Raw genomic sequence first — 56884 nt, forward strand, 5'->3', positions numbered from 1 at the left:
GCGCAGCGCATAGATGATATAACTTTGCGGCGTACAGGCATCGTAACCGGTCAGCGAGTCGGTAACCACGTTCCTTCAATACGTCTCTCCGCCTCGCACCGCGGGCTGATGTGCCTAGAGTATGGAGCGCCGGGGGCACGGGAATCCAATACGCGGACCGCTAAAGGGTGCCGTACAAAATAGAGGAACTCAAGTAACTTATTCCCTCCGAACTGAGGGTGTCTGCGAAATTAGAGGAAGTACACTTCCTCTATCAGCCTTCGTCCGCACCACATTCACATTTTTCGACACGTATAAAGCATCTCAGTTCCGCTACATGCCTGAGACCGACCAAACGCAACCAATAGCGCATCCCAAGTGCTCTATTGCCCAACCACCTGCTAGTACCCCACTCCCGCTACAAAAACATCGGCTTCCCATGCGGATTCAGCAGGTAAGCCCGAACGCGCAAGGTGCCCGAAGCCGGCACAAGCACCTGTCGCTTCAAGAGGCTCTGCAGCAGCTCCCGTGCATACCGAACACTTACCCCTAAGTGTTGGCTCACTTCCGCAGGGGTCACCCGCCGCTGTTTATGAACGAGCAAGCGTACAATTTCTTTCTCCTTCAGGGTCAACGCGATCGGCACGCTTTCGTCCCCGAACCATCTGCCCATCAGCTGCTGGATCATTTGCTGACAGCGCCTCGGCTTCTCTTTTATATCGTCGTAAGCAAAACGAAATACCTTCCAATCGTCGATCACCAGATGGTTCTGTCGGACGAGCTGGTCGGCAAACTGCCAGCGGCTCGCATCCCGGCTATGCGGACCGTAGCCGTCGATTTCGAAGCATACTTTGAACGGCGGGCGCAGATAGGCAAAATCCAAGTAGCGGGTTCCATCCTTGAAGTCATGAACCTCAAACTCCGGGTGCAGTTGCTCCAAACGTCCCACAGCCGGCCACCACACTTCCTGCAGAAAAAGCTTCTCCGCATGCCCAAGCCCCTCCCTCAGCCGCCGCTGCCTCTCGCCCGTTGCTGAGTGCACATGTGCATGCAAAAAAGCTTCGTAAGCGTCTTGAAATCTCATCCCTCAGGCTCACCTCCGGAAAATAAAAAACCGCCCGATCTCCATTACGGAGATGGACGGTGTGTGCTTCACAACCAAATCATATTCCTTATCATAACGAATCAAGTAACAACAAGCAAGGCGCAGAGGTAACCCCCTCCTCGTCGCTTAAAAAATCCGATTCCGCCAGCCAAGCAGCTTCGCGATAGCTTCCACGTAGTAATAATCACCGTAAATTAACGAGACGTCGACATTCTGGCCGGCCGGCTTGTTGCCCGTGCCCGCGAGCAGAATGCCCTCGTGCTCCGGACGGTCCCACGTCGCGTAATGCTGCGTCAGCGAGAGCAGAATGCGTTCCGCCGCGCGGCGGTATACCGCGCCTTCGATACCCGGGAGCGCCGCGCCCAGCTCGATCAGGCCGGAAACGGCGCACGTCGCCGCCGACGTATCGCGCGGCTCGCCGTCGAGCGGGTCGGCGGCGCGGAAATCCCAATGCGGCACGTGGTCGTCCGGCAGACAGGCCAGGAAGTAATGCGCCACCTGCTGCGCCGCATATAAATACCGCTTGTCGCCGGTGTAGCGGTACGTGTTCGCCATGCCGTGCAGCGCCCACGAAGCGCCGCGGCTCCAGGACGAGTCCGGCCCGTGGCCTTGGCCGCCAAGCGGCTCAATCAGTTCGCCCGTCTGCGGGTCGAAGCTGAGAATATGGTTCACCGAGCCGTCAGGACGGATGAACTTATTCACTACCGTATCGGCATGCGCTCTGGCGATATGCTCGAAGCGCGGATCGCCAATCTCTTGTGCCGCCCAGAACAAGATCGACAGGTTCATCGACGAATCGACGATCGACCAACCGATTTTATCTTGATTCCACGCACGCAAGAAGCTGCCCGCAATATTGAACCGTCCGGCCAGGAAGTTCGCCGCCTGCAAGCCGCGGCGCTTGGCGTCCTTGTCGCCGGTCAGCTTGTATTTGATGACGGAAGTGGGAAGAAACTGGAACCCCACGTCGTGGTGGAAATTGTTGTCTTGAATCGTCTTGTGTTCGAATTTTTCGTCCCAAGACCATGCGGCTTCCCGGTAATGCTCTTTTCCGGTCATGTCGTACATGATCCACAGCATGCCCGGCCAGAAGCCGGCCGTCCACCAATCTAGCCGCATATCGTCGTACAAACCGTCAGCTTTGGCCACGTGCGGCGATTTCTCCCCAAGCTGCCCGATCATCCGGTCCACCTTCATCTGCAAAGCGTCCCAAATCGCCGGGAGCGCCGTCTTCAGGTCGGACGCTTGCACCCATTTGCTCGTATCGATCGCTGTCATGCGTGAAACTCCTCCTCTGGAATTAGATTGTAATGAACGCCGTAGTCATCCCTTCACACGCCGCACTGACCACCGACACCCGCGGATGCACTGTACCAGACTTGCCGCTGCCGCCCGCAAGCGACGCTGCCGGACCTCCGGCCGTAACGAAGTCCGTGACGGAGATCCCCGCCGGCAAGCCGCCCTTCGGATCGACGTACATCCCGGCCCGCCCCGTGGCGAGTTGAACCAGCCGCGAACCGCGGATCGTGCCGAGGCCGTCCAGCAGCCGACCGTCTCCCGCAAGACCGAAGCGGACGAAGCTCACCGCATCGGGGCAAAACACGCCATGGGCATCGTAGGCCCTTGCTTCCACATAGACCCGTCCGTCCGCCTGCGGCTCGGCCGTCAGCCGCAGCTCCGCCGGGGCACCCCAGACCGCCGTCTGGTATTCGAAGGTCAACTCGTCTTCCACGGTGACGCCGTCTTTGACCGCAACGACCTTCACATGGTTCATGCCCGCTTCCAGCGTCGTCTCCCAACGCAAGCCTGCCGCCGGGAAATTTTGCGAATCGCGCTTCTTGACGCCGAGGCTTCGGCCGTTCAGGAACAGCTCCGCCTCCGCGCAGTTGGAGTACACCTTGATCGTCTTCCGCTCGCCCGGAGCGCCCCAGCGTACCGGCATGGAATGCCCGTAGATGCGGGCCATCGGCTTCGTCGCCCAATACGATTGGAAGACGTAGTAAGCTTCTTTTTTCGTAAAATCGCGCTCGACGATCCCCTTCATGTTCAAATACGGAATCGGCGAATCCGGACGCACCGGCGTCGCAAAATCTTTAAACGACCATTGCGCCGCGCCGGTCAGCCAATCCATGTGCTCCTGCGACTTCAAGTACCAGTCGATCATTTCACAAAAATACGTCTCCGACCAATCGCCGTCCCGGGAGACGCGCGGCTCGCCGCCGGTCAGCAGGTAATCGCCGTCGCGCTCGTCCGTCGTGCCGTCGCCGCGAGGGATAAATTCGAAGCCCGTGAACGTCTTCTCCACATGCCGGGTCGGCAAATTGTCCGCGCCCCACTCCATATGGAAGAACGAGCGCACATTGTCGAACGCCGAGCGGCAGCTCGCTTCGTAATCGGTGTAAATGCCGCGGTACCAGCCCGCCCAGATGGAAGGCGAGTACACGTCGACGATGTCTTTGCAAAACTCGCAGCGGCGGATCGAAGTCAGCCGGCCCGGGTCGAGCTTATGCGATAAGTCGTGGAGCTCCTTCATGAAACGGCGGATGTCTTCCTGATCGAAATAGTCGAAGTCGCACTCCCAATCGTTCTCGTTGCCGAGGCCCCACAGAATGACCGACGGATGATTGTAATGCTGTTCAATCATCGCCGTCAGCATATCCCGGCACTGCTGCCGGTAGCTGTCACCGCCTAGACCGCCACGGCACCATGGGATTTCCTCCCAGACGAGAATGCCGAGTTCATCGCACAGCTCCAGCACGATTCGCGACTGCTGGTAATGGCCAAGGCGGATGAAGTTTGCGCCCATCTCCTTGATGAGCTGCATCTCGTAACGGATCATCTCCTCCGTCATCGCAGGTCCGACGCCGGCATGATCCTCATGCCGATGTGTGCCGCGAAGCAGAAGCCGCTCGCCGTTCAGCTTGAACGGGCCGTGATCGACGAACTCGAAAAACCGGACGCCGAACCGTTCCGCAAGCTCCGTCTCGCCGTGCACGCTTTCCGCCCGGACCGTGCAGCCGTACAGGTACGGATCGTCCGTACTCCACAGGTGCGGATCGGCCAGCTCGTAGACCGCCAGCTCCTTCTCGCCCTCCCAGGGCAGGCAGCTCACGCTCGATTCCGCAATTACGGCTCCTTCGCGGTCGGTCAGCCGGATCGTCAGCTTGAGGCTTTCCCGCTGCGCGTTCGGATTGTACAGCTTGGCTCTGACCTTCACGGTGCAAACCGGCTGCCCGTCCACCGCCGCCAAGCGGCTCGTATCCGCTTCCACATGAACCCGGGCAAGCGACACGACAGGCACATACACGAGATTCAAATACCGGTAAATCCCCCCATACAGGTTAAAATCGCTCGCGTCCGACGGAATTGTCTCCAACTCCCGGCTATTGTCGCACGCGACCGCCACCGGGACGAGCCCTTGGTACCGCTCGATAGTCGCGGCTTCAGCCGCTGCCTCGGTGATGTCGACCGTGAACTCGTCATAGCCCCCGAGATGCGAGCCGACCTTGCTCGTATACACATAGACATCCGTACGCTGCCCGGCGCCTTCGAAATGCAGCAGCGTCCGCCCGTTCAGATACGGGTTGTTCAGCGCCAGCTTCGTCCGGTACCAACCCTGCCCCTGATAATATTTGCCGTCGGGGTCCATGACGTCGAGCGCGTTGTACGTATGCGGCAGCTCCACTTTATGCCACGGCACATTATAGTGATTCTGGAGCTTGTCGGCCCGCCATACTTCCCACGGACCGCCGAGGCTGCCCCGGTAATGCTCCCATGCTTCGATTAATCGCTGTTTGATCATTGTGAGGCCATCCCTTTCGAGCCAATAAATTATGCTTTCAGCATAACAAAAAAAACGCCCGCATAGTTTGGCGCTCTTATGATAAAATGTTGCTATATTACGGTGGAGGTCCCCGTGCATGAAGCAGATGAACTACTTGAACCTGAATCGCCATCCCGTGCAGCTATCGTTTTACAAAGACCGGACGAACGAGTTCGTTGAAATCTACCACGCGCATCAGGGAATGGAGCTTTTATATGTCCATGAAGGGCAAGGAACTTCCGTTGTAGAACAACAAATTTTCCAGATGTCGCCCGGCACCGTCTTTTGCTTCAAGCCGTTTCAACTGCATCGCATCCGGATCGGCGAGCTGCCCAAGCAGCCGTATGTGCGCTCCTTGTTCGTCTTCGAACCCGCCGTGCTCGACGAGACGCTCGCTCCGTTTCCCGGACTTCGGGCTTTTTTCCAAGCGCTATGGAAAGACCCGCTGGCCCCCCAGGTGTACCGGACGCCGGACCCCGCCGCCATGGACGCGCTGCTCCGCTCCCATCTTCCCCGCCTTGCGCCCAAGGAGGACGCCGAGCAGTTGCTGGAAGAACAGCTGCTGTTCCTGACCGCGTTCGTGCATCACTTGAAATCAGCGGCAGAACCGGCCGGCTCGCCATTAACGGAACGTCCCGCACTGCCTAAAGCATCGGCCACCGCCGAGAAAATTATGGCTTGGATCGAAAAACATTACATGGAGCCCTTCGAGCTGGAACGGCTCGCGCAGGAGATTCATTTGTCCCCGAATCACGTATCCGCCGTCTTCCGGCAATCGGTAGGCAGCAGCATCACCGAATATTTGACGGCGCGCCGCATTCGGCAAGCATGCTGGCTGCTGCGGACCACCGACAAACCGGTCCAGGACATCGGCCGGGCGGTCGGACTTGGCAACTTCTCGTATTTTTGCCAGCTGTTCAAGAAGCAGGTCGGCCTCACGCCAAACCGGTTCAAACGGGAACCGTACGAAGCGGACAGCAAGCGGAAACCTTGATCTTTGGATGGAACGTGCCGCGCCTTCTGGATGGCGTTCCTTATCCTGCCATGCTATACTTTAAAAAGGCTTGCGAGCCTGTTGACTCTAACGAATTCCGAGGTATTTTCTTTCATGTGCATCCAAATGTGCATCCAATTCTTGCGTTTACGGTAATGTGAGGTACAGAACACGTATTCCCGGCTAAAAAAATATTTTGGCTCGGGTTTATTTGTGCTGTACCTTTTTCATTCCCCAAAAACGAATGAATGAGGTGCATATTTGTGATGCCAAAAAACAAACATACGTCCCGTCAAACGGCGCGTCCTGCCCATACCAACTTTTCAGGCCAACACCTGATCCGCGATAAATCGCTTGTCCGCCGCATGATCGAGCTTGCCCGACTCTCGCCCCAGCCGCTTGTGCTGGATATCGGGGCGGGAGCCGGCGCGTTGACGCTTCCGCTCGCCCAAGAAGGCTGGCAGGTGCTCGCCATCGAGAACGATCCCCGTTTCGCCGAGAAGCTCCGCGGCAAAATCGGAGAAGCGGAAGGCATCCGGCTCATCGAGACCAACTTCCTGGAAATGCCGCTCCCCCGCAGGCCTTTTGGCGTCATAGCCAATATCCCTTTTGCCATTACGACGGCCGTGCTCGGCAGGCTGATGGATTATCCCGCCGTCCCGTTTCGGCATGGCGTGCTGATCGTCGAGCTCGGGGCGGCCCGCCGGTTTACGGCCGATCCGGTCACGCAGGCGCGCATCCTGGGATGGCGCATGCAGTTCGATCTGAAGCTCGCCGAACCGGTATCGCCCGATCGCTTCTCGCCCCCGCCCCGGGTGCAATGCGCGATCCTGATCGTACGCCGCAAAAAGGAGCCGCTCGTGCGGCCGAGCGACCACGCCCGCTTCATGGGGCTCGTCACGCAAGCGCTCCGGGTGCCCGGCGCCCCGTTGCACGCCGCGCTCGGGCCATGGTTTACCCCGGCCCAGCTGAAGCATCTCGTCAAGCTGCTGCGAATGGATCGGAGCGTGCCGGTCGGCAGCTTGAACGAGCGGCAGTGGGCCGCCGTCTTCAAGACGATGATCCGCTATGTCGAGCCATACCGGTGGTCCAAGGCATCCGGCTTATCCAAGCGGTGAGCTGCGGCCCTTCCGGAATTGCCGAGTAAGTAAGCCCATGGAGGTATGACATTGACAATTTTGCCAATACTACGAACGTCGTCCGAACCGGCTGGAAACAGCCGGTCACCATGAACCACCGAAGGGAGAAGCTACGATGGCTCGACAATCCGCAGTTCGCGGCGGAACAGGGACCAACTGGTTGATGGACCCGGATATACCTTTTTCCCGCAACATCATCCTGCAGCTGCTGCTCGCGCTCTTTGTTGTCTTTTGGATCGTCATGGCGATCTCGCCGACCGACCGGACCCAATGGCTGATGGAAAACGTGCTTGTTGTCGCTGCTTTTTTCACCCTGCTGTTTACGTACAAAGCATTCCGCTTCTCGAATCTATCTTATTTGCTGATTTTTCTATTCCTCTGCATCCATACTTTCGCGGCTCATTATACGTATCAGAATACGCCGGTCGATCAGTGGCTGAAAGCTTCGTTTCATCTCCAAAGGAGCTACTTCGACCGCGTCGTACACTTCTTGTTCGGTCTGTTTCTTGCCTACCCTCTCCGTGAGCTTCTTACCCGGGCTGCGGGCGTGCGCAATTTCTGGTCCTACGGGATTCCGGTCATGACGATGCTCGGATGCAGCGCATTGTTCGAAATCGTGGAAATGGGGGCCGCTTACGTGGCTGGACAAGCCGGAGCCGACTATGTCGGGCTGCAGGGCGACGTGTTCGATACGCAGAAAGATATGAGCCTAGGCTTTGCCGGGGCTCTGCTATCCATGATCACTCTTGCGATCATTCTGCGAAAAACGAAGCACACGGCGCCATCACGTTCTTGATCCGGCGTTCTGCTGCGGGGCCGAGCTCTTCGGCTTCCGCCCCGTTTGCAGAGACACTCTGGCGTCTACTCCTCTGCCGCCGGCCCGCGTCTTGCGGATTGCTTGCGGTATTCGCTCGGGGACAGACCGGTCTGCTTCTTGAAGACGCGGGAGAAATAATACAGCTCGAGTCCGACCTTCTCCGCTACATCCGTCACTGTCCATTCGGTACCGGACAGCAGCTCCTTCGCTTTATCCATCCGCTTGCGGTTAATGTAGGCGATCGGGGAAAGCCCCAGCATCGTTTTGAAATATTGCATGAAGTAGTTGGGATGAAAATGCACAAGCCGCGCCAGTTCTTCCACCGTTATCCGTTCCTGCAGATGCTCGTCTACGTAGTGGAGCACCGTGTTGATTTTTCCCGTTTCGGACATCGGCGCAAGCCGCAGCCCCCGTTCCCGCTCCAGCGCTTCTTCCATATACCCGGAAACGATCTCCAGCAGCACCGATTTGATGCGCAGCGGAGCCGTCAGCGACGGATTGTTGTACAGCCCGATCAAGTCCTGGAACTGCTTCTCGAGCCCGGCTTCGTCCCGCACGTCGATGCAGTGGGGCAGCTCCAGCATTTGAAACAGGTTCACGTCTCCCACCGTTGCCGTAAAATGGCACCAATATTTGCCGAAGCCATTGTCGCCGAGCCGGCCGAACGACAGCCGCATTCCTGCCGGCAGCAGCAGCAATTGTCCCGGCTTCGGATGGTACATCCGGCCGCGCAACCGGATCCACCCTTCCCCCTCGCGTATAAAATAAAGCCGGTTCACATCCGGCAGCAGGTCATTGCTCCGCCAATTCGGCCCCACCTTGGAGTAATAGGCCATCGTGACCGTCATTTGCGTATTGTCCAAATAGCTGCGCATTCGTTGAAGCTGATTAGAGTCCATCACAGAGCTGCTCCTTGCGCCGGAATGCTGCTTGGCGCTACATTTTTTTGATTAGTCGATCGCACCAGTCCATATAGAGGCGCTCATATCGAATGCCGAACTCGACAACGGAGATGGTAGCGGCAATCGGGTCCCTGCTGTCGGACGTGGTAAGCATGGTCTCCAGCTCGGCGACCTTTTTTTCATACGCCGCTAGTCTTTCTTCATGCTGCCTCTTGATTTCCTCCAGTCGTCCGATCATCCGCTCGGGATCGACAAGCCAAATATTGTAGGCTTTCAACAAAAAATCGTCGCGAATCCTCTCCAGCTCCCCCGATTCGAGCGTCCACTGGATGAGGGCGTCCCGGCCGGCTTCCGTAATTTCGTACAATTTGCGGGCGGGGCGGTTGGCCTGCTGCTCGATGCCTTGCAGCTTGACCAGGCCTTCTCCTTCCATTTTGGACAATTCGGGATACACCTGATTGCTCCCCACTTTCCAAAAGGGGCCGAACCGGTCGTTCATTTGCTGCTTGATATCGTAACCGCTTAAAGGCTCGCGCGCCAATAATGAAAGCAAAGCATAACGAATGGACATGAAGACAACTCCTCTGATTTGGCCTTGATTTCTCCATATTACCATATTGCTCGATAGGTTAAAAATAACCTAATAAGCTATTGAGAAACCCGCTTCGCTTAGAAAATTCTCCGCATACACCGGTGGGGTATATCCCTCCAGCCGCTCTTGAAACCCGTGAACTTGATTAGAATTAGTTGTATTTTCACGGGTTTCAAAGGCGGACGTAAACTCTTACGGGATATACCCCACCTCTATTGGTCCGAGATTTTCTATTTCTAGGGTTTATCAACACTCTGAATAGGTTAAAAATAACCTATTTTTTTATTTACAAAATTAAAATTAATAAGTTATATTTGACTTAGATCAATTTTAACCTATATACAAAACGACCTAACCAAACCGTGACAAAGGAGAAATTTGTGATGAAACTTATTTTTCAAGATCCTACCTTTTCCTTCGAGCTGCTGCGTACATTGAGCTACGCTCCTTACGGCGGCGCGGATATCGGCGAATGTCTGGCGACCGGCTACCGGATCGAGGAGAGCAATTTTGAAAGCTGGTATGCCGAATGGTACAAAACGGCGGAGCGCATTCACGCCCAAGGTGTCGACAGTCTGGCGCGGGGCAAGCGGATCAGCGCACGGGAGTCGTTCTTACGGGCGTCCAATTATTACCGTACGGCGGAGTTTTTCCTGCATGGCAACCCGAATGACCCGCGCATGCTCGAAACGTGGAAAAAAAGCCGGAGCACGTTCCGCCAAGCGATTCCGCTGATGGATTTGCCGGTGGAGCAGGTGGAGATTCCTTATGAAGGGACCAGCTTATCCGGATATTTCTACCGCGCGGATGACGCGCCCCGGCCAACATTAATTATTCACGGCGGCTACGATTCCACAGGAGAGGAGCTTTACTTCGGCGGAGCGGCGGCGGCGCTTCAGCGGGGATATAACTGCCTGACGTTCGAAGGGCCGGGGCAAGGCGCCACGATTCGGCTGCAGCGCATTCCGTTCCGCCACGATTGGGAGAACGTGATCACGCCGGTTGTCGATTATTTATATACCCGGCCGGAGGTGGATAAGCAGCGGATCGCTCTGATGGGCATCAGTCTCGGAGGATTTTTGGCTCCACGGGCCGCAGCCTATGAGCACCGCCTTGCCGCTTGTATCGCGAACGACGGCCTGTTCACCTTCCAATTCGGCGAAATGGCCCCCGAGGGAGCAACCGTGGACTTCAACGAACCGGGCAAGCTGGAGATCTTTATCCAGAATCTGATGACCAAAAACACCGGGGTCCGCTGGGCTGTCGATAACGGCCGGTTTACGTTCCAGGCGAAAACATTCCTGGAGCTGATCGAGAAAACGCAGCCGTTCACCTTGGAGGGGATCGCCGATAAAATTAAATGTCCCGTGCTCGTCTGCGAAGCGGAGGCCGATCATTTCTTCGCCGGCCAGCCGACGAAGCTGTACGAGGCGCTGATCTGCCCCAAAACGTTCATGCTCTTCACGGCGGAAGATGGCGGCGAAGAGCACTGCCAATTCGGGGCGCTGCTCCTGTTTAATCAACGCGTCTTCGAGTGGCTGGACGATATCATGGACGGTCTCGGCAGCACGCAACAATAAGGCGGGAAGCCGACCTCTCGTCAGGCCGCAAAAAACGCTCCGGAAAAATCCGGAGCGTCAGAATGTTGAGAAAGTGGGCTTTTACAAAAATAGAGATGCAAACGGAGGTGGGGTATGCACTGGAGAAGCGATAGCGGCCGCCTTTGTCTTCGGGAAATGTCCGCTACTAAGCGGCTTCCAATCAAATTTCCCGATGACAACAGCGGTCGGAAGTGGATACCCCACCCCCTCGTACACCTCTATAATCCCGTTTGACCACTTTCTCAACAAGCGCCGGAGCCCGCGCTTTAAGGGCTTTGCAGCGCTTCTCTTATTTTGTGGTACGGAAGCTTCGGCGCATAATGCTCGTCGTAGATGAGCCCGTTGCCGAATACGTTATATTCGTCCGCAGGCTGAAGCGACGAATAGCGGTCGGTAAATCCCCACATGGCGTAGGATGTAAACCGGTTATTTCCTTTGGTCAGCGCTAGGATCGATTTGAAATACTCCGCCTGCTTGCTGCGCAGCGTGTTCGTGACCTTGCCATGCATGTTTACGTCCAACTCCGATACCCGCACCTCTAAGCCAAGATCGGTAAACCGTTTGGCCGTGCGCTTGAACTCGTTAGCCGATACGGGGTCGTACGTCCCGTCGCTGTCTTTGCCGATATCTTCGTGAACCTGAAAGCCGATGCCGTGCAGAGGCACCCCGCGCGACTGGAGCCGCTGGACGAGCTTATACAGCGCGTCCGCTTTGTCGTCCTCCGCCTCGCAGCCATATTCGTTGATGTACAGCTTGGCATCCGGATCGGCCTCGTGAGCGGCACGCAGTGCGATATCCAGAAAATTCTCGCCCATCGCCTTGAACCAGATCGAATCCCGCAAGCCGAGATTGACATCAAACGTCTCGTCCTTGAGCGGTTCGTTGATGACGTCCCACTCCTTAATTCTGCCCTTGTACCGTCCGACCACCGTCTTCACGTGCTCCTCCATGATGGCCTGCAGCTCGGCGGCGCTGTAGTTGCCTTGCGTGAGCCAACGGGGATTCGCTTCGCTCCAGACCAGCGCATGACCATGAACGGCCATGCCGTTGCGTTCCGCGAATTCGACCAAGCTGTCCCCTTCCGCGAAAGCATAAACGTTCCGCTGCGGATGAATGAACTGAAACTTCATGTCGTTTTCCGGAGTCAGGATACTGAACTCCCGTCCCAGAATGCTGCGGTAAGCGGAATCCGTCATGGTCGGGATAACGGCCGCAGCCGTACCGACGTTCAGGTGCGGCGCATTCGACCGCGCCAGTGCCCGCAGCGAGTCCGCACTCTGCGGCACGGAAGCGATTCCCAGATCGCTCACCGTTACCGCCGAGGCGCTGCCTTCCGCTTGAGCCGTTAGCGACTTGAGCGTAAAAGAGCTGCCGACGTCCGCGTCTGCACCGAAATACACTTTGCCGTCCGCGAACACTCCGGGGTCCGCCATTTCTCCGACTTTGGCCTGATTTACGTAAAATGTGAGCTTGCCGCTCTTAGCCAGAAGCCGGACATCGAGCGTTCCGGCCGATGTATATTTAAAAGCCGCTTTCTTCGGCACGGCGGAAGCGCCGTTATAGACGGCGGCCGACAGCTTGCCGTTCTTCAACATAACCGATACCGCCTTGCCTTCCTGCCGCCATTCGTCCTGGATGACCGGGAGCGTGCTGTACAGCTGGAGTCCCGCGCTTTTGCCGGGGGAGGAGGCGATTTGAAAGCTTACCGAAAAATCTCCCGATATGTTCAAAACCGGACCGCGCAAATTGATCGGCGGATTGATGACCGTCGGCTGCGACAAATCGTTGCCCCAAGGGATGATGGCCCGCCCTATCCCGGTAACGGTCACTTCACCGCCGGCCGCAGTCGCTCCTGAAAATCGGGTCCAATCGTGCCCCCGGATCAAATCGACCGTAGCAGGAGCCAGCGGCGCATCGGCTGCTTCGGCCGAAGCGGCCCCCGGCATTACGGAAACAAGCTGAAGCTGCAGCAGCAGCAAAGATGCTGCGCCGAGCTTGAAGCTTCGTTTGCTTCTCGTCATCATCAATAAACCCCTTCCCCTATTGTGAATTGGTTCGTAATAACCCAATTATATGGCGTGCTTCTAGGTTTTCCCATGTCTTTTTTTACGTTGGATCTGCACAAAGCAAAGCCCAGCGAACAGGTCGCTGGGCTTATCTGCTTTGGTAACAAATGACAGGCAGCGCTATTTCGCCGCTTCTCCGCCCGCCTCCGGTTCCTGGGGCTCCGCCAACCACGCTGCATCCAACGTCTGCTGGCCTTGCTTTTGAAGCTGCTGCAGCGCCTGCCGCACCGTCGTTTTTCCGGTCATAATCAATTCAAGCTGCTCGTCCGCCTGCTTATCGAATTCCTCGTAAAAACGCGTGGGGGTATTCGGGTTGAATTCCATTCCCCCGCCCAACGTATCATCGTACTTCACTTGGTAAAACGGCTCCATGCTGCGGCCGTCCACCATTTTGACGAAGCCCGATCGGGTTATCAACTCGTTGGAGGTCTTCGTTTCGACTTTGGCCGCTTCCGCACTGTTGAAATAGCGGACGATCTTCCAAGCCTTGTCCGCCTGCCCGGACCCTGTTCCGATCGCAAAAATCGGCTGCACGTAAAAGCCCGGCTGCCACGAGCCGCTGCCGTCCGGCGAAGGCGGCTTCACAATCTGCCAATCGATCTTGGAGCCACTCTCCTGCAGCCGGTCGATCTGCCACGGGCTGCTTATGGTCATCGCCGCACGTCCCTGGCTGAACAAGTCCGCATAATCGACATCTTCCTTATCCCAGCGGCCTTTGTTGTTTTTCCCGGCAATCATCGGTATGGAGCCGTTCTTCCAGGCTTCCGTCATCTGCGAGAATACTTTCTGCCAAGCCTCCGTATCGATCGTGACGGTACGTCCTTTCACATCCATCACATTGAGACCCATATCCCGTCCCATCGACCGGACCATCCAGAACTTCGACATCATAAACGGTTGATGAAATCCGTAAATCGGGTCCTTTCCGTTCTTCGCGCCGCGGAATTTGCCTGCCAGCTCAAACAGGTCATCCCAAGTCATGCCTTCTGTCGGGTACGGCACCTTGTACTGGTCGAATAACCCTTTATTGTAGTACAACACCGAGGTCGAAAATTGAGGGGCAAGCCCGTACAGCTTGCCGCCGCCCTTGGCGCGCAAATAATCGATGGCGGCGGGAAGCATGTTTTCAATATCGAATTTGTCCTGCTTGATAAACGAGTCCAACTCGTACAGCTTACCCGCCGCCGCCAGCCGCTGATACTCTCCGAAGCCCGTAATAATGAGGTCCGGTTTGTGCTCGTCCAGCAGCTTGTCCATTTCTTTCTGCGGATTTTTGCCGGGAGCCATCGTTTCTGTCGTTGCGATGACTTCCACCTCAAGCTCAGGGAATTTGGCCATAAAATAATCGCCATATTGGTCGTCAAACGCTTCCTGGCTGTAGTAAGCCACCTTGAGCTTTCCCCGTTCCGGCGGGGCCGCAGCCGGCGCATCGCTGCAGCCAGCCGCGCTCCAAACCAGCGCACCCGCCAACAGGGGGAGCAGCAGCTTGTTCTTCCAATTTCTTGTCGTTCCGCTCCGATTCATGGCTCTCCCCCTATGGTGTCCCGCCGCCCACCGTCGCCTTAGCTTCGGCCGGCTTCTTCTGCGCTGCGTTTTTCGCCTGAATCAGCGCCTGCTGTCCGCTGGTTTGAAGCTCCTGTGTCGCCTGGGCGACCGTCTTCTTGCCATTCAGCACATCCTTGGACAACTGCATCGCAAGCTCCTGAAAAGTCGAATAAAACTCCTCCGGCACGCCCGGGGTCGCCTGCGGCTCTGCCGGCGGACGAAGGCTCGTGAACGCTTCAACGAGCTTTTCTTGCCCCTTGACCGCCGAGAGACTCGACAAACGGGCAGGCGTAGAGCTGCTGCCGACGGTTTGCGTCAGCATTTTGCGGGCCGCTTCCTCGCTGTTGATGAATTTGACCAGCTCCCATGCCTCCCTCCGGTTCTCGGAGGCCGCATTCACCGCATAGATCGTGCCGACCGAGAAGGAAGACGATTCGTTCGGCCGGGACGGGTCCGTCGGCTCAGTCACGACATCCCATGGAATAGAGGACATCTTGTATCTGGACGAAGCCTCGTTCAATTCCTTGACGAAGCTGTAGTTTTGTAGAGCCATTGCCGCTTGCCCTGTGAAGAAAGGATTGGCCTTATACATGTCTTCCCTTGTAAAGGACCCTTTTAGCGGTGGCGGCTCGTAAATATACCCGCCGCGGACCGCATCGAGGGCGGCAGTCCACATCTTCTGCCACTCCGGCGTATTTACGGTGATCTGCTTACCCGCCGGATCGAGAATGCTGAGCCCCTTGGCTTTGCCCGCCTGCTGGACCAAATCGTAAGGACCGAAATAAGATCGGGCGACAAGTCCATAGACCCGCTCCTTCGCATTCGGCCCCGCCGCGAACCGGGAAGCCAGCTGCAGCAACTCCTCCCAACTCATGCCGTTCTTCGGATAGCCGATCCCGTATTTGTCAAACAGCTCCTTGTTGTAGAAGAGCACAAGCTGGTCGTAATCCGGCGCGAGCCCGTACAGCTTGCCTCCGCCCTCGGTACGAAGCATATCCACGACGCCGGCATGCATATTTTGCAGATCGAAACCCTCCTGCCGAATCACGTCGTCCAATGCGTACAGCTTGCCCTCCTTGGCTAACTGCGCGTACTCGGACAGCGACAGCGACAGCACGTCGGGCTTGTCTTTTTCCATCCACTCCTCAAGATTGGACCGGTTGATCCCGGCATAAGGAGGTCTCCCGATTCCCGTCTCCACCTTGACCTCGATGTTCGGATAACGAATCGTAAACGCTTTACCATATTGCATCATGAATGTTGTTTCATGAAAATACGAAACTTTCAGCCTCTTTTCCTTATTCGGGTCCATCGCTTCCAATGCCGCTTTCTCTCGCGGCTTGGAGAGCTTGGACAGCCCCTCGGACAGCCGGTCCGCCTGAGTCCATCCGACCGCCAGCACAAGCACAACCGCCAGCGCGGGACTCCAACGGAGCCAGCGTTTCCTGCTGATGGGCGGCTGCTTCATCTCCACCCGCTCCTTTACCTTATGCATAAGTTCCTTGGAAAAGCCGCCCTGCCTGAGCTGCAGCCGGGTCAGATGCTTCTCCCAATGTTCGGGCTCGAGCCGTTTCGTCATGCCTTTCTCCCCTCCTCGCCGAGCTGCTGCGATACTTTGGCGCGCGCCCGGGAAAGTCTAGATTTCACCGTACCTTCGGACACGTTCAGCAGCTTCGCGATTTCCGCGTAAGACAGCTGATGGTGCGCATGCAGCAGCAGCACCTCGCGCAGCTTGAAAGGCAAGCCGAGCACCGTGTTCCACACTTCCTCCTCGGCCAGCAGGCCGATCACCTGCGATTCCGCCGACGGCTCCTGGCCTTCCTGGCGCAGAATACCGAAAGGAATGACGCGGCGTATCCACGCCGACCGCCAGTGATCGCGCACCAGATTGCGGGTAATGGCGAGCAGCCATGTCTTGATGCTGGCCTCGCCGCGAAACGTATATAACCGCTCGTACACCCGTACGAACACGTCCTGCGTCACATCGTCCGCCAACGTCCGGTTCTTCGACAGGAAAAAGGCATAATTCCATACGTCTTCGCCGTACGTCAGCATGATGTCCGAAAGAACGGCGTTTTTATCCAAGCCGCCGGACATCGATTTTAAATATTCAAAGGTCACCCGGGTTCACCTCACAATGAATTGGACGGAGAAACGAAAGAAAGGTTCCCTTCGCTGGAAAAATTTTAAGCCCGCCGCCTGTTTTCCAGAAATATTCACACCTAACGGAACGAATTTGCGATTCCCCCGTCTACTGCTTGATTACAAAAAAACAGAAGGGGTGACGAAAACGCATCGTCATCACACTTCGGAAATGGGTGGGATCGCAAATGAAACGATGGTCTAAATGGGTTCCGGCGGGACTGGCTTTATCCCTGGCCGCGACCATGACAGGATGCAGCTCGGACAAGCTCGCCGGAGGCGAAGGAGGCAAGCCTTCCGTAACGTTAAAGGAACTGGGCAAGGACGAGAAAGCGAGCATCAAGGTGCTATTTTTCGACAAAAATTATTTTTCTCAGATGTATGGCACCTTGTTCTCCGCCAAATTCCCGAACATCGACGTACAAGTGGTTTCCATGCAAAGCATCTTCGATCCGGGAAAAGACACCAAGAAGGAATACCAAAAATTGGTTGATGAAGAAAAACCCGACGTGCTTTTATTCCCGACGCCCGAATTGTTTGAGCAATGGGCTGGCGACGGCAAGCTGCTTCAGCTTGACGATGTCATTCGTCAGGACAAGTTCGATGTCGAGAATATGATGCCGACCGTCATCGAACAAATCAAGTCCATGGGCGACGGCAAGCTGTACGGGCTGGCCCCCTCCTTCTTCAGCCAAGCGCTGTTTTATAACCGGGATCTGTTCGAGAAACACGGAGTGCCGCTTCCGAAAAACCAGATGACGTGGGAAGATGTGCTTGCGCTTGCCAAGCGTTTTCCGACCAACAGTCAAGGAGAGCAGCGCATCTACGGGATGGCCTCGTACTACCAGTTTAAAGGCGGCAAGCCGATCGGATACGAATACATGAGCGAGATCGGGTCCACCCAAGGCTTGTCCATCCTCGATCGGGAGAAAGGAACGGTGACCCTCCAATCCGACGGCTGGAAAAAGGCGCTGACCCTGGCCGTAGAAGCCATGAAATCAGGTGCAATCTATAACGCCAAAGACAGCAAGCCGATCGAACCGGGCAACGGAATGACAATGGAAGATATCTTGAAGCAAGACTTGTTCGCCACCGGTAAAGCCGCCATGACCATCGGGGGATCGTACTATATTGAGACGCTTCTGCAGGCCAAGGATTCGCTCAAGGACGTCAAACCGGTCAACTGGGATATCGTGACCGTTCCGGTCGATCCGAGAAACCCGGAGGCTTCGGATGCGGTGTCTGTTTCGAAGTTTTTTGCCGTCCATGTCGATTCGCCCAATCAGCGGGCAGCTTGGGAATTGGTCAAATATATTAACAGCGAGGAAGTAGCCAAAGTGACAGTCTCCTCGAATCCGGGTGAGCTGTCCTCCAGAACGGCCTACATCAAAGAACGGGACGGCCGCAGCCTCGAACCGCTCACGATGCTGAAAATGGTCCGAAACGGCTATCCGAAAGGCGCGGAGCCGGTGCCGGTGTCGTTCTACTCTGCCTTCGACCAAATGGCCCAAGCGGAGGTGCAAGCCGTCGTCGAAAGCAAAAAATCGGTCGACGAAGCTCTCAAAACGATGCAGGAAAAAGGGCAGGACATTTACAACAAAGCGAAGCGGGAACAGAAAGATACGGAAAAGAAAGGGCAGGGTTAGCCTTGTCGGGGAGATCGAACGATGTCGGAGAAGTCAAGACGATGGACAAATGGAATCGACTGGACGATGTGCGGTATTTTAGCATCGATTTACTTGGTCTGGCGCATCGGCACCGTCGGCGGCTGGACCTTGGAGTGCTGGGTTCTACTTTTGATTTGCCTGGTTGGGGTGCGGAAGGATCAGGTTGACGTCGAATGGATGAAATTTTTGGCGGCGGGGGTTCCGCTTCTCGGCGTGTTCTATTATTTCTACGGCTCCGGGAACGGCATCTGGTGGTCTATAGCCTACCGGATGTTTCAGAATAACCTTCATGTCTGGAACTGGGACAGCATGATGAATAGCATTCCGCTCAATGATGCGGCATGGGCCCGGACGATCAGCCATCCGAGGCTGGATAAAACCATGGTATGGATTTACAACTACGGGTTCGTGCTCTCGCTCTGGATCTGCATCGTGCGCAGCTATTGGACCCGCAGCGTGAAAAAAATGCTGTCCTACGCCTTGTCGGGACATCTGCTGCAATTTCCGCTCATTTTGCCGTTCTATCACTTGATCCTGCTGCGCGAGGTGTGGTGGGTGAAAGGACAGCCCGATTTGCTCGGCCGCCAGTTCGCCACGGAAAACGATTTGCTGACGAATGTCATGAACTGCTTCCCGAGCATGCACACGTCGATTTCATTCGCGATGCTGCTGCTGGCGCTGCGCGAGCGGGACCGTATTTTCAAATACGTCATGGTGACCTATTGCTCTGCCATCATCTTCTCGACGATGTATCTGCAGATCCACTGGGTGCTGGATGTCATTGCAGGCATGCTGTTCGCCTACGGTGTCGTCAAGCTTGCCGATGCCGTCATCTATTGGGGATGCAAGCTCCTCCCCGCCCGGTTTAACAAGCTTTATGCGGCAACGGAAGGAAGAGCCGGATGAAGCTCAAAAAAACGTACGTCATTTCCGGCGCCGTCTTGGTCGCTCTGCTCGGCGTTTTTATCGCTCGATCCATGGTTTCCGAGCCTATGGCGACGTATACCGATTTGCCTTACGGATATGAGCTGAGCTATCCGAAGCAAATGAAAGTCGATCGTTCCTGGCCCGGGATTAGAACGCGTTTTTTGGACGAAACGACCCAAATCGACGTGTATTACGATAATTTCAACGGCACCGTATCCGACGCCGCCACGTATATCGGGTACGGCAACCGGTTTATCGAGAATACCAAGGATCACCGCGTAACCAAGAACGAAACCAAGACGGTCAGCGGCCTGTCCGTCCATATGCTGAAATGGGAGCGCGATAAGCTCAAGCACGTGGAGAACGACAAACCCTACTATGCCAGCGCGGAAATTGTCAAGAACGACAAAGAGGTGTACACCATCGCGATCAAATCCGCCCGGCCCATCACGAATGACGAGAAGATCGTGAATTCGTTCCGGGTCATTCCGCCTCAGGGGGACAAGCCGGAGCTCGGCATGGTGACGAAGAAGGTGCCGCTCAAAACAAATCAGGAAACGGCGGAGGCGTACCGCAAGCTGTTCATGACGGACGGGCTGAAATGGGGCATTTACGAGCGGTCGGCTCCGGGAAGAATGGATATTCTTCATGCGCTGGAACAAAACCTGGACTATAAATTCGGTCTGTTGATCCTGTACAAGTCCTTATCGACGGGCTTTCCGGCGGACGATTTGAAAAACGCCTACGATGACAACCGCCTGGTCCAGTTAACGCTGCAAACGATGCGGTTCGGCGAAGCGAATCCCAGCGTGATGTATGACATTTTGAACGGAAAATATGACGAGTTTTTCACGAAATACGCGCAGGACATCAAGGCGTTCGGCCATCCGCTGCTGTTCCGGCTGAACAACGAGATGAACGGGGACTGGGTGCCTTATTCGTCCTATCACAACTCCAAGGACCCGGAGCTGTATACGGAGGTCTGGAAATATATTTACCGGACTTTCCAGAGCCAGGGCGTCGATAACGTCCTGTGGGTATGGAACCCGAATCACCTATCCAAGCCCGAGTTCCAGTGGAATCATCCGCTGCTTTATTATCCGGGCGACGACTACGTGGACGTGGTCGGGCTGACCGCTTACAATACCGGCACCTATTACCCGGGCGAGCAGTGGAGCACGTTCGACGAGCTGTATGCGCCCTTGTACGCTCAATACAGCAAATGGTTCGAACAGCCGCTGATGATCACGGAATTCGCCTCCAGCTCGGTCGGCGGAGATAAAGCGCAGTGGGTGGACCATATGTTTAAGGACATAAAAAAATATCCCAAGCTGAAAGCGGCCATCTGGTGGAGCCATACGGATTTCGATCCGGACGACCGGCCGGCCCGCAAATATAAGCTGGACGAAACGCCGGAGGTGGTCGAGCGGTTCCGTCAGCATTTGCAGGAATATAAGTAGTCCCGGAGGCAGTGGGCAGTCCCTTGCCGCCCCGTTTGTTTCATCGCTTCCATGCAAGGGTAAAAAGAGGCAAGCCAGTCAGTCCACCTTCCAAAGGAGCGTGAAGAAGATGATAAGCTTGCTGATTACCTTACTTATGGCGATTGTGATCGGTGCGATCGGGTCCGCCCTTGCGCCGGGAGCGATGCCGGGAGGCATCATCGGTTCCATGATCGCCGGGTTCGTCGGCGCTTGGCTCGGCTATCTGCTGCTCGGTTCCTGGGGACCCGTCATCGGTGGTTTCGCCGTCGTACCTGCGATTATCGGCGCAGCGTTGTTCGTCTTCCTGCTCGGTCTCGTGGCCAAAGGCCTCAACCGCACAGCGTAAGCTTCGCGTCGCACCGTCTCTAGCGGATTCCCAATACGAATGCAAAGGAGCGATGAAGCATGACTACGGCAAATACAGCCAATGAAAGCAAAAGCAACCTGCTGCTCGGAACGTTGATCGGAGGCGCCGCCGGGGCGCTGATCGCCCTCTTGCTGGCGCCGAAATCCGGACGCGAGCTGCGCAGCGACCTGATGGACGCCATGCAAACCTTGCAGAGCAAAGGCCAGGAGCTGATGGCCGCCTGCAAGGAAAAAGCTTCCGAAACCGTCGAAGCGGTGCGGGAGCAGGGCAGCCATTTGGCGGACAAAGCGCACGACATGACCGACCGCGTCGCGGAAGTGTCCCATCAGGCGATAGATCGTGCGGCCGATGCCACTCAAGAGAAGCTGGAGAAAGCGCAATCCGCCGGCCACCGCGCCCTCGATAACGCGCAGAGCACTTCCCACAAGGCGATCGATCAGGCCGACCGCACGGCAGGTTCAACGTCATCGAAGCAATAGCGGTATTGCCTAAATAAGCGGGTTCAAAAACTGCTGCGATACAAACTGTCTCTTGTATGAAGAAGGGACAGTTTGTTCGTTTTTTGCGCCCGGCCGGATTTTAAAACCGGACATCGCTTGAGTGAACAATTGCGGCAAATTGAGTAAGAATACAATTGTGATGGTTTATGATTTGTTCTGCCGTCAATTCATCGGAATCGTAGGTACTATGGCAATCTTTTACCAATTCTACTTGATAGCCACGCGAATAAGCGCTTTTCACCGTTGTATCGACACAATACTCGGTTTGAACGCCACACATCACTAACGTGTCGATACCATGATCCCGCAGCTGCGCATGGAGCTCGGACTCCAGAAACGAGTCCGCATGATGTTTAATGATGACATGATCTTGTGCGGCGGGAGCGATCTGTTCATGTACTTGCCATAACGGTTGATTCTCGGATCTTAGAGAACCTTCCGGCTCGGTATACATGATATAGAAAACGGGAGAATTCCCCTTCCTGGCTTTATCGATCAAGCGCTTTGTATTTTCAAGCAGTTGTTCTTCTTGATAGATCGCTTTTCCGCCGTAATCTTTCCACACAAAAGGCATAACCTGCATGTCGATAATAAGCAGTGCTTTTTTCACTTCAGGTAACCCTCCTTGCTCCCTTTTTCAATTTCTCATGTTTCCATAATCCGTGACGGGTGCAATACGTATATAGCGTTCCGCCGTGCATTTGGGGGAAACGTAATTCTGCGTTTTGTTCCGGGTACAATTTCATAAACAGCAGCCTGTCATAAGAGATATAAGCGACAAAGGAGATATGATGATCTCTGCTCATTTCATGTTGAATGGTAATAAAGTAATCATCTTCAATCTCCTCAACGGTGATTTTGTGTTCATCGTTCTCCGGCATTGGAAGCAATTCCTTTAATAGTCTGCCGCAGCATGAAATGCTTGTGGCCCCCGTACTGGTCATGACATTGCCACAGCTTGGACATGCGTAAAATTTGATTTGATTCATGTTTCCTCTGTCCTGTTCATTCGGATTTAATTCCCCCGATAAAAGCTTCTCGATATTTACTCCCAATATTTTGGATAGCCCGCCAAGCAAGGACACATCGGGACACCCTAATCCGCGTTCCCATTTTGAAATCGTCTTATCGCTGATATTCATAAGATCAGCCAAGTCCTTCTGCGTCATGTCTTTCTCTTTACGAAGACGCAAAATGAGTCCTCCCACTTTATTGCAGTCCACATTGTCCACCCCCTATGACTCTAGAATATCGGCTAATCCTGCCCTTCTCAATAAACGCTCCGTAGAGTGCGGCAGTGAAAAGCGAAATCCTACGGGACATCGTTTAGGAGTACTAGCTTAAGTTAGTACTCGTCATGACCAAGCGGTGCCGTTTATGATGAACGGAGAAACAGGAACAGAAGGGTGAAAACTATGGACCGACTCAAGCTTGCAGTGCTATTTCTTGGCCCGACGGTCATGATTGCGGCCGGACTGCAGGGGATGCACAGCGTCCCGCTTACGTTCGCTTTGTTCTACGGCTGGCTGCTGCTGGTTCCTTTGGGAAGCTACGTTCTACGCCGCAGAACGGGAGCCCGAGCCGATTCTCAGGTGCAAACCGATCGGGGGCGGCAGCGGCAAAAGACCGATATCCTCATGGGCATCGGCTCGGGCGCGGTGTTTTTCGGGGCGATCGTTGCCGCAGCCGTCCAGTTTCATCCGTTATTTCTGGATATTCCACGGCTAAAGGAGTTACTGCAGGAGTGGCATTTTTCCGGGGAGCATACGATAGGGCTGGTGCTGGTGCTGCTGGTGTTGAACCCGCTCGTACTGGAGAGGATATGTGCTACGGAAGCTGACGGACGGTAGAGTAAGCCCCGCCATGGCTGTCTTTCTGACCTCCTTGTTCTACAGTCTGTACCACGTGCTGTCGATCGTGCCGATCTTCGAGCGCCCTTGGAATATCGTCCTGGTGCTCCCCGTCTTCGCCGCCGGTCTCTTCTGGGGCTGGATGCGTCTCCGCCACGCCTCGCTGACCGGCTCCGTTCTGAGCCACAGCTTCGCGGATGCGGGCATCATGTGCGTTTATTTCCTCTATCTGAGCTTGCCTTGTGCGGACAAAGCACAACCGGGGCCGTCAGCCCCGGTTCAGATGCTCGATCCACAAGTCTTCCGTGAGATGCTCCTTTAAACAGAAGGCAACCGGGATACGCTCGCGCTCCGGCTTCACAAAATGCCCGTTGTCCAAGTAATAGCCGTGCTCTTTGGCCGTCGACAGCATTTTGCAAAATTGCTCAGCCGCCCTGATCGCTTCTTCTTTATCTGAAAACGTTTCCAATACGTTGCCGAATCCCAACGGATTAGCTGCAGCCTGAATGGACAAATGGTACTTTCCGCCTTCCTCGCGAACCAGCACTTCGCTTCCATGACATTTGATGGTGTGTTTGACCTTCATGACCTTCACCGCCTTTTATCCTGGGAATATGAAGTGTTGCTTAAGCTTTATTACCCGCAGCCCGCCCGCCTGAAACGGCCGTTCGCAAGTAGCCGCGGCGATTTGCCCGGCCCGCGTTCCTCAAGAACGATAGGCAATCCCTATAAACGGAATATGTAATGCGTATTTCCCAAACAAGCTCTAAGAGCGCATACTATTACACAAAGAGACTTGGCAAACTAAGGAAAGGAGATCTCACCTATGGGAAAACTGTTTCCAGCCCTGCTTCCCGAGCATGAGGCGTTTATTCGCAAGCAGCGCCTCTTCTTCGTCGGGTCCGCCCCATTGCAGGCTGAAGGCCATGTGAACCTCTCACCCAAAGGACACGATGTATTTCGAATCGTCTCGCCGACCGAGGTAGGGTATTTGGATTTGACCGGCAGCGGGAACGAAACGAGCGCGCATTTGGAGGAAAATGGCCGGATTACGCTGATGTTCGTTGCGTTCGAAGGGCCTCCCCTCATTTTGAGAATGTACGGAAAGGGTCGTGTCATCCTTCCCGGGACCGCCGACTGGGAGACTTGGGCGCCCCGCTTCGAGCTACTTCCCGGAGCCCGGCAAATTATCGGCGTCGACGTTCACGCCGTGAAAACCTCCTGCGGGTTCAGCGTTCCCTTCTACTCGTACGAGAAAGAACGCGATACGCTACAGCGGTGGGCTGCGACCAAAAGCGACGACGAGCTGAACGATTACTGGCGCAGCAAAAACGCCGTGAGCATGGACGGCATCCCGACGCCGCTCGGCCGGCGGATCGCCGAATACGCTCCCTTCGAGGACGAATGAAGCGCCAACGACGAAAAGACTCGCCCTTAGCTGCAAAGGGCGAGTCTATGAACCAAGACCGATATCGCCGGCTCCCGGCTCGGTAAAATATTTTTTTAGCTTGTCGAGAGCCCGCTTCTGAATGCGCGACACGCTCATCTGCGAAACGCCGAGCTGATTCGCAATCGTCCGCTGCGACTGGCCTTCCACATAGGCGAGATACAGCACCTGCTGCTCCTCCGGCTTCAAATGAACGAGCGCCTCTTGCAAGGCGAGGCGGTTCTCAACCCGCAGATAAGCGTCGCTCGGGCTGCCGATCACATCGCCGATCGTCGATCCGTTATCTTCCGTGGATAGCGGAGTATCCAGCGAAACATAGTGATAATAATCGCGTCCGGCCAAAATTTCGATCGTTTCCTCGACTGACAGCTCCATCTCCGCGGCGATTTCATCGATATTGGGCGAGCGCTCCAGCTTGACCGTGAGCATGTCCACGACCTGCTGGATCTGGTTGCCTTTTTCCTTGATTCGCCTCGGAACCTGGACATACCAGGATTTGTCGCGCAAATAATTTTTCATATGGCCGATGACGCTTTTCATCATATAGGCTTCAAACTGCACGCCCATCGACAGATCGAACTGCTTCAGCAGCTTCAATACCGACATTTGCCCCACTTGGTACAGGTCTTCGAACAGATCGGGGCGATTGCGTGACATTTTGCCGGCCGCCATCTTGACCATAGGCTCGTACTGCTGCAGCAGAACCGTAGCCGTATCGTTGCAGCCGGTTTCTTGATACCTTACGATGAGCTCCTCGGCACTCGCATTGGCAAATCGCTCCGAATTAAGTTTCATACCATTTCCTCGCTCCTGCATACCCGCTTGGTCAGGATGACCTCCGTGCCGATGCCCGTCATGACCTCGACATCGTCCATGAGCGCCTGCATCAAATAAATTCCGAGGCCTCCTACATGGATGTCGTTCAGCGATTTATCATGCAGCGATCCGGCCCGCCGCGCCTTCTCCGCATAATCGAAGCTCGGTCCCTGATCCTTGACCACAATGCGGAGCCCGTCCTCGATTCGCTCGAAGCGGACCTCCATCAGGCCCGGACTGCCCGGTTCATAAGCATGTACCACCGCATTATTGCACGCTTCGGCGACGGCCACCTTCATATCTTCGATTTCCTCGTAAGAGAAGCCAAGCTTGGAGCTGATACCGTAAAGCGTCAAGCGGACCAAGTCGATAAATTCCGCTTCCGCAGGCACAGTGAGACTAACAACATGGGATTCGGGTTTCATACGGTCTCTTCTTTCCTTTCCTATCCGTTAATGGACGCGTGCTTGGGACTTCCCGGCGGCCTCGTTCGGATGCAAAAACGGGGTGATGCCCGTCAGATCGAACAGCCGCTTGATTTTCGGCGGAATCTCCTGCACCTCGAACGGCGCTTTCAGCACGTCTCGGGCTTTTAATACCGATACAATCACACCGATGCCGGTGCTGTCAATATATTGCAGGCCGTTCAGGTTAAGAACGAGCTTGCGGTTCGTATCCGCGATGAACGTATCCAGCGCGCAGCGCAAATCCGAGACTTTGGACAAATCGAGCTCACCGTGCAAATAAACGGTATTGGCGTGTTCGGTTCGTTGCGTGTCGACATGAAACGATTGTGGTTTATTCATCATACCCGCGTGGTTCCTCCCCGTTCGCAGCTTGTTTGCTCCAAGAGCCGTGCTGCATTCTACGAATTTGGTTATTATTTACCCCGGGGGCGGAAGCTTGAAACAGTTCGGCCGGAATTTCCTGCCGGCTGGGGCCGAACCCCGGCTCAGCTCTGCTGCGGATAAGCCCGCTGCCCCGCTTGCGGCTTACGGCTGCGGAACGCCTGCCATAGCTCGATCGCCACAGGCACCGCCTGCATGACCGTCGCGACCTTATCCTTGACGGGTCCGCCTCCGGCTGCCGGCCGTTCCTTCACCGCCTTGGTGCGGATGCTCCCCGCTACCGAGGCCGAGGCTTGCTTGATCGAGGAGGTGATCTCCTGTACCGCATCGCCGATATTTTTGACGGAGTAGACGACCGAATCGATCGAGTGCAGCTTGTTGCGGACATCGACGGTCACTTCGTTCGTATGCCGCAGCACCTCCGTCGCTTCTTTGCTGATTCCGTTCACCTGCTGCTGCAGCTCCCGGATCGTCTCGTTGGTCTGCATCAGCACGGTTGACAAGGAACGCAGAGTCATGATCAAAAAGACGACCAACGCCGCAAAGGCCAGCGCAATGACGGCCACACTGATTTCAATAATCATATCGTTCATCTCCTCCACCCTTTCGTGAATGCGGTTCGCGCCCAGCTTGGAATGTTTTTACCCGGCACGGTCCTGCTTGAAACCTGAGGCCCTAAGCAAATCTGGTCGTGTTTCATCTGCCGCTGCGGCGGGGTAAGAAGGCACAGGCAGGACAATCCATCACGAAGCGGAGGTAATCCATTATGGCTAACGTATTGGAGAAGGAAAAGGAAACGAAACCGGCCAAGAACGCGAAGGACACGAAAAAAACAACCGGACTGCATGCGCTACTTAACCGGCAGGTCGCCAACTGGGCCGTGCTCCATATCAAAATTCACCAGCATCATTGGTATGTGAAGGGCCCGAATTTCTATGCGCTGCATGTGAAGTTCGAAGAACTGTACGAAGAAGCGGCCCTGACGATGGACCAGCTCGCGGAGCGGCTGCTGTCGGTCGGAGGCCAGCCGGTATCGACGACGAAGGAGATTGCCGCAGCCGCCACGATCAAGGAGCACGAGGCGTTCGCCTCGGCAAGCGACATGGTGCAGTGCCTGCGCGACGACTTCTCGATGGTGATCGAAGAAACGGGCGAAGCGATGGAGCTTGCGGAGCAGGAAGGCGACGAAGGCACCCACGATATGCTGCTGGAGCTGAAGACGCGCCTGGAGAAGCATGTCTGGATGCTGAACGCTTATTTGAACGAATAGAAACGGCAAGGACGGAGGCGCGCGACCTCCGTCCTTTCTTATTTCACAAGCCCTGCCAGCAAATGCCCTTGGTAGAGCTGGAGAAATTGGATCGCGAACCCGGTATGCAGGCTGAGCGCCACCAGTTCGTCAATCGTATAGTACTTGCATTCGGCGTCGACGAACGCGCCGCCTTCCTTGTAATAGGGCAAGGCGAACACGTCCGGCCAGCAATGGTTCGGCGTATAATGTCTCGACCACGGGGTGGAGATCAGCAGCAGGCCTCCGGGAGTCAGACATTGGTGGATTTTTTGAAAGACCGGGACCGGATTGTAATTCATATGCTCCAGCACTTCCGTGAAAATGACGACGTCAAACGTATGCGGCCAAGGCACCGCTTCGGCTTCGATGTTCGTTTTCGACCACGAGATCGGATACTCCGCTTCCAGCTCCTTGGACCAATAGGCGTCGGTCATATCGATGCCGAACCCTTCGTTGCCCCACAAGACGCTGTACAGCAGGAGCGTTCCATAGGCGGTGCCGATGTCCAGCACCTTCTTGTTCCCGCTTCTTAACGCCGCATCCAGCACGGACAATAGCGGATACCAATAACCGGCTTCCGCTTCTTTGTAGGTTTCAAGATACGGGCTTTTCTCCCGTGCGGCATGGTACCGTGCCAGAATGCTCTGGACATGGCGCAGCCGCTCCTCCTGCGGCATCTCCCGAAAATCGCTTGTTTCCATGGAAAACGGCTCCTTTTGAGCTTTTTACCATATATACGTGCAAAGCGATTTTATAGACTATCGCGGTGGAAGCCGGGGGGCTTGGCTCCCGCCTCCGAGGGCCTCCATAACTGCTCAAGCAGCGTGACCAGCATCGTCCCGAACAGCAGCGCGTTGCCGAACACGTACGCCAGCATCGGCGGCAGCCCCTGGAAGGCCTCCGCAGGCAAGGACATTAATCCGGCGCTGCACACCAGCGTGATGCCGAAGATCGTCAACCGACGCAGGTCCAGCGCTTCCTTCGAGATCGACTGCATGGCGATGACGATCATTTGCACGAAGGAAGCAAGCAGCGCGGCGCTCGCTACCGGCCCGGGAAGCATGGCGACGGCCCGTACCGCCGCGGGGACGAAAGAAATCCCCGCGAACAGCAGCGCGGCGGCGAGAAACGGGCGCAGCCGGGTCTGCTCCGTGATGCGGATAAAGCCCGCCGTGACCGGCAGCGGAACGACGGCAATCGTCGAGAAGAGAGCGGCGATGCCGTGGGACAAGCCTCCCGCGAAGACGCCGCGGTTCAGCGTCCGCTTCGGGTCCCGGGCGGGCTCCGGCATCGCATCGCGAACCGCCGTTACGGCGGCGATCGTGTTGGACAGCAGGATAAACGTGAATAACGCTGCGGTCAACGCGATTCCCGCATCCCACTGCGGCGCTCCCCAAGCGAAGAGCTCCGGCAGTTGAACCGGCGGAGCTGCGGCGGCCGGCGATCCGGCGCTAAGGCCGAGCAGTCCGTAACCGGCCCAGCCGGAGATAATGCCGATCATCACGGCATACTGCTTCACCCAGCCCCGGCCTTTGACGGACAGCAGGACTACAAGGCCGAAGATGGCGATGGACACCAGCGCCGTTGCCGGGTCCGGACGAACGGCCGCCCCCTGCAATCCGAGCATGCCTTTTATGAATACACCGCTAAGCTGCAAAGCCAGAAGGAACAAGAACGTTCCCGTGACAAGCGGGGTGAACAAAAACAGCAGCTTGTGGACCCAGCCGGTCAGGCCCAGAATGGCCAGCAGCAGAGCGGCGATGGCGACGCCTCCCTCGAGCAGCGGCAGCATGTCCTGCGCATTCCCGCCTTGCTTGACGGCCACGTCCGCCATGATGACGAAGACGCTGACCCATGAGCCAGCAGGACCGTCGGCAATCGGGTACCGGTGGCCGATCCAGCCCTGCAGAAACGAGCTGAGGCCGACGACCAGAAAGGTCCGCTGCATCAGCGAGGAAATCTCCTCCGGCGGCAAATGAAACATACCGCCGATGACGACCGGCAAAGCAATCGAATTCGCAAGCAAAAACATAAACCACTGCAAGGTGCTTAAGCTGCCGCCGAGGGCAAGCTTTCTCATGATGTTTCCTCCCAAATGCATAGAAAGGGGCTAGCTCGCCCCTGCTTTCCGTAAAATTTGCTCAATCTCGCCGAACCCGCGCTGCTTCGCATGCGCAAGCGCCGTCACGCCGTCCTTATCCGGGATGTTCACATCCGCCCCATGCTCCACGAGCAGCCGGACGGCTTGCTGATGCTTCTCGCCCCCGCTGCCGAGCACCACCGCTTCCATCAACGCCGTCCAGCCCAAGTTGTTAATGTGATTGACATCGACTTTGGTCCGCGTCAACAACTCCCGGATCACGTCCAAGTGTGCGCGCTCGGCGGCGGGAATGAGCGCGGTGCCGCCATAACGGTTCGTCAGCTTCGGGTCGGCCCCCGCCTCGATCGTCAGCTTCAAAATGTCCAGCAAGCCTTCGGCACCGGCATACAGGAACGGATTGTTCAGCCGGTTGTCGCGTTCGTTGACGTCCGCTCCCGCCTCGATCAACAGCTTCACCGCCTCCGGCTTGTTCGCGTAAGTCGCCGCCATCATCGGTGTGCGGCCCTGCGGGTCCTTCGCGTTTTTATCCGCTCCTGCCTTGAGCAGCCTCCGGAGCTCAGCCGTATCTCCGCGCTCCGCGGCAGCGATCAGCGCTTCATTCATCTGCTTCACATCTCCTTTAGGTTCGACTTGAACGATTCCGGTTGCAGGCGCTTCCGCAGACTCCTGGCAGCCGGTCAGCAGCATGACGGGTAACACCAAATACATCCATCGCATCGGTCCACTCCTGCCTCCTATTTTGCTTCTTTGCTTCTTATGCTAACATGAGCTTTATCTATACGAAAAATATTAAAATTATTGATTTTCCATATGATTATCATATAGTTAGGCAGGTGGTTCCGGATGGACATCAGGCAGCTTCGCTATTTCATTGCGATTGCGGAGGAACGGCAAATTACGGCGGCGGCCAAAAGGCTCCATATGGCCCAGCCGCCGCTCAGCCAGCAGCTTCATCTGATGGAGCGCGAGCTTGGCGTGACGCTGCTGGAGCGGCAGGGACGGCAGCTAGAGCTTACGGAAGCGGGGCGCCTGCTGTACAAGCACGCCTTGCACATCACGAAGCTGTTCGAGGAGTCGCAAATTGAAGTCAAAGAAGCCGGAAGCGGATTGATCGGCAAGCTAAGCATCGGGGTCAACACGTTATCGGACGGAAGGCTGCCGGAGCTGCTTCGGAAGTTCCGCGAGAAGTTTCCGGCGATCACGTACAAAATTCAACAGAACGAATCGGCCCAGCTCTGCAAGCTGGTCAAGGAACGGGCAATCGAGCTGGCGATTGTCCGGTTTCCGCTCGACCTTGGCGATTTCTCGATCCGGCATTTGCGGGAAGAGCGGTTCTATTACGTCACCTCCCGGCGCCGCAGTCCCTTGGACGGGAAGGCGGTTTCGTTCGAACAGATCGGGCAGGAGCCGCTGATCCTCCCCAGCACGGAAGGACTCGGCGTGTACCGAATGATCGTGGAGGAGTTCGCCCGGCACGGGGTGAAGCCGAACGTCTTGTCCGAATGCTCCGACATCGCGATGCTGCTGGAGCTGGTCTCCTCGGACTTCGCCGCCACGCTGGTGCCGGAATCAGTGCTCCAACTGCACCGCGGCTTCGACGTGATGGTGTATGAGCTGGCAGGAACGCATATCGTCTCGTCATCCGTGCTGATTTGGCTCAAGGACCATTACTTGTCCAAGGCGGCGCAGAACTTCATCGCCCTGACGGGCGAAGCGCCTTTTTCCGGTAAGGACTAGCGGGTAATGTTTTTTCGGCCACCCGTCCGTTTTCCAGCAATGACATAAGGAAGCAAAGCTTGGAGAATACTATACCCCAAGCTTTGCTTATTTGGCATTCCACTACGGGAGGACGGATGAACTATGAAACGATGGATATCCCTTGGCATGATCGGTGTGCTGGCGGTTGGGCTGACGCTCGGCGGATGCGGCCAGAAGCCCGCGCCGCCTAACAACGCGGGAGCCGGCGGCGCGCCGGCGGCGGGCGGCGACAAGCTGGCGGGAGCGAAGTTCAATATCGGCATGGTCACGGACATTGGCGGGGTTAACGACAACTCCTTTAACCAAAGCGCCTGGGAAGGGCTGCAGCGGCTTGCGAAAGATACCGGGGCACAGGTGAAATATTTGCAGAGCAAGAGCGATTCGGAATACATCCCGAACCTGACCCAAATGGTGAAGGGCAACTTCAACCTGACGTGGGGGATCGGCTTCATCATCGGCGATGCGATGAAGACGGTGGCGACGCAAAATCCGAACGCCAAGCTGGCAATTATCGATAACGTCGTCGACGCGCCGAACGTGGAGTCTGTCACGTTCGCGGAGAACGAAGGCTCCTATCTGGTCGGCGTCGTTGCGGGTCTGATGACCAAGACAAGCAAAATTGGCTTTATCGGCGGAATGGACATTCCGGTCATCAAGCGCTTCGAAGCCGGCTTTAAGGCCGGCGTGTCTGCGGTCAATCCGAACGCCAAACTGACGATTAATTATACCGGTGCGTTCGACAAGTCCGATCTCGGCAAAGCCGCCGCTTCCACGCTCTATAACGACGGGGCGGATATTATTTTTCACGCGGCGGGCGCCACGGGGAGTGGCGTGTTCAACGAAGCCAAGGACCGGCTAAAGGCCGGCAAGAAGGTATGGGTCATCGGCGTCGATCAAGACCAGTCGAAGCTGTTCGGCGACGACGTGACGTTGACCTCGATGATCAAACGCGTCGATCAGGCGGTCTACCGCATCTCGAACGATCTGATCGCCGGCAAATACGAGGGCGGCAAAACAATTGTGCTCGGCCTCAAGGACGACGGCGTCGGCCTGCCGGACACGTCGAAGAAGAACGTGCCGGAGGACGTGCTCAAGAAGGTCGAGGACTATAAGCAAAAAATCATTAAAGGCGAAATCAAGGTTCCCGAAAAATGAGCGGCGTGAAAGTGGAAATGCGCGGCATCACCAAGCGGTTTCCAGGCATCGTTGCCAACGACGGTATCAGCTTGACGCTCCGGCAAGGCGAGATTCTCGCCCTGCTCGGCGAGAACGGTGCAGGCAAATCGACGCTGATGAACATTTTGTTCGGACTGTATCAGCCGGACGAGGGGGAAATCCTCATCAACGGCGAGCCGGTGGCGATCGTCAATCCGAAAACGGCCATTCAGCTCGGTCTCGGCATGGTGCACCAGCACTTTAAGCTCGTGGAGCCTTTCACGGTGGCGGAAAATATTATTCTCGGGCAGGAGACGAGGCAGGGACTCCAAGTCGATTACGGAAAAGCGGCGCGCCAAGTGTCCGAGCTGTCCGCCCGATACGGACTGCGCGTCGATCCGCGTGCGCGGGTAAGAGACATCTCCGTCGGCATGCAGCAGCGCGTCGAAATCCTGAAGACGCTGTATCGGGGGGCGGACATCCTCATTTTCGACGAGCCGACCGCTGTGCTGACGCCACAGGAAATTCGCGAGATGATGGACATCATGCGCAAGCTGGTGGCCGAGGACAAGTCGATCATTCTGATCACGCACAAGCTGAAGGAAATCATGGCGATCGCGGATCGCGTCACCGTCATCCGCCGCGGCAAGGTCATCGATACGCTCGCCGTCAAGGACACGAACCCGGACGAGCTTGCGGCCAAAATGGTCGGCCGGGAAGTCTCCTTCCGGCTCGATAAGAAGCCTGCCGCCATTGGTGCGCCGGTCCTGAGCGTAGAGAACGTGACCTCCCGAGGGCCCGGCGGCCTGTCCGTGCTCAGCGGCGTCACCTTCGAGGTGCGCGCCGGGGAAATTCTCGGTATCGCCGGCGTCGACGGCAACGGCCAGAGCGAGCTGATCGAAGCGCTGACCGGGCTGCGCGGGATCGACGGCGGCCGCATCGCGCTCGGCGGCCGGGAGATCGCGAACCGCTCGCCCCGCGACATCGCGGAGGCGGGGCTGGGGCACATCCCCGAGGACCGGCATAAGCGCGGGCTCGTGCTGGATTTCTCGATGAGCGAGAACATGGTGCTCAAGACATACTATACCTCCGCCTACAACCGCGGAGGCTTTCTCGACTATGCCGCGATCGACCGTCAGGCGCAGCGGCTGATCGCCGAATTCGACGTGCGGACGCCGGGCCTCCGCACTCCGGCGCGGTCGCTGTCGGGCGGCAACCAGCAGAAGGCGATCATCGCGCGCGAGATCGATCTGAACCCGGATCTGCTGATCGCGGCGCAGCCGACGCGCGGGCTCGATGTCGGAGCGATCGAGTTCATCCATAAGCGCCTGCTGGAGCAGCGGGACAAAGGCAAAGCCGTATTGCTCCTCTCGCTGGAGCTGGACGAGATTCTGAAGCTGTCCGACCGCATCGCCGTCATCTATGAAGGCCGCATCGTCGGGGAAACCGACCCGGATCACACGTCCGACCGCGAGCTCGGGCTGATGATGTCCGGCTCCGGGCGCGCTGCCGAAGCGGCAGCTCCTTCAACCTCCGGAGGTGAAAAGCATGGCTAAAGCCATTCGTGTCATGACCAAGGATTCGGCGCTCGTTCCGCTGGTCGCCATCGTGCTTGGGCTGCTGGTCGGCGCCCTGATCATGCTGGCCGGCGGCTATAATCCGCTCTCCGCCTACGCGTCGCTGATCGAGAAGGTCGTCGGCGATCCGTACAGCATCGGAGAGACCGTCCGCGAGATTACCCCGCTCCTGCTGACCGGGCTGTCGGTCGCCTTCGCGTTCCGGACGGGTCTGTTTAATATTGGCGGCGAAGGGCAGTTTATTATGGGCATGACCGGGGCCACCTGGATCGGCGTCAAGCTGACCCTGCCGTTCTGGCTTCATGCGCCGCTTGCCATCGTAACAGGGGCTGTGCTCGGGGGATTGTGGGGAGGCATCGCCGGGTACCTGAAAGCGCGGCGCGGCGTCAATGAGGTGATTACGACGATCATGCTGAACTGGATTGCGCTGTATTTCGGCAATTACATTATCAGCCGCTATTTGCTTCAGCCCGGCCAGCAGCGCTCGCATCTGATTCACGACACCGCCTCGATCAGTCTGAACGCGCTCAGCGCGATATTCGGCAACGCCCGGCTGCATCTCGGCATTCCGATTGCGCTGCTCGCCGCCGTCGCGTTCTATGTCCTCCTGTGGAAGACACGCCAAGGCTACGAGCTTCGCGCAGTCGGACACAGCCCGTCTGCGGCGGAGTACGCCGGGATGAACGTGAACGCGGGCATCGTGCGGTCGATGTTTATCGGCGGGGTCTTCGCCGGGCTTGCCGGAGTGTTCGAGGTACTCGGCGTCTTCCACTACCAAGTGATCAGCGCCGCATCGCCCGGCTACGGCTTCGACGGCATCGCCGTCGCGCTGCTCGGCGGCAACCATCCGCTCGGCGTCGTGCTCGCCGCGGTCTTGTTCGGCACGCTGACGTACGGTTCGGCCGGGATGAGCTTCGGCGCGGATGTGCCGCCGGAAATCATCCGCGTGATCATCGGCACCGTCATCTTCTTCGTCGCCTCGCACGGGATCATCCGCTGGCTATTGAAGCCGCTGCGGGCCGGGCGCAAGCCGGGGGAGGTGGCCTAAGCGGATGGATGCGCTTCGCATTCTCGGCGAGTTAATCCATACGACGCTCGTCTTCTCGACCGCGCTTATTTTTACGGCCATGGGCGGCATCTTCTCCGAACGCTCCGGGGTCGTCAACATCGGCCTGGAGGGCCTGATGATCTCCGGCGCATTCGCCTCCGCCGTCGCGGCCTGGTACGCCGAGCAGGCGGGCTTCGCGGACGGCGCGCCTTGGATCGGCCTCTTGGCGGCCATCCTGATCAGCATGCTCGTCTCGCTCATTCACGCGGTCGCCTCGATCACCTTCAAAGCCGATCAAGTCGTCAGCGGCGTCGTCATTAACTTTCTGGCCGCCGGATTTACGGTCTATCTCGTCAAAATTTTGTTCGCAGGCTCCGGACAGACGGAAACGCTGAACGCCGTGTTTCACAATGTCGCCATTCCCGGACTGGCGTCCGTTCCACTGCTTGGCTACGGCGTATTCACCGCTTACCCGACGACGTATTTGGCCTTGGCTGCCGTCGCTCTAGGCTGGTACGTGCTGTTCAAAACCCCGTTCGGGCTGCGCCTGCGCGCGGTCGGCGAGCATCCGGGAGCCGCGGACACGCTCGGTGTGAACGTTACCCGCATGCGATATATCGGGGTGCTGCTGAGCGGCGCGTTAGGCGGGCTCGGCGGCGCGACGATCACGCTCACGACGACGAGCAACTTCTCGCACAACACGATTTCGGGGCAGGGCTTCATTGCGCTGGCCGCGATGATTTTCGGCAAATGGCATCCGTACGGCGCCTTGGGAGCGGCGATCTTCTTCGGCTTCGCGCAAGCGATCCGAAACTTTGTGCAGCTGTTCCCGGTCTCCCAAGCAATTCCGATGGAGTTTATCTACATGCTCCCCTACATTCTTACGATTCTGGTGCTGACGGGTGCCGTCGGCCGCGCCTATCCCCCCGCGTCGCTCGGTGAGCCGTACGACCCGGGCAAGCGTTAAGCGAGGCAGCAAAAAGCCGCATTCCCTGCGCTGCGATCGTTGCTGCGATCCGCACAGCCGGGATGCGGCTTTCCAATTAAGACTGCATTCCATGCAGGCAGAGTGTTGAGAAAGTGGTCAAACAGGATTATAGAGGTTACGATGGGGTAGGGTATCCACTTCCGACCGCTGTTGTCATCGGGAAATTTGATTAGAAGCCGCTTAGTAGCGGACATTTCCCGAAGACAAAGGCGGCCGCTATCGCTTCTCCAGTGGATACCCCACCTCCGTATGCTTCTCTATTTGGGTCAAAATCCTCTTTCTCAACAGCCTGACTGCATCTCATGCAGGCAGAGTATTGAGAAACCCTAGAAGTAGAAAATCTCAGACAAATAGAGGTGGGGTATATCCCGTAAGAGTTTACGTACGCCTTTGAAACCCGTGAAAATACCGCAAATTCTAATCAAGTTCACGGGTTTCAAGAGCGGCTGGAGGGATATACCTCACCGGCATATGCAGAGAATTTTATACGCGAAGCGGGTTTCTCAACAAGCTCATTGCATTCCATGGAGCCTGGGAATGTCCGCTCCATGATCGGAAAGCCCGTTCACCCGGCCGCAAGCCGCTTGATCAGGACGATAGCTTCCGACGCACCTTCGCCCTCGCCTCCGGGCTCCAACCGAAGCTCATCCACCAATGCCTGCAGCAAATACAGGCCGATCGGCGAGTCTTCGAGACGCTCCAAGGCCTCCACCCCCTCCTGCGGCAGCTTCACGGGACGCAGCGCTTCCCCGAACGTAACATCCGGCGAATCCGTTCCAATCCGGATCTGGAGCTCCGTCTCCCTCAGCGTGAACACCAGCCGCAGCATCGGCAGCTGTTCTCTGTCGCCGGCTTGCAGGATCGCATAATTGCACGCTTCGGTTACCGCTACCTTCAAGTCCTCGATCGCTTCGTACGACAACCCTACCCGGACGGCCACGCCGTACAGCGCCAAACGGACCGTGACCAGATCGTCCGCCCGGAGCGGCACACACAAGACAACGGTTTTCGAGCCGGCCTCCGTTTGCCCCTTCATAGTCCGCCCCCTTCAATCGTCAGGTAACGGGACAACCCAGTCATGTCGAACAGCCGCCGGATTTTGGCCGGCACTTCCTGTACGGCAAACGACGCCTCCTCCGGCTGCCGTTTCTTAAGGACGGAGACGAAAATCCCGATCCCCGTGCTGTCAATGTAAGTCAACTCCCGCAAGTTCAGCTTGAGCGGCACCGTCCGCTGACCCGCCAGCGGCTCCACGACGGAACGGAATTGCTCAGCCGTGCTCAAATCAAGCTCGCCGGATAAGAACAACACGTTCGCTTCCGGCGTATTCAGCACTTTGACATGGAACTTCTGCGCGTCTCTGTCCATCCGCTTTTACCTCCCCCTGAATCAATTATTATTTGTAGAATAGCAGATTTTAGGAAGTTTTTCACGGCACTCCGCGGAGAAGCCTGCTGATTCACCGAAAAGCTGCGGGGGTAATCATCACTAACGAGGCGCCCGATAATTTCAGCTCAGACAAGGAGTGATTGAAGATGGATCCTATGAAAAGCGTGGACATCGAGAAGAAAAGCGTCGAGAAACGGATGGATTCCGGTATGGTCGCTTCCACCTTCATCAAATACGCGGCTTACGTGGTCATCTTTTTCGGCTTTCTCTATTTCCTGGTCCGTTACGTGCTGCCCATGCTCTAATCCGCTGCGTCACGACACGCGCACCGGCTCCGCCGCGTGCGCTTTTTTGCGGTATCGGCGTCTATCTTGTCCGTTCCTCCCAGATGATGTTGATGGAAGCGGTCCCTCCGGCGGAAAAATTGAATTTAATCCCGTAGCTGTCGCCCGGTTTGATGACAATTGCCGAAGCAAAGTCGAAAATATTCGTGGTATTGGCCGAAAAAGATCTCGTGGCCATAACAGTCCCGCCGGTAAGATCGATTCCTGAACCACCGGCCGATCTAAAGGTCGTGGTTGTCGAATTGCTAAAATTGCTGTTTAAGTTATAGATCGTGTTCGTCGTAAGAGTTCCGGCTATCGTTCCGTTGCGAATATCCCGTTGGTTCGTTACATTGTTTAACGTTGCCAGCGTCACCAAGGAAATAGCCAAATCGACGGAGGAGCCGGCCGGATTGGTCAACACGGCAACGATATTCTGGTTATTGCCGGCAGTTAAAAAATCGGTCGTCGAGCCGAATACCTTGCCGGTAATCGTCGTAATCGAACGCAAATCGTTAATGTTCGAAACGTTGACCGGAACGCTGGAGCTATTGACAATGGTGGCCTGAAGCGGATTCTTTGAGTTACTGAAAATAGAATTATTTAAAAATGACGCCACCATCTCCGGTTCGCCGACTCCCACCAGATCCCGAAGCATATTTAGTTCCTGCTGCCGTAAGTCAGCCTCCTGTTGTTTCAGATGGAGCAGCTGTTTTACCAAATCCTTCATGTAGAAACTCCTCTTTCCATAGTAAGATGGGAGAAGAAATTGAGGACGCAAGAGCGATTTTGGTGCTTTCTAAATTTATTCCGTCAGGTCAAGTTTTCATGCATGAAGAACAAATAAAGGTCGGAAAAAATCCGACCTTTACCCCTATCGTTTTTCAGTTGTATCGTATCCTCCGGGTCAATCGGTTGCCGTATGGAAATAATGAACGGACAGCAGCTTCCCGGTGCGCTCGTCCAAGAACAGCTTGAGCGCCCGCTGGCCCCGCTTGTAGACGATCCCGTCCTCGCCCGTCCAATCCGGCGTGCCAAGCGTCTGGCGCAGCGTGTCCGCCTTCATCTCCAGCATCTTGCCGTCAATCTCGATCGTGCCCGCCTGAACGGGAACCATGACGTATTGGACAAACTGATCATACAGGCCGATCCGGCAATCATCGTATACGAAGATGCGCTCGTCCTTGAACAGAGGATCGGTTTCCTCGGCATTCGGCTTGCCTTTCATTTCGTAAAGCGTTTTCAGATCGTCCGTAACCGCGATACCGTTGACCCGCTCCAGCGGCCATTTGACCGGCTCTCCGATCTCGGCTCCGGTTCCGGATTCTTCATAGACAGCGGTATTTACGGTGAGCGTCTGTTCCGTTGCCGCCAGCGCAGACGGATAAGAAAGCTTGTCCAATGCCGCAGGCGAATCTTCGGCGGAGCTCCAGGAAGCCCCGGTCAGTCCGATTGCAGCCGCGCCGATCAACCACCATTTGCTTAACCGTTTCATTGGAATCACCTCTCCCGTGTTGTGTCAGACAACGGATCGAGTTCAGACGTTTATTTATTGATGTAAAATGACATTCTCATCTACGGCAATGACAAGGCGTCCGCTTGCCATCTCCTTCTCGTAGTATTCGACCGCCGACATGGACAGCCCGAGAGACAGCAGCTTTTCCCGCAGCGCCATGCCCTCGCATTTGTACAGCGGCGCTACCGTATGCGCCATCGTTTCTCCCACGAACCCGATCCGGCTTGTATACTTGGGCTTAAACATCTCCTCCGTCCGCACGTTCTCATGAGCCAAAATTTGAATCTGATCCACGCCGCGGCCAGCCGATTGAAAATCGCGGACCGCCTGCTTCACTTCCTGCTCGCCCTTGGCTACTACGATCGAATGATACATCGGAAACGCCTCCTTCAGTCGATAGTATGATCAAGCTTCTTACCGGACGTGCTCCAGCTGAAGCTGCCCGATCGGCATGTACACTTTCGGCTTTTTGCCGCTTTGCTTCATGACCATTTCCGCATCGCCGATGACGGCGATCGAGGACTTCGACAAGCTTCCGACGGTGGCCCCGTCCATCAGGACCGCGCCTTCTCCGATGATCGCGTTGCGGGCGAATACGCCCCGTCCGATATGCGCATTCGGCATCACGATGCAGTTGCGGAGCACGCTGCCCCGCCCGACATACACGTCGTGCGAGATGACCGAGCGTTCCACTTGGCCGAAAATATGGCTGTTGCCGGCGACCAGCGAATACGTGACGCGGGCCGAAGGATCGACGTAGGAATGTCCTGCTACGCAAGCGGGCGTATGCATCGGCCAAGCGGCTTCGCTGCAGCGGAATCGCGGCTGCTCGCCGATCAGATCCATATGCGCTTCCCACAAGCTCTCTACGGTTCCGACATCGCGCCAATAGCCTTCGTACGAGTAGGCGTACAGCTTGCCGCCGGAGCGCAGCATGGCCGGTATGACGTCTTTGCCGAAGTCCCGGGAGGACTGCGGATCGCGCGCGTCGCCGTCCAGCATCCGTTTCAAATAAGACCATTTGAATATATAGATGCCCATCGAGGCGAGATTGCTTTTCGGCTGGGCCGGCTTTTCCGCAAATTCAACGACCCGCCCTTGGCTGTCCGTTCGCATAATGCCGAAGCGGCGGGCTTCCTCCCATGCGACCGGCGTTACCGCAATCGTCGCATCGGCCCTGCTGTCCTCATGCTGCTTCAGCATCCGCCGATAATCCATCCGATATATATGATCGCCCGACAAGATCAGCACGTGCTCCGGTTCGTGCCGCCGGATGAACGCTTGATTCTTGTACACCGCATCCGCCGTACCTGCATATTCGCTGTCCTGCGGCGGCAGCAGGGTTACACCGTCCGCTGCGTTCGACCAGAGCGCCCCGCTGCCGATGTGTTCATGCAGGGATGCGGCTTGATATTGGGTCACGACACCAACCGAGCGGATCCCCGAATTTTTGCAATTGCTCAAGCCAAAATCGATGATCCGGTAAGCACCGCCGAAATGAACCGCCGGTTTCGCTTTGGATGCGGTCAACACGCCCAACCGACGGCCTTCCCCGCCGGCAAGCAGCAAAGCTACACATGCTTGGGAATTCATCATTTCACCTGCACCTCTCTGTTGGTCTAGTGTTTCGTCGCTTTCGTTCGATACCTATGATTAACCAGGCGCCCGGTCTATGAAACATAAACTGGCAGCTTTCATAGCAAGAACCGGTCGTTTTTCCGGGTGGGTTGAACGGATCGTTTGATAACCTATAAAGCGGTACCAATATGAAAGAGACGCCCCTATAAAAGGAACGTCTCCTCCTGCACGACGCAGGTATTTTGGCGGTGCCCGTTACCGAAGCGATTGCCTTACACTCACATAATCCGGATCGATTACCTCGCGCTGGCTTAAAGGACGGCAGGCGCAGGTACAGCAGTAACAATAACACATTGTGGCTCCATAAGGTCCGACTTTGAAGCTGTAACGTTTGCCTTTGGGTATAAACATCCAGTCGCCGGCATTCAGTTCGATGCCGTCATAAATAATGGATCCGGATATGATAAACCGCACTCCGTTGTCAGGATGGGAATGCTCGCCGACGCTAGCACCTCGCTCGGCAGACGTAATAAAAAATTGCCCGCACTCCATAGAGAAGGGGAGCTGCCATTTTGTGAATCCTTCTGGCATCTGATCGACAGCGAGTAGATTGCACGCCTTCACAACGTCGGCATCGCGAGATGTCAAAATACGCGAGTCCAAATCGAGACCGACTTGAGCCAATGCTTCCTTAATCCGATCAAGGCCCTCATCAAACGGAATGTGATTTGGCTCGAAATCGTCCGCCGCTCCCGGTTTATTTTGGGGTTCGTTGTTCATTACTGTTCCTCCTTCTTGGTATTCGATCGTAACCATGACGATTGAAATTTTTCTATATATAGTATTTTCATCCAAATATTCCATTATACATTGTGAGAAGAAATGAACAAAACGGAGAAATGGTCATGTAGAGGGAACGAACCCGGACCTGAGAGGTGTTCCGAAGCGCTAAGTTTAGGAAGGATTAAGGTGAATGAAGCGGATAGGCGAAGTTTAGAAGGAATGTTCTAACGGCACCAGAAAAAGAAAGGAAGAAGTACTCTGCACGATCTGCGCATAGGGCTTGCCGTATCGGCCCGGTCCAACGCGAAATCGGCCCGTGTTCCGTTCTCTTCCTCCTTCTTCCGCTGCCTTACTGGATAGCGCTCATGCAGTCGTATTCGACGCAGCCCTTGACACGGATGGAGAAAAGAAACTCCGCCCCCCGGCGGCTTCCCGGCGCAAGCGCGATGCGGCCGCCCATGAGCTGCACGAGATTTTTGCAGATCGCCAGCCCCAGCCCTGTCCCCCCGTATTTGCGGGTTAAAGACGAGTCCACCTGCGTGAACGGCTGGAACAGCATGCCTCGCTTTTCCTCCGGGATGCCGATACCCGTGTCGGAGACGCGGAACTCCAGCTCCAGTTGCTCTTCCGAGCGGCTTAGCACCGCGACCGAGACGTGCACGCCGCCCTGCTCGGTGAATTTGACGGCGTTGCCGACCAGGTTGATCAAAACCTGCCGCAGCCGCGATTCGTCGCCGATGATGCATTCGGGGATCGCCGGATCGACATCGTACGTAAGCTCCAGCGACTTGCTGCGGCTTTCGGCCTGGAATACCTCGTACGTTTCGATCAGGCTCGTTCTCAGGTTCAGCGGCTCTTCTTTGATCTCCATCTTGCCGGACTCGATCTTGGACAAGTCCAAAATATCGTTAATGACATAGAGCAGCGCGGCGCCGCTGCGACGAATCGTATCAACGTACTCGCGCTGCTCGGCGTTCAGATCCGTCTCCACGAGCAGATCGGCCATGGCGATGACCCCGTTCAGCGGGGTCCGGATTTCGTGGCTCATCATCGCCAAAAAGTTCGCTTTGGCCATGGCCGCCTGCTCGGCCGCTTCCTTCGCCCGCTGCAGCTCCCGGGTCCGCTCGTTCAGCAGCTCGGTTTGCTGCTGCAGCTTTTTTTGCGCCAAATAGATGCTGACGAACCCTTCGATCTTCGACTTCAGCGTGCGCGGCACGAACGGCTTCACGATATAATCGATCGCGCCGACGGAATATGCCGTGAACGCCTGGTCCTGCTCGTCCGGGGCCGCGGTGACGAAGATGATCGGCACCGCCCGCGTTTTTTCACGGGATTTGATCCACTGGGCCGTCTCGAACCCGTCCATCCCCGGCATGTGCACATCGAGTACGATGACGGCGAATTCGTGCCTGAGCAGACAACGCAGCGCCTCCTCCCCGGAGGTCGCCTTCTCCAGAATATAGTTCTGGTCCTCCAGCACCGCCTCAAGCGCAAGCAGGTTCTCCGGCTGATCGTCCACCAGCAAGATGCGGATCGGCACATCCATACAAACCCCACCTCATTTGATCTTGCGAAATATTTTCTCCTGCGGATCCAGCGTTTCGTAATGCACCGCATGCTTCGTAAACGTGATCGACTCCTTATGCCCCAAGACGAGAATCCCCTGCGGGCATAAGCTTTCGTAGAACAGTTCGTGCGCATGGTTTTGCAGGATCGAATCGAAATAAATCATGACATTACGGCAAAAGATGACGTGAAACTCGTTAAACGACCGGTCCGTCACCAGATTATGCTGCGCAAAAACGATCCGCTCCCGTAAAAAAGGATGAAACACGGCCACGTTCCCCGATGCGCCGTAATACCCCGAGAAGGCGTCCTTACCGCCCGCGTGCATGTAATTTTTAGTATACTCCTGCATTTTCTTGAGCGGGTAAGCAGCACGCTCCGCCACATGCAGCACCTCTTCGTTAATGTCGGTCGCATAGATGCGCGCCCGGTCGTACAACCCTTCCTCATACAGCAAAATGGCGGTGGAGTATACTTCCTCCCCCGTCGAGCAGCCCGCATGCCAGATGCGGAAGGACGGCAGCTCCCGCAGCAGCGGCACGACCCGCTCCCGAAACGCCGCAAACAGGCTCGGGTCCCGGTACATCTCGGTCACGTGAATGACCAGATCGTCCACCAGACGCTCCGCGCAGCTCCGGTCGTGCAGCACCCGCTCCTGCAGGCCGGATACGCTGAGCAGCCGCTCCGCGTAGATGCGGTGCCAGATGCGCCGGCGGACCGACGGATACGCGTAATTGCGAAAGTCGAAGCCGTACAGCCGATACAGCCCCTCCAGCAGCAAAGCGATCTCGATGCGTTCCCGTTCCTCCTCTTCCCAGGTGCCCCTGCCTCCGTCCGCCTCCGAATAGACGGAGCCGAGCTTGCGCAGCGCCCTCAAGTCACCGGACTTGTGATCATACAATCGGCCGCTCATCTGTACAACCACACCCGCATAAGCGAGAGAAGCTGCTCGGTATGAACCGGCTTGGTAATATAATCGGAGGCTCCGGCTTGAATGCATTTCTCACGGTCGTCCTTCATCGCCTTGGCCGTCAGGGCGATAATCGGCAGCCGGTCGAATCGCTCATCGCCGCGGATGGCGCGCATCGCTTCGTAGCCGTCCATCTCCGGCATCATGATGTCCATCAGCACGAGATCGAAGTCCGGCTCCCGGTCCAGCGAATCGAGCGCCTGCCTGCCGGTTTCGGCGAACGCTACCTGCATGCCGAGGCCTTCGAGCAAATTGGATAGTGCGAACACGTTGCGGATGTCGTCGTCGACGAGCAGCACCTTCTTGTCTTTGAATACCGTTTCGATGCTGTGCAGCTTCTGAAGCACCTGCTGCTTCTCTTCCGGCAGGTTCTCCTCGACGCGGTGCAGGAACAGCGACGTCTCGTCAAGCAGCCGCTCCGGCGACTTTACATCCTTGATGATGATCGATTCCGCATATTTCTTCAAGCGCAGCTGCTCTTTCTTGTCCAGCGTCTTGCCGGTATAAATTACAATCGGCAGCCGCCGCAGCTCTTCGTCCGCTTTGATCCGATCGAGCAGCTCGTAGACGGATGGCTCCGTCATTCCGTAATCGAGCACCATGCAGTCGAACGGCTGCGCCGCCAGCACCGCCAGCGCCTCCTCGCCGCCCGCTACGGCCGTAATTCGGACGTCGTCATGAGCGATCAGGTTAACTAAATTGTCGCGCTGCTCCTCGTCCGGCTCTACAATGAGCAGATTGCGCAGGTCGCGGTTCAGGAACGATAAAATGTGCGTAAACGCCTGCTCCAAATGCTCTTTGCCCGACGGCTTGCGCAGCCAGGCGATCGCTCCCAGCGACAGCCCTTGATGGACCTCGTCCACGACGGAAATGACATGAACGGGAATATGGCGAGTAAAAGCGTCATTCTTGAGCTGCACGAGCACGGACCAGCCGTCCATGACCGGCAGCTGGATATCCAGCAGGATCGCATCCGGCTGGAGGGTCTTGGCGAGCCGAAGCCCCTTATCCCCCTGCAGCGCGACGACCGCTTTGAAGCCCCGGCTCCGCGCCATGTCCAGCAAAATCGCGGCAAAATGCGCATCGTCCTCGATAATCAGCAGCACCCGGTCGCCTTCCGCAATGCTGTCGCGGTCGTCCGCGAAGGCGGTCGCCGGCATTGCGCCGCTTTCGGCCGCTTGTGCGAGCGCCAGCGGCGAAGGCTGCGGCCACATGTCCGGGGCCGCAGCGGAGGGCGGCATGGCGGCTGGCGCCGCTTCGGCCGCGCCGGACGCCAGCCGCGCAACGTGCGGCAAATACAGCGTGAAGCGGCTGCCGCGGCCCTCCTCGCTCTCCAGCTCGATCGTTCCGCCGAGCAGCGAAGCCAGCTGCCGGCTGATCGAGAGGCCGAGCCCGGTTCCGCCGTACTTGCGGCTCGTCGTTCCGTCCGCCTGCTGGAACGCCTCGAAGATCAGCTGCTGCTTGTCGGGAGAAATCCCGATGCCCGTATCCTCGACCTCGAAGGCGACCATCGGTCTCGGCTCCGAGAGCTGCCGAATGGCGAGGCGAACGCTCCCGGAGTGCGTGAACTTGAAGGCGTTGGACAGCAAATTTTTCAAAATTTGCTTCAGCCGCCCGCTGTCCGTTTGTATCTGTCCCGGCGTCTCGCCGCCAAAATCCACGTCGAAGGATAGCCCTTTGGACCGGGCCAGCGGCCCGAACGCTTTTCTCATCGATTCGGCCGTCTCCTGCAAGCAGACCGTCTCCTCATGCAGCTCCATCCGGCCGGATTCGACCTTGGCCAAATCGAGCACATCGTCAATCAGCTTAAGCAAGTCGCAGCCGGACGAGTAGATCGTCTCGGCGTACTCCACCTGCTTGCCCGTCAAGTTGCGCTCCTTGTTCTCCTTCAGCAGTTGGGAAAGAATCAGCAAGCTGTTGAGCGGCGTCCGCAGCTCGTGCGACATGTTCGCCAGAAATTCCGACTTGTACCTGGAAGCCAGCGCCAGCTCCAGCGTCTGCTTTTCCAGCTTCTCCTTGGCCAGCTCGATCTGACGATTGATCTCTTCCGTCTCCCGGACCTGCTCTTCCAGCTCCGCGGTCTTGCGGACCAGAGCGTCGTTGCTCTGCTCCAGCTCCTCCTGCTGCCGCTGCAGCTGCTCCTCCGAAGCCCGCAGCGCCCGCGTCTGCTCCTCCAGCTTCTCGTTGGAAGCCTTGAGCTCATCCTGCTGGGACAGCAGCTCCTCCGACTGGGTCTGCAATTCGTCGGTCAGCGCCTGATGAATTCGCAGCAGCTCCTCGATCCTCAGACGTCCCATCAACATGTTAAGCGTCACGCCCAGGTTCTCGCTCGTTTGCTTGATCAGCTTCTGCTCCAGCTCCGAGAACGTCTTCAGCGACACCAGCTCGAACACCGCGATCACTTCGTCGTCGTACTCGACCGGCTGTACCGTCAGCGTCAGCGGCTCCAGCTCGCCGAAGGCGGAGCGGATCGCGCCGTATTGTCCGGCGACGCCCTCCACCGTGATCGGCTTGCCGTCCTTCGCGCACTGGCCGACGAGCCCTTCTCCGAGCGGGAGCCCGTCAGCGGCCGTGCTTTCCGATCGGGCGTACGTGCCGGCAAGCACCAGCTTGCTGCCCGACGCCGTCTGCTTCAGCACATAGAGCGCCCCGTCCTGCGCGCCGACGATCCGGGCCAGCTCGCCGATGAACGTTTGCGCCATCTCCTCGACCTTCCGCGAATCCTCCAGCATCGCATACATATGCGCAATCTGGGTTTGCAGCCACAGCGTGTCTTCATTCACTTTATGCAGCGCCCGCTCGCTCGCCGTCGCCTGCTCCAGATCGTCCGCCAACCGGTTGAACACACCCGCAAGCCTGCCGAATTCATCACTAGACGTAATAGGCACACGGTAAGCAGCGTCCCCCCAATTCCCGCTCGCAAAATTCGTAAGCATCGCCGAAAGAATGTTCAGGCCCCGGGTAAACCCTAACACGATCCACAGCACAATCGCCACGCTCAGCAGCAAGCCGACCAACGTCAGCAGCCCGGTATACGTCAACGTCTGTTGGTTGTCATTCAGCGCCTGCGTGATAGCCGCATCCATCGCTTCATTGTGAAAATTCGTCAAATTGCCCATGCTGCTTGTAAAATTATCCTGCAGCTCAATCCCCACGTTCGTGCGAAGCGCGTTGGCCTCCGCTTGTTTGCCGCTTTGGTTCAGACGGACGACCTGGTCCTTAAAGTCCAAGAAGCGTTTGCCGTGCAGCAGAACTTCGTCTGCCAGCTCCCGTTCCTTCCCTTCCTTGGAAAAGTTGTCAATCTGCTGAAGGCCTTGCATGACCTTGCCGCTGATCGTCTTGACGGCTTCGGCATTCTTCTTGTCGCTGTCGCCCGAGTCGATCAACAGCAAATTCACGATGCCCTTGGCCAGCTCCGCCGCGTCGTTGCGCACCTGCGTACTGATTCGCACCTTCTGGTACCGATTCTCATAAATTTCCTTAATACTGGAATCCGTGCCTGTCAGCCGGTTCATGCCGACGCCCGCCAAAGCAAAAATCAGCACCAGCAGGATGCCGAATCCCATAAACAGCTTCGTCTTCATCTTCATCCGTTCATTCTCTCTCCCGTCCCTTTCTATCTCTCTTGTAGGATCTATAAGGCGTAGCCGACGCCATCTACGTAGCAGTGATCAACACCATGCAAATATCGTCGCTCTGCGCCTCTCTCACATCCTGCGGCAGCAGGGTCTCCACAAGGCATTCGGGGCTGGGCGCCTGATGAATGCAGCTTTGCAGACGCAGTGCCAGCAGATCCGACTCCGCCGCGTCCTCCGGGTAAGCGTCCGGCAGCGGCAGCGCCTCCAGCAACCCATCCGTATACAAGGCGATGCGAATCGGCTGCTCATAGGTGAAGATGCTCTTCGTAATCTCCATCTGATCGAAGAAGCCGACGGCGCAGCTCCCCTGATGGAGCGCCACCGGCGCTTTTCCCTCTTCAAAAAGAAACCCGGGCGGATGGCCCGCGTTCACGTATTCGATCGTCTTGGTCCGGGTATCGATCAGCAAATAAATCGCCGTGAAATAATAGCTGACCGACGGATTTTTATGATTAAGCTGGTTCATGTACCGGTTCAGCTCCGTCACGACGAACTCCGGCGAGACGAAGCGCGTGATCGTGTCCTGCATGACCGAGGAAATGAACATGCATACCAGCGAAGACGAAATCCCGTGGCCCATAATGTCCAGGATGATGACGCCGTGCCGGTCCTCGTCAATCCGGTACCATGCGTAAAAATCACCCGCCAGCTCGAACGACGGGTAATACGCGGCGCTGATTTCCAGCCGGTCCTTCTTCAGGGGCGGGCTGAGTACGCTGCCCTGCACTTGTCTGGCCAGCTCCAGCTCCTCGCGGATACGGGCATCGTTCTCCTTGTGCCAATCCTTCTCGTATTTGAGGCGCAGCGCCGAACGAATCCGCGCGATCAGCTCGATTTTGTTCACCGGCTTCATCACGTAATCCATCGCCCCGGCCTCCATCGCCTCCGCCAGCTTGTTGGAATCGCCGAGCGCCGTCACGATAATCACCGGGATATCCTTCAAGCGCTCATCCTGCTGAATACGGCGGCATGCTTCGATCCCGTCCATCTCCGGCATCATCATATCCATCAGGATCAAGTCGACCGGCACCTTGCCCCCGTCCGCATACTCGGTGAGCCGCTGCATCATTTCCACCGCCGAAGCGGCTTTCCAGAACGAATCGTATCCTGCGCTTTTCAATATTTTCTCGATCACAATGAGATTGACCGGGTTGTCGTCCACGATGGCAATGTTCATACCTTGTTCGTCTCTCCCTTGTCCGTGTGCATCCTTTGACCCCGAGGGCAAAGGTCCGTTCTTACCATTATAGCTTTTTTTTAAGCTTAATTAACCGAAAACGGAACGTATGAATCAGCCCGAGGATTGTTTCGCCACGGAAAATCCGGGTTAATGAAGCATAAGCCGGACCGATCCGGACGGCTGGCCAACTCCATGGCAGACATGCCCGGCGAAGTCCGAACGCATGATCTGAACCGATTCGAGGAGGGACGACTCATGAGAACAAAAGTGAAACTGGTCGAAGGTGAAGAGTACGCCATCCGCGCCATTCGGGGCTTTCGTGAGGAAGGCCATTCCCTAAATGAAATTTATGTGCTGGCGCATGACGACGACCGGACCGAAGGGCTCAGCCGCTTGACCGATACGAATACGATCGGTGTGATGGAGGAAGGGATGGCGACCGCTTTCGCCAACCTGTTCCGCTCCCGCGGCGATCAGCTCCGGGCGAAGATGGAATCGCTCGGCATCTCCGCGCTGGAGGCGGAGCGGTACGAGAAGGAGCTGGACAAGGGGCGCATCATGGTGCTCGTCTGGTACGAGGACGATACCCGTACCTTCGCGCGGACGGACGAAGATCTCGCCCGCCGCCGCGAGCACCCCGAGGACGTCGCGATTCCCCCGATGGGCGGCGTATACATGTCGGGTCCGAGCGGTAACGTGTAGAGCGCTTGTCGGTTGACACGAGACGGGCCTCTTCGCCCAAACCAAAAAGCACCTTGATCCTTTTGCGGGTCTCAAGGTGCTTCTTTATCTTTTTTAGCGGGTGAATAGGTCAGGCCGCTAGGCAAAAGCGGCATACGTGAGCTCCCGGAACTTTTCTTTCCATGGGGACGGGACCTGGAGATCGGTCCATAGCTCCTCTGCTTTTTGAACGCATACGGATTGCACGATCTTGGTATATTCGATGCAGCCGGAATCCACGATCAGCCGCATATACTGCTCCTTATCGTGCACAAGAGCGTCCGCGGTGATTTTCCCTTCGTAATACTCCTTCACCGGGCGAAACGCTTCGCTATCTACATTAAGCATATACAGCACAGGCAGCGTCCGCTTGCGAAGCAGCAAATCGCTCTTCACGTCGAATTGGGCGATGTCCTTCAGATCGTTCTGGATCTGGTGAATCATCCCGACGCAATCCGCCAGATCGTCGATCCGCTCCATCGTCTCTTCACTGCAATCCGTCAGACAGTATCCCATCAGACAAGCGAACCGGAACAAGGACCCGGACTTCTCCTGAATCATTGCTAGATAATCATCGACCTCGGATACCACCTGATTCGTGACGTCCTTATGCTGTCCGCTGACCGATCGGGACAGCAGCTTGCTGAGCTCATAAAGCGAACGCCCCTTCACTCCGCATTGGCCGAGCTCTCCGATGAATCCCGTCAGCAGGACGAGCACCGCATTTAACGCCACCGCCGGCGGACACTGCATCCATGGCTTGCTCCCGTGGTCCTGATCCTGCAGGTCGTCGACGATATCGAAGCAGAGAAGAATCAATTCCGTCGCCGCGGCCAACCGGTCGATATGCGGCGAAGCTCCTCCCAGCATCTCATGGGTGCATCGCGTGATGCTCGACCACGATCCTTGTTCCTGCGCCTTCTCCTCGATGAACGCTTTGAGCAAAGCATTGAGATCCTCCGCGCCCACATGATCGTCTACCATCCGGTACATATGCTCTACTGTGTCCCGATCCAATCCGCCCGTCCCCCTAGTTGTCCTTATCGAATGTCTACGTATAATGCCTGCTCTTAATAAATTTCTCCATCGCTTCCATTCTCGACTTCGCGCCCAGCTTGTCGTAGATTCGGCGCAGGTAATTATCGACAGTACGCTTGCTCATATGAATATGATCGGCAATCTGATCGTGCGTGGCCCCTTTGACGACCATGCCCATCATCATCACTTCTTCATCGTTCAAGTCTTCATATGAAGGCGAACCGCTCAATTGAATCTGGTGATACAGCGACAGCGGCAGCATCGTATGGTTGTCCAGAATGCAGTTCACCATGTTCTTGATCGTTCTGATGCTGGATTCCTTCGAAAGCACGCCGCTAACCTTCAGCTCGATGAGGCGATTCATCGCCCCCGTCAAGTCGTGACCGGTAAAAATCACAATATGAATGTGCGGATATTCCTTCTTGATTTGCGCTGCGACATCGGTCCCCGACAGATCGGGAAGCTGGTAATCCAGAAAAACGAGCCCAGGCTGGTGCTTCTTGATCTGCTCCAGGCCTTCCTCGGCGCTGCTAGCAATGCCGACGACTTCAATGCAATCCGTTTCCTCCAATAATTCCTTCGTTGCGTGGGCAACGAGAGGATGATCATCGATCACGAGAGCTTTGACCGTTTCGTTCATACGGACATCACCTCCCGGACCGGAATCGTAATAAAGAACTTCACACCGGCGCCTTGCCGTGAATCGCACTCCAGCTTCCCGTTCAAATGCAAGATACGACCTCTCATTTGCTCCACTCCCATCCCAGATGCTCCAATCTCCATGCGAGGTACTTGCGTGCTGTCAAACCCGACGCCGTCGTCTTCATAAGTCAGGCAGAACCTGTGATCCTTCACTGTCATGGCAAAAGATACTTTCGAAGCCTGCGAATGCTTCTTCGCATTGTTAAGCAGCTCTTGTATAATGCGGAAAATATGCCTTTTCGTCGTCAAATCCTTCAACTCGATCGAAGAGGCGCCCTCTTCCTTGAACTCGATCTCAAACGGCGTATGGTATGCTTCTTTGTCCAGATACGTCCGCACGGTTTCGATCAGCCCGATCTCCTTCAGCAGGAACGGGTTCAATTCGAAGCAGCTTTGCCGCAGGCTGTTGTTGATCATTTCTACGAAATTGATAATGTTGTTCAAATGCTCCTTATCTTCCTTGTTCATCGCGTACTTGTCCAACAGCGACACGAATCGCCGCTTGAGGAAAAACAGATCCTGCATCGTCGTATCGTGAAGATCCGCGGCAATCCGGAGCCGTTCTTCTTCCTGCAGCTCGAACATGATTTTGCGGAACCATTGAATGTCCTGCGCCGATTGCTCGTCGGGCAATTGCGCCGCCAGCAGCTGCATCTTCGCCGTCAGCTTGCGGATCAAGTGGACGTTCTCCAGACTGACCTCCAGGTAGGAAGTAATCAAGTGAAGCCATTGAACCTCTTCCTTGCCCAGCAAGGTGTTCGCTTTGTTGCTCGTAATGACGAGGTAGCTGGCGTATTCTTCATGACGAGTAATCTCGATACAGGTATATATCGGATGGTGGGACCAGGTCGATGAGCGGATCATCTCCTTGACCTCCGCCGTATCGATCTCGCCTTCGTCGATGATCTCGGTGTCGTTCTCGTACTGGAACACGATCGCGCCGCCCCTTACCTGGAGCGTCTTAACGATGTCCACGAGGACTATTTCTTTCAGATCGCGGAAGCTGGAGATGGCTCCCAGACTCTTGGAAATCTTCTTGAGCGCCGTCTGAAGCACATACTTCCTAGGAAACAGGAACCGTTCCAGCCGAGTTGTGAAGTATTCGGCCGAGTACATGACCGTGGCCAGCATGATGACGGAGCCGGTAAAGATGAATAACACTTCCCTCTTATCCACCAAGTCTTGGAACAAAAACGCATAGCTTCCTGCAAATATACCGGACGGAATAATGGCAAGCAATACGGCAAACCCAATACGTCGCAGTACTAAGCCAATGTCGTATAACTGATTTGAAGCAATCAGGTACGCGAATGAGATCGGAAAAAGCAAAATAAACCAGCTTGTGTACACGGCATTAATAATTCGCTCTCCAGTAATGATTTTAGGAATAAATGTGAGGCAAATTGCCGGTAAAAAAGATAAGAGCAATGAGATCCATACACTTCTCACGATACTGGACAAGTAGGATTTTTCTTTGCGAATTTTGAAGTAAAGGAACGTCAAAATAATGATGTTGAATATAAATCCTATAATGAAAAAATACAAGGTGACTGTAGCATTATAACGGTGGATCATCCATGCCGTTGGAGGGTAAAGCGTAAAAAGTCTTATACCGAACCCTATCAAAATAACCGCATATAAATATTTTAATATCCCGGCTGGCAGTTGTATATTTCCTTTTTCCTTGAAAAAAACCACCAAAAAATGAAAAAAAATAAAGGGCAGCCCCATCATAAGACTTGTAATTATAATTTTCCCGACAACATCTCCTCTAACAGAAGCTCCTTGACTCATATAGATGATTCCACAGGTTAGAAAAACAGCAGCGAGTACCTGCGCTGATGAGGAGTGACGCATTTTCATAAACAACAAGCCAGCCATAAACAAGCAAACCAATTCTTCTAACAGGGGAACTATGTCGAAGCTTAGCTCGCTTCGGGAATTAACTGTGATCTTTTTCTCAAGTCCATCTTTTAATATAACTAATTCACGAGCCTGCTCTATAGTTCTCCACTTGTAAACCATTGGATTCTCATTTGGAGATTTACCGTCAATTTGTTTGATAATATCTCCTACTTTTAGATCAAGTTTAATACCAGCACTATCATTATCTATCTCCTTGATTACCAATTGATTCTGTTGATCTAATTTCACATAAATCCCAATATAAGGATACTTGAAAGTGATGTAAGAACACCAAGCCTGTATGACGACAAAAACCGACACAAATAACAAAATTGCAATTTTTTTTGTCATAAAATTCTCCCTAAGTGCTTACTTTTATTAAACTTTGTTGATATACTGTATCTAGTAAAATCGTCTCATAAAAGGGGATATTCTACATGCTAACCATTCGAGTAACGCCGCAACTACATCATGCCGTTCACATGTTGAAAGGTGTCGATTTGTGTAAAAATGTAAACCCTACCTTAAAAAGCTTATTTTTATCTGACCCTGAGACTCTTGCAGTTACTGAAACCTTTGGTCAATCGACAAAAACTAAGGTGAGACAACCAAAAGAACCGCTTTCTGAATGGGGTTAACCTCTAGTATTATTTTACCAAATCAATAAGAGATTGTATATTAGGTCTTTCTTAGTATACAATCTCTTTTTATATTTTGTGTGCAATTTCGATGAAATTTGACATATTAATGTGGAAAACATAGATGCAATGATCTGCCCTTAATAGCAAGGAGTATATAGTGGAGGGGGAGCAGCAACTATATTTTATGTTGTATTATTTATTGTCTTAAATCTTCTCCTCTATCTTAAAATGAGGTTTGTTTTATCAAGATTTTCTCGTAAAGAAGCAGTTATTTCTTTAACCGGGTGGAATTTTCTGGGGCTAGTATGGATAGTAACAGACAATGATTACTTGGTTGTATCCTTGTTCGTAATATTCCTAATATTCTTCCGATATGCTTTTTTAAAGAAAAAATAGTTTCCACTTTATTCCTTTGTTAAAAATGAGGTGAATCCGTGAACAAGACCACTTCCTGCTTTTCTGATGAAGAAATTCAGGAAATTGAAGAATTTAAGGACGGGACACTGGCAATGACTGTTGATGGCGAGGAGTTAGTCTGTTTTAGGATACTGCATGACTTAATCCAAAAGAGGACTGAACTTAGGGATACTTCAAGAACTGAGCTATTAAAGTCCTATGCTCAACTAAAGGGCGTCAAAGACACTTTTGCCTCTTTGGATTTTGTGGATGCGACCATCTTGGAAAGTATCGTAAGCAAATCTAGAAGACTCATCTTAAGTGAACTAGCGAAACGGCGAATACTTTGAAAAGAGAAATTAAATTCTCAGTCCAAACTCATCAGTACTCAAGGAGAACTGCAAATGCTGGAGATCCTCGCAGAAATTAACCTGCTTGAAGAAATCGATGGTGGCATGAAACGTGATGGATACTCGGGAATGATGCCTTCATTTCGTGTAAAAGACGAACTAATCATGTGTGAGATTTTAGCTGCTGATGATCATCATCAAGTCTTCCATAGGGGGAAGACTTATCTCGTTACTATTCATTTACCTTACGGAGAAATTTTTTCAGACATTATAGTGCCTAATTACACGTTTGAATTGAACTATGGCAGTAGAACGGTAGGAAAAGGTACGGTCATAAACATCACTCAATCCAAAGAGAAACCCAAATAAAAAGGACAACAATCAAAGGTCCCAGCAGTGAACCAACAACAACCGAAATCCAGAACCCTCGTATCGTTACGAAGTTTTTCAATGTGTTCCGCGCTATGTAAGGCTTAATCTCTTCTGTTTTTCACTGTCTTTTAACACCACAGTAACACCTTCCCAAGATAATTAAGGATGGAGTCCTTGCACACTAGCAGGAGAGCGTTTCACGTACTAGCCCTTCCTTTGTTAATTGATATACTTCATCACAATGTTTGGCCACCATCGCGCTGTGAGTTGCAAGGATGACTGACACTCCGCCTATTTTCAGCTCGTTCAGACACATTAAAACGATGAGCGCTGTCTCATCATCCAATGCACCGGTCGGTTCGTCAGCCACAAGGAGCCGCGGCTCCTTGATTAAAGAACGAATGATACCTACACGTTGGATCTCTCCGCCCGACAATTTTTCAATTTTATGGTGAAGCAAATGGTTTATCTCGAATAAGTGGCTTAATTGTTCAATCCGCTTTGTAATATTATCGCTATCTTCACGTTTTTTCTCAAACCATAGGGGAACTACGATGTTTTCCAAGGCAGTCAATTTCGGGATTATAGGGCTATGCTGTGAGATGTACCCTATTTTACGCTTACGGACATCACTTAAGTCGTGTAAATTCATTTGGCTCAAATCTTCTCCATCCAGCATATATTGCCCGGTTGTGGGTTTTTCCAATCCGGCCACAATGTTAAGTAAAGTGCTTTTTCCAATACCGCTTTTTCCTTTGATCGCTATAGTGGTTCCCTTTCCTACGGTCAAATCTACATTTTCAAATACCTTTGAACCTTTAAAATCCTTGGCTATAGATGTCAACGCAACAAGCGTCATACACTCTCATCCTTTCAACTGCTGAACAATATCTAGTTTATCGAAATATTTCTGCGTGTAGCGACCGATCACAAACCACATAATCAAAATGGAAATACCTACTGCCACAACATAATTAACGATGATAAACAACGGATCTTTAAGCGTTAGAGCAAGGAGCAACAGAGGCGGAATATAGCCGATCAACTGCAATAAAATGGTTTGACGTTTTACGATCCTAACCATCTGCTCCATGCTGATGCCGCTGATCAGCAGCACTTTATAGATATCGATATTTTTGTTGATCATGATTCTAGTAATGACAACGAAGAGAATAATTACCGTCGCAAACAAGACAAGAGAAAATACCATTAACAGATTCCTATTGATCTCAGTGAAGCTAATAATTGAGTCAATAGCGATACCGCTTGCTCCAATCACAGCAAAGTCATG

Annotated in this window: 58 protein-coding genes (1 of these 58 cut by a window edge); 23 read left to right on the forward strand and 35 right to left on the reverse strand. The window is 55.2% G+C overall.

Annotated elements, in window-relative coordinates; genetic code table 11:
• Positions 1 to 397 precede the first annotated feature (397 nt).
• From NI000_RS25270 to NI000_RS25280, 3 genes are all read right to left on the reverse strand, one after another.
• Complete coding sequence (locus NI000_RS25270; RefSeq protein WP_253414145.1) at positions 398 to 1063, reverse strand: DNA-binding response regulator; 666 nt, start codon at positions 1061 to 1063, stop codon at positions 398 to 400.
• A gap of 147 nt (positions 1064 to 1210) precedes the next feature.
• Positions 1211 to 2362: a glycoside hydrolase family 88 protein gene (locus NI000_RS25275; RefSeq protein WP_253414146.1), complete on the reverse strand. Its 1152-nt coding sequence runs from the start codon at positions 2360 to 2362 to the stop codon at positions 1211 to 1213.
• Positions 2363 to 2384: 22 nt separating this feature from the next.
• Positions 2385 to 4886 (reverse strand): glycoside hydrolase family 2 TIM barrel-domain containing protein, encoded by a 2502-nt coding sequence (locus NI000_RS25280; RefSeq protein ID WP_253414147.1) that lies wholly within the window; start codon positions 4884 to 4886, stop codon positions 2385 to 2387.
• Positions 4887 to 5004: 118 nt separating this feature from the next.
• Here NI000_RS25280 and NI000_RS25285 point away from each other — a divergent pair, with 118 nt between their 5' ends.
• From NI000_RS25285 to NI000_RS25295, 3 genes are all read left to right on the forward strand, one after another.
• The gene (locus NI000_RS25285) at positions 5005 to 5901 is read left to right on the forward strand and encodes an AraC family transcriptional regulator (protein ID WP_253414148.1); all 897 of its coding nucleotides are present in this window, start codon (positions 5005 to 5007) and stop codon (positions 5899 to 5901) included.
• Positions 5902 to 6167: 266 nt separating this feature from the next.
• Positions 6168 to 7019 (forward strand): ribosomal RNA small subunit methyltransferase A, encoded by an 852-nt coding sequence (locus NI000_RS25290; protein ID WP_253414149.1) that lies wholly within the window; start codon positions 6168 to 6170, stop codon positions 7017 to 7019.
• A 136-nt stretch (positions 7020 to 7155) separates the two neighbouring features.
• Complete coding sequence (locus NI000_RS25295) at positions 7156 to 7836, forward strand: DUF2238 domain-containing protein (RefSeq protein ID WP_253414150.1); 681 nt, start codon at positions 7156 to 7158, stop codon at positions 7834 to 7836.
• 65 nt (positions 7837 to 7901) lie between these two features.
• Here the strand turns inward: NI000_RS25295 and NI000_RS25300 are convergent, their stop codons facing one another.
• Both NI000_RS25300 and NI000_RS25305 read right to left on the reverse strand, forming a co-directional pair.
• Positions 7902 to 8756 carry a helix-turn-helix domain-containing protein gene (locus NI000_RS25300; RefSeq protein ID WP_253414152.1) on the reverse strand — a complete coding sequence of 285 codons (855 nt, stop codon included), beginning with the start codon at positions 8754 to 8756 and terminating at the stop codon, positions 7902 to 7904.
• A 37-nt stretch (positions 8757 to 8793) separates the two neighbouring features.
• The gene (locus NI000_RS25305) at positions 8794 to 9330 is read right to left on the reverse strand and encodes a PadR family transcriptional regulator (protein WP_253414153.1); all 537 of its coding nucleotides are present in this window, start codon (positions 9328 to 9330) and stop codon (positions 8794 to 8796) included.
• A 404-nt stretch (positions 9331 to 9734) separates the two neighbouring features.
• Between NI000_RS25305 and NI000_RS25310 the strand changes: the two genes are divergently transcribed.
• A complete protein-coding gene (locus NI000_RS25310; protein ID WP_253414154.1) occupies positions 9735 to 10931 on the forward strand; it encodes an alpha/beta hydrolase family protein in 1197 nt (398 codons plus the stop codon).
• Between the two features lie 287 nt (positions 10932 to 11218).
• Here NI000_RS25310 and NI000_RS25315 read toward each other — a convergent pair whose 3' ends face one another.
• The 4 genes from NI000_RS25315 to NI000_RS25330 form a co-directional block, all read right to left on the reverse strand.
• A complete protein-coding gene (locus NI000_RS25315; protein WP_253414155.1) occupies positions 11219 to 12973 on the reverse strand; it encodes an endo-1,4-beta-xylanase in 1755 nt (584 codons plus the stop codon).
• A 165-nt stretch (positions 12974 to 13138) separates the two neighbouring features.
• Entirely contained in the window at positions 13139 to 14542 is a 1404-nt protein-coding gene (locus NI000_RS25320; RefSeq protein ID WP_253414156.1) for an ABC transporter substrate-binding protein, read from the reverse strand.
• Positions 14543 to 14552: 10 nt separating this feature from the next.
• Positions 14553 to 16142 (reverse strand): ABC transporter substrate-binding protein, encoded by a 1590-nt coding sequence (locus tag NI000_RS25325; protein ID WP_253414157.1) that lies wholly within the window; start codon positions 16140 to 16142, stop codon positions 14553 to 14555.
• Positions 16139 to 16684, reverse strand: a complete 546-nt coding sequence (locus tag NI000_RS25330; protein ID WP_253414158.1) for a sigma-70 family RNA polymerase sigma factor — start codon at positions 16682 to 16684, stop codon at positions 16139 to 16141. Before NI000_RS25330 ends, NI000_RS25325 begins: the two co-directional genes overlap by 4 nt.
• 209 nt (positions 16685 to 16893) lie before the next feature.
• On the opposite strand from NI000_RS25330, the gene NI000_RS25335 reads away from it, so the two are divergent.
• The 5 genes from NI000_RS25335 to NI000_RS25355 all read left to right on the forward strand — a co-directional run bounded on the left by NI000_RS25335 (position 16894) and on the right by NI000_RS25355 (position 21626).
• A complete protein-coding gene (locus tag NI000_RS25335) occupies positions 16894 to 18351 on the forward strand; it encodes an ABC transporter substrate-binding protein (RefSeq protein WP_253414159.1) in 1458 nt (485 codons plus the stop codon).
• Between the two features lie 21 nt (positions 18352 to 18372).
• Positions 18373 to 19278 carry a phosphatase PAP2 family protein gene (locus NI000_RS25340; RefSeq protein ID WP_253414160.1) on the forward strand — a complete coding sequence of 302 codons (906 nt, stop codon included), beginning with the start codon at positions 18373 to 18375 and terminating at the stop codon, positions 19276 to 19278.
• Entirely contained in the window at positions 19275 to 20759 is a 1485-nt protein-coding gene (locus tag NI000_RS25345) for a glycosyl hydrolase (RefSeq protein WP_253414161.1), read from the forward strand. Before NI000_RS25340 ends, NI000_RS25345 begins: the two co-directional genes overlap by 4 nt.
• A 109-nt stretch (positions 20760 to 20868) precedes the next feature.
• On the forward strand, positions 20869 to 21126 hold the full coding sequence (locus NI000_RS25350; protein WP_253414163.1) for a GlsB/YeaQ/YmgE family stress response membrane protein: 258 nt from the start codon (positions 20869 to 20871) through the stop codon (positions 21124 to 21126).
• Positions 21127 to 21185: 59 nt separating this feature from the next.
• The gene (locus NI000_RS25355; RefSeq protein ID WP_253414164.1) at positions 21186 to 21626 is read left to right on the forward strand and encodes a YtxH domain-containing protein; all 441 of its coding nucleotides are present in this window, start codon (positions 21186 to 21188) and stop codon (positions 21624 to 21626) included.
• Positions 21627 to 21726: 100 nt separating this feature from the next.
• Here NI000_RS25355 and NI000_RS25360 read toward each other — a convergent pair whose 3' ends face one another.
• Together NI000_RS25360 and NI000_RS25365 are read right to left on the reverse strand one after the other, a co-directional pair.
• Positions 21727 to 22257, reverse strand: coding sequence for a cysteine hydrolase family protein (locus NI000_RS25360; protein WP_253414165.1), 531 nt, complete (start codon positions 22255 to 22257; stop codon positions 21727 to 21729).
• A gap of 1 nt (position 22258) precedes the next feature.
• Positions 22259 to 22870 carry a helix-turn-helix domain-containing protein gene (locus NI000_RS25365; RefSeq protein WP_253414166.1) on the reverse strand — a complete coding sequence of 204 codons (612 nt, stop codon included), beginning with the start codon at positions 22868 to 22870 and terminating at the stop codon, positions 22259 to 22261.
• A 192-nt stretch (positions 22871 to 23062) separates the two neighbouring features.
• Between NI000_RS25365 and NI000_RS25370 the strand changes: the two genes are divergently transcribed.
• Entirely contained in the window at positions 23063 to 23497 is a 435-nt protein-coding gene (locus NI000_RS25370; protein ID WP_253414167.1) for a hypothetical protein, read from the forward strand.
• On the forward strand, positions 23472 to 23819 hold the full coding sequence (locus NI000_RS25375) for a CPBP family intramembrane glutamic endopeptidase (RefSeq protein ID WP_253414168.1): 348 nt from the start codon (positions 23472 to 23474) through the stop codon (positions 23817 to 23819). Before NI000_RS25370 ends, NI000_RS25375 begins: the two co-directional genes overlap by 26 nt.
• Here NI000_RS25375 and NI000_RS25380 read toward each other — a convergent pair.
• A complete protein-coding gene (locus tag NI000_RS25380; protein ID WP_253414169.1) occupies positions 23766 to 24083 on the reverse strand; it encodes a hypothetical protein in 318 nt (105 codons plus the stop codon). The genes NI000_RS25375 and NI000_RS25380 overlap by 54 nt on opposite strands.
• Before the next feature lie 240 nt (positions 24084 to 24323).
• Between NI000_RS25380 and NI000_RS25385 the strand changes: the two genes are divergently transcribed.
• A complete protein-coding gene (locus tag NI000_RS25385; RefSeq protein WP_253414170.1) occupies positions 24324 to 24905 on the forward strand; it encodes a pyridoxamine 5'-phosphate oxidase family protein in 582 nt (193 codons plus the stop codon).
• Between the two features lie 45 nt (positions 24906 to 24950).
• On the opposite strand, the gene NI000_RS25390 is transcribed toward NI000_RS25385, so the two are convergent.
• From NI000_RS25390 to NI000_RS25405, 4 genes are all read right to left on the reverse strand, one after another.
• Positions 24951 to 25739, reverse strand: coding sequence for a sigma-70 family RNA polymerase sigma factor (locus NI000_RS25390; RefSeq protein ID WP_253414171.1), 789 nt, complete (start codon positions 25737 to 25739; stop codon positions 24951 to 24953).
• Entirely contained in the window at positions 25736 to 26185 is a 450-nt protein-coding gene (gene rsbW, locus NI000_RS25395) for an anti-sigma B factor RsbW (RefSeq protein WP_253414172.1), read from the reverse strand. Before rsbW ends, NI000_RS25390 begins: the two co-directional genes overlap by 4 nt.
• 27 nt (positions 26186 to 26212) lie before the next feature.
• A complete protein-coding gene (locus tag NI000_RS25400; protein WP_253414297.1) occupies positions 26213 to 26566 on the reverse strand; it encodes an STAS domain-containing protein in 354 nt (117 codons plus the stop codon).
• Between the two features lie 146 nt (positions 26567 to 26712).
• Positions 26713 to 27201, reverse strand: coding sequence for a DUF948 domain-containing protein (locus tag NI000_RS25405; RefSeq protein WP_253414173.1), 489 nt, complete (start codon positions 27199 to 27201; stop codon positions 26713 to 26715).
• Between the two features lie 173 nt (positions 27202 to 27374).
• On the opposite strand from NI000_RS25405, the gene NI000_RS25410 reads away from it, so the two are divergent.
• Complete coding sequence (locus tag NI000_RS25410) at positions 27375 to 27878, forward strand: Dps family protein (protein ID WP_253414174.1); 504 nt, start codon at positions 27375 to 27377, stop codon at positions 27876 to 27878.
• Between the two features lie 38 nt (positions 27879 to 27916).
• On the opposite strand, the gene NI000_RS25415 is transcribed toward NI000_RS25410, so the two are convergent.
• From NI000_RS25415 to NI000_RS25425, 3 genes are read right to left on the reverse strand one after another with little or no spacing between them, the layout of a single operon-like run.
• A complete protein-coding gene (locus NI000_RS25415) occupies positions 27917 to 28600 on the reverse strand; it encodes a class I SAM-dependent methyltransferase (protein WP_253414175.1) in 684 nt (227 codons plus the stop codon).
• 50 nt (positions 28601 to 28650) lie between these two features.
• The gene (locus NI000_RS25420) at positions 28651 to 29979 is read right to left on the reverse strand and encodes a purine/pyrimidine permease (protein ID WP_253414176.1); all 1329 of its coding nucleotides are present in this window, start codon (positions 29977 to 29979) and stop codon (positions 28651 to 28653) included.
• Positions 29980 to 30009: 30 nt separating this feature from the next.
• Positions 30010 to 30717, reverse strand: a complete 708-nt coding sequence (locus tag NI000_RS25425; RefSeq protein WP_375541002.1) for an ankyrin repeat domain-containing protein — start codon at positions 30715 to 30717, stop codon at positions 30010 to 30012.
• 126 nt (positions 30718 to 30843) lie between these two features.
• Between NI000_RS25425 and NI000_RS25430 the strand changes: the two genes are divergently transcribed.
• The 5 genes from NI000_RS25430 (at position 30844) to NI000_RS25450 (ending at position 36505) form a co-directional block, all read left to right on the forward strand.
• Positions 30844 to 31737: a LysR family transcriptional regulator gene (locus tag NI000_RS25430; protein WP_253414177.1), complete on the forward strand. Its 894-nt coding sequence runs from the start codon at positions 30844 to 30846 to the stop codon at positions 31735 to 31737.
• Between the two features lie 123 nt (positions 31738 to 31860).
• Positions 31861 to 32913: a BMP family lipoprotein gene (locus NI000_RS25435; RefSeq protein ID WP_253414178.1), complete on the forward strand. Its 1053-nt coding sequence runs from the start codon at positions 31861 to 31863 to the stop codon at positions 32911 to 32913.
• A complete protein-coding gene (locus NI000_RS25440) occupies positions 32910 to 34469 on the forward strand; it encodes an ABC transporter ATP-binding protein (RefSeq protein WP_253414179.1) in 1560 nt (519 codons plus the stop codon). Before NI000_RS25435 ends, NI000_RS25440 begins: the two co-directional genes overlap by 4 nt.
• Positions 34462 to 35538 carry an ABC transporter permease gene (locus NI000_RS25445; protein WP_253414180.1) on the forward strand — a complete coding sequence of 359 codons (1077 nt, stop codon included), beginning with the start codon at positions 34462 to 34464 and terminating at the stop codon, positions 35536 to 35538. Before NI000_RS25440 ends, NI000_RS25445 begins: the two co-directional genes overlap by 8 nt.
• 4 nt (positions 35539 to 35542) lie before the next feature.
• The gene (locus NI000_RS25450) at positions 35543 to 36505 is read left to right on the forward strand and encodes an ABC transporter permease (RefSeq protein ID WP_253414181.1); all 963 of its coding nucleotides are present in this window, start codon (positions 35543 to 35545) and stop codon (positions 36503 to 36505) included.
• 586 nt (positions 36506 to 37091) lie between these two features.
• Here NI000_RS25450 and NI000_RS25455 read toward each other — a convergent pair.
• The gene (locus NI000_RS25455; RefSeq protein WP_253414182.1) at positions 37092 to 37562 is read right to left on the reverse strand and encodes an ATP-binding protein; all 471 of its coding nucleotides are present in this window, start codon (positions 37560 to 37562) and stop codon (positions 37092 to 37094) included.
• Positions 37559 to 37894, reverse strand: a complete 336-nt coding sequence (locus NI000_RS25460) for an STAS domain-containing protein (RefSeq protein WP_253414183.1) — start codon at positions 37892 to 37894, stop codon at positions 37559 to 37561. Before NI000_RS25460 ends, NI000_RS25455 begins: the two co-directional genes overlap by 4 nt.
• 167 nt (positions 37895 to 38061) lie before the next feature.
• On the opposite strand from NI000_RS25460, the gene NI000_RS25465 reads away from it, so the two are divergent.
• Positions 38062 to 38220 carry a hypothetical protein gene (locus NI000_RS25465; protein WP_193394407.1) on the forward strand — a complete coding sequence of 53 codons (159 nt, stop codon included), beginning with the start codon at positions 38062 to 38064 and terminating at the stop codon, positions 38218 to 38220.
• A 61-nt stretch (positions 38221 to 38281) separates the two neighbouring features.
• Here NI000_RS25465 and NI000_RS25470 read toward each other — a convergent pair whose 3' ends face one another.
• The 9 genes from NI000_RS25470 to NI000_RS25510 form a co-directional block, all read right to left on the reverse strand.
• Entirely contained in the window at positions 38282 to 38968 is a 687-nt protein-coding gene (locus NI000_RS25470) for a hypothetical protein (protein ID WP_253414184.1), read from the reverse strand.
• Positions 38969 to 39145: 177 nt separating this feature from the next.
• Positions 39146 to 39733, reverse strand: coding sequence for a hypothetical protein (locus tag NI000_RS25475; protein ID WP_253414185.1), 588 nt, complete (start codon positions 39731 to 39733; stop codon positions 39146 to 39148).
• 54 nt (positions 39734 to 39787) lie between these two features.
• On the reverse strand, positions 39788 to 40129 hold the full coding sequence (locus tag NI000_RS25480; RefSeq protein WP_253414186.1) for a general stress protein: 342 nt from the start codon (positions 40127 to 40129) through the stop codon (positions 39788 to 39790).
• A 39-nt stretch (positions 40130 to 40168) separates the two neighbouring features.
• Entirely contained in the window at positions 40169 to 41347 is a 1179-nt protein-coding gene (locus NI000_RS25485) for a glucose-1-phosphate adenylyltransferase (RefSeq protein ID WP_375541003.1), read from the reverse strand.
• A 240-nt stretch (positions 41348 to 41587) separates the two neighbouring features.
• On the reverse strand, positions 41588 to 42112 hold the full coding sequence (locus NI000_RS25490; protein ID WP_253414188.1) for a hypothetical protein: 525 nt from the start codon (positions 42110 to 42112) through the stop codon (positions 41588 to 41590).
• Between the two features lie 352 nt (positions 42113 to 42464).
• Complete coding sequence (locus NI000_RS25495; RefSeq protein WP_253414189.1) at positions 42465 to 43661, reverse strand: ATP-binding protein; 1197 nt, start codon at positions 43659 to 43661, stop codon at positions 42465 to 42467.
• A gap of 12 nt (positions 43662 to 43673) precedes the next feature.
• Positions 43674 to 44594: a CheR family methyltransferase gene (locus NI000_RS25500; protein ID WP_253414190.1), complete on the reverse strand. Its 921-nt coding sequence runs from the start codon at positions 44592 to 44594 to the stop codon at positions 43674 to 43676.
• Positions 44591 to 48235: a response regulator gene (locus NI000_RS25505; RefSeq protein WP_446030837.1), complete on the reverse strand. Its 3645-nt coding sequence runs from the start codon at positions 48233 to 48235 to the stop codon at positions 44591 to 44593. Before NI000_RS25505 ends, NI000_RS25500 begins: the two co-directional genes overlap by 4 nt.
• 73 nt (positions 48236 to 48308) lie before the next feature.
• Positions 48309 to 49466 carry a PP2C family protein-serine/threonine phosphatase gene (locus tag NI000_RS25510; protein ID WP_253414192.1) on the reverse strand — a complete coding sequence of 386 codons (1158 nt, stop codon included), beginning with the start codon at positions 49464 to 49466 and terminating at the stop codon, positions 48309 to 48311.
• 258 nt (positions 49467 to 49724) lie between these two features.
• Between NI000_RS25510 and NI000_RS25515 the strand changes: the two genes are divergently transcribed.
• Complete coding sequence (locus NI000_RS25515) at positions 49725 to 50171, forward strand: general stress protein (RefSeq protein ID WP_253414193.1); 447 nt, start codon at positions 49725 to 49727, stop codon at positions 50169 to 50171.
• 117 nt (positions 50172 to 50288) lie between these two features.
• On the opposite strand, the gene NI000_RS25520 is transcribed toward NI000_RS25515, so the two are convergent.
• From NI000_RS25520 to NI000_RS25530, 3 genes are read right to left on the reverse strand one after another with little or no spacing between them, the layout of a single operon-like run.
• Entirely contained in the window at positions 50289 to 51206 is a 918-nt protein-coding gene (locus NI000_RS25520; protein WP_253414194.1) for a polyprenyl synthetase family protein, read from the reverse strand.
• A 34-nt stretch (positions 51207 to 51240) separates the two neighbouring features.
• Complete coding sequence (locus NI000_RS25525; protein WP_253414195.1) at positions 51241 to 51867, reverse strand: response regulator transcription factor; 627 nt, start codon at positions 51865 to 51867, stop codon at positions 51241 to 51243.
• The gene (locus NI000_RS25530) at positions 51864 to 53120 is read right to left on the reverse strand and encodes a sensor histidine kinase (RefSeq protein ID WP_253414196.1); all 1257 of its coding nucleotides are present in this window, start codon (positions 53118 to 53120) and stop codon (positions 51864 to 51866) included. The genes NI000_RS25525 and NI000_RS25530 overlap by 4 nt, the downstream gene beginning before the upstream one ends.
• Positions 53121 to 54271: 1151 nt before the next feature.
• On the opposite strand from NI000_RS25530, the gene NI000_RS25535 reads away from it, so the two are divergent.
• From NI000_RS25535 to NI000_RS25545, 3 genes are all read left to right on the forward strand, one after another.
• The gene (locus NI000_RS25535) at positions 54272 to 54472 is read left to right on the forward strand and encodes a hypothetical protein (protein WP_253414197.1); all 201 of its coding nucleotides are present in this window, start codon (positions 54272 to 54274) and stop codon (positions 54470 to 54472) included.
• A 437-nt stretch (positions 54473 to 54909) separates the two neighbouring features.
• Positions 54910 to 55221, forward strand: a complete 312-nt coding sequence (locus NI000_RS25540) for a hypothetical protein (protein WP_253414198.1) — start codon at positions 54910 to 54912, stop codon at positions 55219 to 55221.
• 54 nt (positions 55222 to 55275) lie between these two features.
• Entirely contained in the window at positions 55276 to 55590 is a 315-nt protein-coding gene (locus NI000_RS25545; protein ID WP_253414199.1) for a hypothetical protein, read from the forward strand.
• Between the two features lie 184 nt (positions 55591 to 55774).
• On the opposite strand, the gene NI000_RS25550 is transcribed toward NI000_RS25545, so the two are convergent.
• Both NI000_RS25550 and NI000_RS25555 read right to left on the reverse strand, forming a co-directional pair.
• Complete coding sequence (locus tag NI000_RS25550; RefSeq protein ID WP_253414200.1) at positions 55775 to 56452, reverse strand: ABC transporter ATP-binding protein; 678 nt, start codon at positions 56450 to 56452, stop codon at positions 55775 to 55777.
• Positions 56453 to 56458: 6 nt separating this feature from the next.
• Positions 56459 to 56884: the 3' portion of an ABC transporter ATP-binding protein gene (locus NI000_RS25555; protein WP_253414201.1), read on the reverse strand. 840 nt of this gene lie beyond the right edge of the window; only the last 426 of its 1266 coding nucleotides appear in the window; its start codon lies beyond the right edge, outside the window; it ends in the stop codon at positions 56459 to 56461.

The organism is Paenibacillus tyrphae (genome assembly GCF_024158745.1).
Lineage (GTDB): Bacteria > Bacillota > Bacilli > Paenibacillales > NBRC-103111 > Paenibacillus_G > Paenibacillus_G tyrfis_A.

Bases quoted from the DNA above. Each gene is read 5' to 3' on its own strand.
- NI000_RS25270 (WP_253414145.1), bottom strand. From the start codon at position 1,063: ATGAGATTTCAAGACGCTTACGAAGCTTTTTTGCATGCACATGTGCAC.
- NI000_RS25275 (WP_253414146.1), bottom strand. From the start codon at position 2,362: ATGACAGCGATCGATACGAGCAAATGGGTGCAAGCGTCCGACCTGAAG.
- NI000_RS25280 (WP_253414147.1), bottom strand. From the start codon at position 4,886: ATGATCAAACAGCGATTAATCGAAGCATGGGAGCATTACCGGGGCAGC.
- NI000_RS25285 (WP_253414148.1), top strand. From the start codon at position 5,005: ATGAAGCAGATGAACTACTTGAACCTGAATCGCCATCCCGTGCAGCTA.
- NI000_RS25290 (WP_253414149.1), top strand. From the start codon at position 6,168: ATGCCAAAAAACAAACATACGTCCCGTCAAACGGCGCGTCCTGCCCAT.
- NI000_RS25295 (WP_253414150.1), top strand. From the start codon at position 7,156: ATGGCTCGACAATCCGCAGTTCGCGGCGGAACAGGGACCAACTGGTTG.
- NI000_RS25300 (WP_253414152.1), bottom strand. From the start codon at position 8,756: ATGGACTCTAATCAGCTTCAACGAATGCGCAGCTATTTGGACAATACG.
- NI000_RS25305 (WP_253414153.1), bottom strand. From the start codon at position 9,330: ATGTCCATTCGTTATGCTTTGCTTTCATTATTGGCGCGCGAGCCTTTA.
- NI000_RS25310 (WP_253414154.1), top strand. From the start codon at position 9,735: ATGAAACTTATTTTTCAAGATCCTACCTTTTCCTTCGAGCTGCTGCGT.
- NI000_RS25315 (WP_253414155.1), bottom strand. From the start codon at position 12,973: ATGACGAGAAGCAAACGAAGCTTCAAGCTCGGCGCAGCATCTTTGCTG.
- NI000_RS25320 (WP_253414156.1), bottom strand. From the start codon at position 14,542: ATGAATCGGAGCGGAACGACAAGAAATTGGAAGAACAAGCTGCTGCTC.
- NI000_RS25325 (WP_253414157.1), bottom strand. From the start codon at position 16,142: ATGACGAAACGGCTCGAGCCCGAACATTGGGAGAAGCATCTGACCCGG.
- NI000_RS25335 (WP_253414159.1), top strand. From the start codon at position 16,894: ATGAAACGATGGTCTAAATGGGTTCCGGCGGGACTGGCTTTATCCCTG.
- NI000_RS25340 (WP_253414160.1), top strand. From the start codon at position 18,373: ATGTCGGAGAAGTCAAGACGATGGACAAATGGAATCGACTGGACGATG.
- NI000_RS25345 (WP_253414161.1), top strand. From the start codon at position 19,275: ATGAAGCTCAAAAAAACGTACGTCATTTCCGGCGCCGTCTTGGTCGCT.
- NI000_RS25350 (WP_253414163.1), top strand. From the start codon at position 20,869: ATGATAAGCTTGCTGATTACCTTACTTATGGCGATTGTGATCGGTGCG.
- NI000_RS25355 (WP_253414164.1), top strand. From the start codon at position 21,186: ATGACTACGGCAAATACAGCCAATGAAAGCAAAAGCAACCTGCTGCTC.
- NI000_RS25370 (WP_253414167.1), top strand. From the start codon at position 23,063: ATGGACCGACTCAAGCTTGCAGTGCTATTTCTTGGCCCGACGGTCATG.
- NI000_RS25380 (WP_253414169.1), bottom strand. From the start codon at position 24,083: ATGAAGGTCAAACACACCATCAAATGTCATGGAAGCGAAGTGCTGGTT.
- NI000_RS25385 (WP_253414170.1), top strand. From the start codon at position 24,324: ATGGGAAAACTGTTTCCAGCCCTGCTTCCCGAGCATGAGGCGTTTATT.
- NI000_RS25390 (WP_253414171.1), bottom strand. From the start codon at position 25,739: ATGAAACTTAATTCGGAGCGATTTGCCAATGCGAGTGCCGAGGAGCTC.
- rsbW (WP_253414172.1), bottom strand. From the start codon at position 26,185: ATGAAACCCGAATCCCATGTTGTTAGTCTCACTGTGCCTGCGGAAGCG.
- NI000_RS25400 (WP_253414297.1), bottom strand. From the start codon at position 26,566: ATGAATAAACCACAATCGTTTCATGTCGACACGCAACGAACCGAACAC.
- NI000_RS25405 (WP_253414173.1), bottom strand. From the start codon at position 27,201: ATGAACGATATGATTATTGAAATCAGTGTGGCCGTCATTGCGCTGGCC.
- NI000_RS25410 (WP_253414174.1), top strand. From the start codon at position 27,375: ATGGCTAACGTATTGGAGAAGGAAAAGGAAACGAAACCGGCCAAGAAC.
- NI000_RS25415 (WP_253414175.1), bottom strand. From the start codon at position 28,600: ATGGAAACAAGCGATTTTCGGGAGATGCCGCAGGAGGAGCGGCTGCGC.
- NI000_RS25420 (WP_253414176.1), bottom strand. From the start codon at position 29,979: ATGAGAAAGCTTGCCCTCGGCGGCAGCTTAAGCACCTTGCAGTGGTTT.
- NI000_RS25425 (WP_375541002.1), bottom strand. From the start codon at position 30,717: ATGCGATGGATGTATTTGGTGTTACCCGTCATGCTGCTGACCGGCTGC.
- NI000_RS25430 (WP_253414177.1), top strand. From the start codon at position 30,844: ATGGACATCAGGCAGCTTCGCTATTTCATTGCGATTGCGGAGGAACGG.
- NI000_RS25435 (WP_253414178.1), top strand. From the start codon at position 31,861: ATGAAACGATGGATATCCCTTGGCATGATCGGTGTGCTGGCGGTTGGG.
- NI000_RS25440 (WP_253414179.1), top strand. From the start codon at position 32,910: ATGAGCGGCGTGAAAGTGGAAATGCGCGGCATCACCAAGCGGTTTCCA.
- NI000_RS25445 (WP_253414180.1), top strand. From the start codon at position 34,462: ATGGCTAAAGCCATTCGTGTCATGACCAAGGATTCGGCGCTCGTTCCG.
- NI000_RS25450 (WP_253414181.1), top strand. From the start codon at position 35,543: ATGGATGCGCTTCGCATTCTCGGCGAGTTAATCCATACGACGCTCGTC.
- NI000_RS25455 (WP_253414182.1), bottom strand. From the start codon at position 37,562: ATGAAGGGGCAAACGGAGGCCGGCTCGAAAACCGTTGTCTTGTGTGTG.
- NI000_RS25460 (WP_253414183.1), bottom strand. From the start codon at position 37,894: ATGGACAGAGACGCGCAGAAGTTCCATGTCAAAGTGCTGAATACGCCG.
- NI000_RS25465 (WP_193394407.1), top strand. From the start codon at position 38,062: ATGGATCCTATGAAAAGCGTGGACATCGAGAAGAAAAGCGTCGAGAAA.
- NI000_RS25470 (WP_253414184.1), bottom strand. From the start codon at position 38,968: ATGAAGGATTTGGTAAAACAGCTGCTCCATCTGAAACAACAGGAGGCT.
- NI000_RS25475 (WP_253414185.1), bottom strand. From the start codon at position 39,733: ATGAAACGGTTAAGCAAATGGTGGTTGATCGGCGCGGCTGCAATCGGA.
- NI000_RS25480 (WP_253414186.1), bottom strand. From the start codon at position 40,129: ATGTATCATTCGATCGTAGTAGCCAAGGGCGAGCAGGAAGTGAAGCAG.
- NI000_RS25485 (WP_375541003.1), bottom strand. From the start codon at position 41,347: ATGAATTCCCAAGCATGTGTAGCTTTGCTGCTTGCCGGCGGGGAAGGC.
- NI000_RS25490 (WP_253414188.1), bottom strand. From the start codon at position 42,112: ATGAACAACGAACCCCAAAATAAACCGGGAGCGGCGGACGATTTCGAG.
- NI000_RS25495 (WP_253414189.1), bottom strand. From the start codon at position 43,661: ATGGATGTGCCGATCCGCATCTTGCTGGTGGACGATCAGCCGGAGAAC.
- NI000_RS25500 (WP_253414190.1), bottom strand. From the start codon at position 44,594: ATGAGCGGCCGATTGTATGATCACAAGTCCGGTGACTTGAGGGCGCTG.
- NI000_RS25505 (WP_446030837.1), bottom strand. From the start codon at position 48,235: ATGAAGACGAAGCTGTTTATGGGATTCGGCATCCTGCTGGTGCTGATT.
- NI000_RS25510 (WP_253414192.1), bottom strand. From the start codon at position 49,466: ATGAACATTGCCATCGTGGACGACAACCCGGTCAATCTCATTGTGATC.
- NI000_RS25515 (WP_253414193.1), top strand. From the start codon at position 49,725: ATGAGAACAAAAGTGAAACTGGTCGAAGGTGAAGAGTACGCCATCCGC.
- NI000_RS25525 (WP_253414195.1), bottom strand. From the start codon at position 51,867: ATGAACGAAACGGTCAAAGCTCTCGTGATCGATGATCATCCTCTCGTT.
- NI000_RS25535 (WP_253414197.1), top strand. From the start codon at position 54,272: ATGCTAACCATTCGAGTAACGCCGCAACTACATCATGCCGTTCACATG.
- NI000_RS25545 (WP_253414199.1), top strand. From the start codon at position 55,276: ATGCTGGAGATCCTCGCAGAAATTAACCTGCTTGAAGAAATCGATGGT.
- NI000_RS25550 (WP_253414200.1), bottom strand. From the start codon at position 56,452: ATGACGCTTGTTGCGTTGACATCTATAGCCAAGGATTTTAAAGGTTCA.